This is a genomic window from Planococcus salinarum (assembly GCF_007004625.1).
In the GTDB taxonomy this organism is placed as follows: Bacteria; Bacillota; Bacilli; order Bacillales_A; family Planococcaceae; genus Planococcus; species Planococcus salinarum.
Genome location: NZ_VIFV01000022.1, coordinates 1 through 53,008, shown reverse-complemented (window position 1 = coordinate 53,008; position 53,008 = coordinate 1). Strand labels below are relative to the sequence as shown.

Below are 53,008 nucleotides of genomic sequence, written 5' to 3'. Positions count from 1 at the left end.
CATCAGTGAAGAAGAATTAAACGAAGCACTCCGACTAATCAATAACCGGCCACGAAAATGCTTGAAGTGGCGAACAGCAAACGAAGCATTCATGGACGAAGTGTTGCACTTAATTTGACAAACTATCTCTTAATAAAATGGCAGGTGGCATAATTAGCTCCTGCCATTTATTACTTCTCATCAACTGATGATATGTAAACTAGTTATTGAAGATATTAAGTATTACTTTTCGCAAATGACGGAAAACATCCGATGTGGAACGTCCAAAACATTTTCGTCAAACTGTTCTTCAAGAAGAATGGATAAGGCATGGTCAAATGCTTTTACTTCTTCGTCTTGCAAGCTTCCTCCAATGCTCTCATCTGTTCTCATTTTCCCTTTCCACTCTTCGTGTGAAAAAGGGATCAAATCATCGAAGGAGAAAGTTTCAACATTTCTAAAACCGCCGTCGTAGCAATCATTTATCCATTGTGGATAGATGCCATGCGTGCTCTTACGACTCCATTCAGTATTAAACCTAGAAACAATCTTCTCTGTTTCGGTAACAACGCTATTCTTTATAGAAACAGGATCAAATTGAGCAAGGATGAATTTACCGCCAGGTTTTAGAACCCTATATATTTCACTTATGGTTTGTTCGGTAGGGAGTACATTCCAACAATGTATAGCAGTAATCAGATCGAAGGACTTTTCTTCAACAGGTAAATCTGTTACGTCTCCGAGGAAATATTTGATGTTCAGTTCCTCCACCCTGTTTGTCCGGATGGCTTCCTCTATAAGTTCTGGTGAGTTATCGACTCCCGTAACATAACTTCCTAGAGCTGCTAAATCTCTCGCTGCTAGTCCATTCGAAGTGGCGATATCCAATACTTGCTGATTTCGAAAAACCACTCCACATTCTTCCTGCAGCTTCTCATAAAATTTACTAGGATATCCTTTTCGATAATTCACAAAGTCTTGCGCGACATTCCCGAATAGATTTTCCATTAAACCCCTCTTTTCATTATTGAATTTAACTGACAATTGATTTTTCCCATTCTTCTCTCAGAATCCCCATTTTTATTGCATCAAAATATTGTCCTTCTACTGTTCGAGCATTTCTTACGCGTGCTTCTACAGTCATTCCCATCCTTTCGGCGACTTTCATCATTCTTTCGTTTCCGGACCAGGTCGACATCCCCAGTCTGTGTAACTCTGTTGATTCAAAAAGGAAATCAATCCAGCGCTTGTAGGCTTCAGAGCCATATTCGCCATTCCAATAATCTTTATCGTAAATTACAATTCCGGTCTCGAGCCAGTTCGTATTCTTATCTACCCAATAAGCACCCACATAGCCAATCACTTTTCCCTCAGCTCTTATCACGAGAGAAGCTGGAACTCCCGTTGTAATTTTTTCTTCATTCAACCAATGTTTACGGTGTTCTTCCTTTGTCATTCGCTTTTCAGGTATGTATGGCCCATTCCACTTTTTCGCTTCTTGTTCCTTTTCTTCAAATCTCCAAAAATATAGCTCATCCAAGTTTTCTTTCGTATTTTTAATTAACTCGATTTTTCTTCCAATGATCTCAACCATAAAAATTGATCAACCTTTCTGGATGCTGCTTAAAAAATGAATGAACAAATATATTTCTTTATCCCATTCTGCCTTCCTAGAAAATTGTAACATTTTTCCCTTTTAAAAGTCTGAACATTATTTTTATTACTTGTTATCTACTTGCCGGGATTTTTGATTAGTAATTCAACTTTGGATTCTTTTAAAATCTACTAAATAACCGTTCGTAAAAGTACACTTTTATGAAGAAAAAAGAGAAGGAGCTTCAAATGAAGTTCCTTCTTTCAATAAATTTTGATATGTAAACTTTAATTTACGTTATCTCATTATAGGTGGCTTTCGTATAAGATAAAAATCAAATTAAGTTCTTTGAAAAGTAGCTGCATTCCCCATCATTCAAGTATAGATGGTATTGTCGATTCTGATAGAACTCAATTGCACTATGCCAGTTGCTATTAGTTTCTAAAACTAATTGTTGATAGCCCTCTTGCATGGCCCATGACTCTAAGTGATTCATCATTATTTTTGCTACACCTGTTCTTCGGAATTCTTTCAAGACAGACATTCGTTCAACTCTTCCGATTCCTGGTTCTTCATAAGAAATAGCGCCTGTACAAATGACCCGGTTTTTGTAGGTACCCACCAAAAATATAGCTCCTTTTTGGCTATAGCTGTGTAAAATGCTTTTCAAATCTGGATTGTAAGTGGGATCTATGAAACCAAAGCGCTCTTCTAATCCTTTTAAGATCAATTCTCTGGCTTCCTCCTCGAATATCTTCGTAATTTGATGTATCTTCACTTCCTCTTTTACTGTGTAAAAATCATTTTTCACCCATCCCATGTACTCTTATCTCCCTAATTGGCTTACAACCTTTTCAACTGGCAGACTTATGTAAAAATTTTAGAAGACAACTGACTATCAAGCGAAAAATTTTTAGCTCAATACATAAAATTCAGAAGGGTCTCTTGAAACTACAGTTCCGGTCTGTTTGCCTTCAACGATTCGCTTCATTTCACCTTGTTTATTGAAGTTAAAGATATTGACTGCTATATCGAACTCTTTTGCAAGGAGAAGCGCAGACTGGTCCATGACCTTGATGTTTTCTTTTAAAATATCGTCGTAGTTCAATGTGCGGTACATTTTTGCTTCAGCATACTGGTTCGGGTCATAATCGAATACGCCATCCACCCCCTGCTTCGCTACGAAGATGGCATCGCAATCCATCTCAATCGCCCGCTGTACACTTGGGTAATCAGTCGTTACGAACGGCTGCCCATTTCCTCCTCCAAAAATAACGATAGACCCTTTCTCTAAATGCCTTTTCGCTCTTAATTGGATATAAGGTTCAGCCACAGACGGAACCGGAATGGATGTCATGACCCTGATTTCCTTGTCTGTTTTACTTTTCAAGACCCCTCGCAGCATTAAGCTGTTCATGATTGTCCCCAATGTCCCGATGTTATCGGCCTCTACTCTGTCAATGTTCCATTTATCCGCTAAGCTCCCGCGAAAGATATTCCCTCCGCCAATCACAAGGGCTACTTCAATATCCATGTCCGTAATTGAAAGGATTTCATCGGCTATATGGTCCAGCTTCTGATGATCAAAACTTTCACCCTCTTTACTGGCTAATGCTCCACCGCTTAATTTGATAAGTACGCGTTTTATTATTTTCATAAACAAATCCCTCTTTCTATTTAATCAGAATTTTCTTTCGAATTTTTCACTTTTTAAATTATATTAATAGTTACCGTTAGAAAGATATAAGAAATATTTATGCTTAGGTATTGTAAATTTAGACACTAGTCGTAAAAGTAAACTTGTACAAAAAAAGGAAATAAACTTTATATGAAGCTCCTGCCATGCGATAAGCGGTGATATTTCTCTGATTATCTGCCAGAAATTTTCTTGATAAATTAGTTAAATACTTTGTTTTTGGTTTTTCTGCAGTTGTTTTTGAGAGAAAAAAACAACTGTTAAAGTCAGCAAACTCACCGTGGTAAACAGGGCAAAAATTCCGCTGAAAAGTACCCGAACCGAGTGAGATTCCAGCCAATTGCCGAAATAAAGAAGAGCCACAAAAGTAAGGAGGCTTTGCAAGGTTTTCGCAAATCCCGTCACCCTGCCGACAAAAGCTTTCGGTGGCGTAATTTGAAGAAGTGTATTGAACATCGTAAACCCGATTTGAAAGGCTGCTCCTAATAAGAAAACGCTTATCGCGGCAGTCAGAACTTCGTTGCTTAACGAGAATAAAACGAACGGAATGGCCATGATGAAGATGACCAGTGGAATGGCCAGTGTGTTTTTTAACCAATTATTATGTTTTGAGATGACTACCCCGATTACCAAAGCTCCAGCTGCGTATGCACCCTCAATTATCCCCAATGATTCTGCTCCCTTGCCCAGTTCATTCCTAACAAAGATAGCTACAGAAAGGTTATAAATATAGACGAAGATAGCAGGAAGAAGGGATAATCCCACATAAAACAACAAGTTTTTTTGAGTTATTACGAGCTTGAAGCCTACATTCATATCTCTCCAAAAATTTCGGTTTTGTGGACTTTCCTCATTGGGGGAAACGTATCCTTTTCTGGTTTTATAAATTAAGACCGCCCCAATAAGAAAAGTTAAAGCGTTCAAAAAAACCACATTAATTGAACCGAACCAAGCGACAAAAATGCCACCGATACCTGCCCCTGACAGTTTACCAACCTGAATCCAAACCTGGGTCAGGGCATTTGCCCGATACATTTCCTTGTCTGCCATGATTTCCCTTACGAACGCTGCATTGGCTGGGACAAAATATGCTGTGCCCACAGCATTCAATAACTGCATTAAATAAATGATAAATATAGTCAAATCACCAAACCAATATACAAAAGGTACGATAGAGATGGAGAAAAAACGAAATATGTTGAAGGCCACCATGATAATTCTTCTATCGTAGCGGTCTGCTACCATGCCGCCAAAAGAGGATAAACACATTAAGGGGATAAAGCCGATGGCCAGAGTGATTCCGACCTGTGCGGATGAGTCAGTCAGTTCCAATATGAGCCAAGTAATAGCGATGAACTGCATCCCATTCCCAACCGCCGAAATAACGGAACCTGATAAATAGAATAGATACGCTTTATTTTTCAGCATTAAAAAATCCTTTCCAACTGCCTATATTTTTAAGGATCTTTAATCGATAAAAAAGAAGTAGCCAAGCCTTCCATCACTGTGTTGTATGGATAATTTCGACTATTTCATCTTAACTGCTATACTTATTATAAGGATGACAACTGTGATTAAAAACTGACACATCTGAAAAGAAGTGTCACCCTTTGAGGTGGAGAATGAATCGATTATTATTGAAGCTTTGGCGAAGGTTGCGTGAAGGAGAAGTTAAACAAGAAGAAATCGCTCAAATTTTAGAGTTGTCTCAACGACAAACCAAAAGATGGCTGGAACGATGGGCGGAAGAGAAATGGCTCGTCTACTTGCCTGGTACAGGCCGAGGGAGAAAGACGAAAATCCACTGGTTAAACGACGTCGAAAAAGCATTTGAAAAAGAGTTTCTTCAACTATTAGTAAAGGAGCCCCTGCCCAGTGTCATTCACTATCTGGACTGGGAATGGTCTGAGAATGCAAGACGCAGGTTATCAAAACAGGTAACTGAAAAATTTGGTTACCAGCCAGTTTCCGATCATCGCTTTATTTTTCCCATGAAATATCCGTTCTTAACCTTTAACCCCCTCAAAGCGATTGATTTAAACAGCATCCATATCTGCGACAACTTATACAGCCGGCTTTTTTCGGTAAATGAAGCAGGACTAATACGAGGAGAAGTGGCTCATTCCTGGGATTTCACGGATAACAAACTCTCTATTTTCTTGAAAAAACATGTAAAATTTCACGATGGGTCCATACTGAATAGCACCGATGTGAAAACTTGTCTGGAGCTCTTTTTCTCCGACGCTCACTACAGATCCGTGACGCCACAAATATCCACTGTTCATACTCCCCATCCATTGGTTGTCGAAATTGAGTTAAGCACACCGTGTTCCTATTTATTGCATCTCTTGAGCATGACTCAAGCAAGTATTTACAAAATGAAAAATCAGGACATTCTGGGAACGGGACCTTTTTACATGGATTATTCGGATAACAAAGTAACCCGAATAAAGGCTCATGATGACTTTTATCAAGAACGTCCCTATATTGACACTATCGATTTCATTAAGGTGAATTCAGACGCAGAATTAATTTTTCGGACAAATGCACGTGACACTTTGAATGATGCACAAAAAATAAAAAGTGAATCTGGGTCCGGCATACTGGTATTCAATCTCTTTCAAGATTCAGGTATTCAAAATAAAGAAGTACGCGAATATATCCATTCGCTTATCAGGAAAAAGATTGGTTTGATACTAAACATCATTAAAAACTCAACAGAGAATAACCGAGGGTGTTTATTGAATGAAAGTCTTCCTTATATCGTCCCGAAATCTGAAACCCTCAAGTTGGCGCAGCCTTTGGTCCTCGCAGCTAGCAAGTTCACACTGAAGTTAGCTGAACAGGTTAAAAAAGTATTGGAAGACGGAGGGATACAAGTAAACCTTTTGATTCTGGAACATGAAGAGTATGTAAGCATTAAATGTAGCGAGTTAGAAGCCGACCTATTCATCAGCCGAGAACACTTTTCCCTGGATCAAAATCTTTCTTTTTATCTCTATTTCAAAGCAGGCTATTCGCAAATTTCAGACCTGATGGAGATGAACGAAGTAGTTGCTCAGACTTTATCAGTTTATCCTGAAACACCTGTGGAGAACTGGCTTCCTTTGCATTTGAAAATAGAAAATGAAGTCTTTTCGAATTCTTGGATGGTGCCTTTGTATTTTAATCAGCGCCATATCCCTTATCCGCCTGAAATGATGGGAATCAAAACGACGAATTACGGTTATGCTGATTACGCTAAGATATGGATTAAACCATCCTATTAACTGCAGTTCTAGGCATCTGCAACGATATAAGAATGTGGAGTACCTAGCTTTTTTTGAGCCATAAGAAATTTAAAAACTTCTAGAGCAGCATTGATATAAAATTAGTTAGATCTTGACAATCTTTTATAAAAAAATGGCACTTCTGATAACTATTGATATGTAAACTGTGAGTTACTTTTTACTGTTCCACTCTTCTAATGACATCATCTGAAATTCCTCTTTGAAATCCACTTTCAATGGAGCTATCAGTTCTAGGGAATTGCCATCCGGATCCTCAAAATAAATGGCAGCGTGAGCATGGGGATAGTTGGGCAAAACCAAAGGCTGTTTTTCGGGTGGAAAACCAAAATCGGTTTTTATTTTTATCCCTTTTTGCTCTAGCCAATCTTTCGCCTTTTCCATATTGTCTATGTCCACTCGGAAAGCGATATGCCTTAACGATGGATGATAGGGCGTTTCCACTTTATCGGTTTCCCATAGACCTAACCAACTATGTTCTTTCTCAATCCAGAAAAAGGCCAGTTTTTCTTTTTGATAGGCAACTTCTAGTCCTAACTTTTTATAAAACTCGATTGATTCCAAAAGGTTACTTACTGGCAAATGTGCTTCATACAGTCCTTTAATCATTGATCTTCTCCCTTTCTTGTTTACCTATTACTCTTAGATGTATCTTGATAGTTCTTTTATGAGTAAGCAACTCAGCATCTTTCAGATAGATGCTCAATCTCTATCCGAACTTCAACAATATACCTTTGACTTAAATAGGTTTTTACTAATTTTTCTCTTGTATACCTTTCTACCAATATAATACAATTCCGAAAAATTTCCTACCTCATTCAAAAGAATGAACTTTCACTATTAACTAAAATCAAAAAAATATAACTGCATTAAATAAAACCGTTCGTAAAAGTACACATTTACGAACGCTTTGAAAAGGGCTGAAAAACGGCAAAAAGAGCGTTCGTAAATGTACTAAATCACTTTACGAACGTTCGCAAAAACGCATCTGCTTTCACGAACACTTTTCAGGTGTTAATTAGATGGATGAAAGAATTATTATTCCAGGTAATTTGTGGAACATCGTAAATTTTGCTGCCTTCGCATCAGCAGCAAAAATCAGAACGAAGGCCGTCAATTGGAAGCCATAAAAAAAGAAGATGCCGGAGAGGCACCTTCTAAGTTAAGTCATCTATTTTAGCGGATTGATTCCAAAGCAGTTGACCATGGAATCACCTGATCCAACATTTGATTTACGGAGTCTCCCTGCACCGAAGCAGGTTTTAGCATGGAGCCGTTTTCGAAATCGGTGAACAGCGACAATGCCGGGTGAACACGTACATCCGCCACCATCACTTCTCCGAGGATGCCGCGCAAATGTTCCGCTGCCCGTGCGTCGCCGACTGAACCGTACGATCTGATTCCTGCCGCTTTGTTGTTCCATTCTATACGAAGATAATTTACAAATACTCTTTTTCGATTGTGCGGCTGCTGCGCACGGTGTCAATCGGACGCACCATTTTTTCAATGCGTTCCCGCTGGGCTTCAAGAAATGGCGGCAGGCTTAATTTTTCGCCCAGTGTTTCATACGGTTCGTCTCCGAGGAAACCAGGTCCATCGGTTGCCCATTCAAAGAGAAGCCCCGGTGCCACTCTTGCATACAAGGATTCAAAGAAGAAGCGGTCGACATAGCCGGATGTACCAAAGCCCGCTCCCATGTGATCGATCCATTCATTCAATGCAGCCGTGTCATGTACCCGGAACGCAGTATGGTGAACGGTGCCGAAGCCTTGCTGGCCGGCAGGCAGAACCGCGTTGTATTCAACAATGACCTGTGCTCCGTTGCCGCCTTGTCCCATTTCAAAAAGATGCAGCGCTCCTTCTTTGGCGATTTCGCGCATCATCATCACTTTTTCGAGTACTTCTTTCAGGTAATCGAATTGCGCAATGCGGATGTGGATCGGCCCGAGGCCAGTTATTGCAAACTCCAGTGGCACAGGTCCGTTTTGCCACGGTGTACCGGATGCTACGCCTTCATTGCGTTCATCGGAAACGAGCATGTATTGCTGCTCATCGAAGTCAGTGAAGGATACGGTTTTCTTGCCGAACAATTCCTTGATTCCGGTATGGGCCACGTCGTATTTGTCGAAGCGCTTCAGCCAGTAATCCATTGCCGCGTCAGATGGTACCCGGAAAGCTGTCTTGTAGATTTCGTTGGTGCCATGGGTCCCTTTTGGAATCCCCGGGAAATTGAAAAACGTCATATCGGTACCGGCAGAGCCCTTGTCATCGGCAAAAAACAGATGATACGTCTGGATATCGTCCTGGTTGACGGTCTTTTTGACCAGTCGCATGCCGAGTACATAAGTGAAAAACTCATAATTCTTTTCCGCGCTGCTTGTGATTGCGGTGACGTGGTGGATCCCTTTTAGTTCATTCATTGTAAAACGCTCCTTTTCCTGGTGAAAATTTTATCTCGAATTTACGATAGTATCCTGCAAACATTCAGATTTTCAACGCCTGATAGCCGACTTTTTTCAAATCGCTTATCATCGCTTCTGTTTCCTCCACTGTGAGGCCGGCAAACAATTCGTTGATCTTGTTTTCGTGCTCCGGCCAAATTCGGTCCATCAGACCCTTGCCTTCTTCGGTCAGCTCGGCATACGTGACACGGCGGTCTTCGGCGCATTCCGATCGACGGACGAAGTTTTTTGCTTCCAGTTTGTCTACCACATAGGTGATGCTGCTGCTCGCAATCAACACCTTTTTGCCGATCGATTGAATGGGTTGTCTGCCCTGGTGATACAGCAGTTCCAGCACCGAGAATTCGGTGGGGTTCAGTCCGTTGCTGGCGGCATCGCTTTTGATGACTTCCCGCACGGCATCGGCAGCCCGGATAATGACCGTGACGGCTTTCAGGTTGCGGTTCGGCAATTCCATCTTTTTCACCTCAAATAGTTGTAATTCATATATCTTTAATTAAAGACAATTCTATCATGTGGAAATCGGCCCGTCAATCATGCGGCCTGCCTTCCTCCCGCTCCTGCAGACTGTGCAATGGCTTTTCCTTTCGCTGAAACGGCATCGTGTGTATAATTTCAAGTAATCACATACAACGACAATTGTTTTCTAGGGTTCCGCAAGCTGCTGCTTGGCCTGGTCCGAGAGAAAACGCACAGCTTGCTGTGACACGGAAGGACAAAAGCCTGGGAGGAACTGTTTAACAGTTGCTTTCCGGCTTTTTTATTTGGAATCAGGAGGAAACGATATGAATGTGGAATGGGCGAAAGTGTATGTTGCTGCATTTTTTGAAGTTTTTTGGGTTATCGGGCTGAAGCATGCAGACGGCTTCTGGCCCTGGAGCGGTACTGTGGTGGCCATCCTCATCAGTTTCTATCTGATGATCATGGCGGGGCGTAAGCTCCCGGTCGGCACCGTCTATGCAGTGTTTGTCGGGATGGGAACGGCCGGCACTGTGTTGTCCGATATCCTGTTTTTCGGCGAACCGGTGGAGCTTTCAAAACTTCTGCTGATCGGCATTCTACTGGCCGGTGTGGTCGGGTTGAAATTGGTGACAGATGACAACGGGGAAAAAGGAGGGGAATCGTAATGGCTTGGATGGCGCTGCTTGCTGCGGGAGCTTTTGAAATGGCCGGCGTGGCAATGATCAACAAATGGCATAACGAGCGTAATTGGCTCTCCTTCCTGCTGATGCTCGGGGGATTCGGTTTCAGTTTCTTCTTCCTGTCTATTGCGATGGAAACTCTGCCGATGGGCACGGCCTATGCCATATGGACCGGCATCGGTGCATCCGGAGGCGCCATTATCGGCATGCTTTTTTATAATGAAGCAAAGGACTGGAAGCGAATCGTCTTTATTGCCATGGTGCTCGGTTCTGCAGTGGGGTTGAAAATGGTCTCGTAAGGAAAAAAAACCGGAAGAAAAGACTGCCTGTGGTTTCCGGCAGTCTTTTTTCGGTGGCAGCATTTTGATCCGGTAAACTGTTCGTTTCCCGCCTCTTTCATTTCCGGCACACAGCGATGCCGATCGGGTAATGGATATCGCTTCTCGGCGGTTCTATCAATACCCCTTTTTGGTAGTAAAATTTCTTTTCCGAATAGTCATCAAACAAAGTGTGAAATTCGTTCCAATTCAATTGATGGACATGAAACTCGGTGTTGCATGGTTTTCCTCTGCCGTAGCCGAATGGCGTGGAAAGGATCAGCATGCCACCGGGTTTCAACATGTCATAGACATTTCCAAGAAATCTTGTTTCGTCGGTTAAATGCTCGATGGTTTCAAAAGAGATGATGGCATCGAATGTGCCGAGTTGTTGGGGCAACTGCGGATTCAGGGCATCGTTCTTCACATAACTGACTTTCGGATGATAGTACCTGTGTTTGGCGTAGCGGATTGCTTCGGCATCTGCGTCAACCGCGATCACTTCTTCGAGCTGCCTGTTTTTTGCTTTGGCCAGCAACTGTGCTCCATACCCCACTCCGCACGCGAGATCCAGCACACGTCCTTGAGCATATTCTATCGCAAAATGATAGCGCGCGATGTGTTCAAGCAACAAGCCGTTCATCGGGTTCATCAGTTCGGGTATGACTCTTTCACCGGTATAGGTCAGCAAGGAAATCTTCCTTTCTATGTTTGCAGCTTGATCGTAAGGTCAGTATTCGACAAATTCTGCTGAAAACCTTTGCCCGGTTGTTTTTTCAGTTTATGTGACGTTGAAAATGGTTATATTCCCACAAGGTGCAGGTCATCAGGCAACACAAAAAAATCATATACCTGCCCGGCTGCCAGTGATTCTGCCTGCTGCCGGGAAAGCGTACAGTCCAATTGCGCCCCCCCAACATGCAACTTGCATTGATACAATCCATGATGGAACTTCATTCGCCCGACTTCCCCCCGCACCAGCAGAGCTCCTGCTGGTGCCGGCGTCCCTGGTGCCAACAGCTGCAGTGCTTCCGGACGAAGTATCAAACACCATTCGCCGGCTTTGACGGAGTTCCCGGCTGAAAATTCGAAAACCCCTTCATTTGAAATAAAACGGCCGCCGTGGACTGTGCCCGGGATTATGTTTTTCATCCCTAAAAACCGGGCGATCTGTGTACTGGCGGGCAGTTCGTACAGTTCCATGGCTGTGCCGACCTGCAACAGGCGTCCGTTCCCCATGATACCGATCCGGTCGGACAATTCAAACGCTTCCTCCCTGTCGTGAGTGACAAACAATACGGTAACACCAAGCTGTTTCTGGATGCGGCTGAGCAGCTCCCGCATTTCTTCCCGCAGGCCGGGGTCCAGCGCACTGAACGGTTCATCCATCAGCAAGAGCCGTGGATCGGCCACCAAAGCCCTGGCCAACGCCACCCGCTGCTGTTGGCCGCCGCTCAATCCATCCGGAAACCGGCTTTCAAACCCTGCCAAGCCGACAAACTCCAGCATCTCCTGTGCAAGAGAAAGGCGTTTTTTCCGTTTGACTTTCTGCATTTTTAACCCGAATGCCACATTGTCCTCAATCGTCATGTGTGGAAACAATAAAGGCTGTTGAAATACCATCGAGAATCTTCTGTCTTCCGGGGGGACAGCAGTCAATTCGGAATCTCCTAACCACAATTGCCCCGAATCCGCCTGCAATAGCCCAGCCACCAATTTCAGCAGCGTGGTTTTTCCGCAGCCGGAAGGCCCCAGCAATGTGAAGAATTCTGCTTCCCGGATGGTCAGGTCGACTGGCTGGAGCACAAACGGTTCCTGTCCTGCTGCAGCTGTTTTGCTGTATTTCTTTTCAAGATGGAGAATGCGTAAATCGTTCATCATCCCACTCCTTTAAATCTTGCCGGTGACGGTTTTTTTGGTTTGATAATAGTTCTTCAAAGCGATGTCCATTCCGAGCAGGGTTACAATGGCCAGGCCGGCGAACATCAGCGAATAGGCGGCCGCAACGGCAGGATCTCCGCCACTGATAAATGGAAACAGCAGAATCGGCAATGTAATGACCTGCCCGGAGCCGATGATAAACGTGATCAGGTATTGGCTCAGGGAAATCAGAATGCTCAAACTTGCCCCCGCTGCAATGCCAGGCAGCAAATGGGGCAAAACGACATGCAAAAATCGTTGGATCGCTCCCGCTCCGAGCATGCGCGCCTGATTTTCCCAGTCAACCGCCAACGTGTTATAGCTGATTACCACCGCCCGCACCATATAAGGCAGTGTCGGCGAAAGATGGGCCAGGACGACGCCGAAAATCGTTTCGGTGAGGCCCAGCCTCAGGAACGTCAGGTGGATGCCCATGACGGCGACAAACGGTGGAATAATGATCGGGGCAAAAATGATTGCTTCCATCAGCCATTTGCCGCGGAACTGATAGCGCGCCAGCGCATTTGCTGCAGGCACCGCCAGAACAATATTCACTGCGGTGACAACCAAGGCGATCACCAAACTGGTTCCGATGGCTTGCCAGGTACCGGAACTGCCGAACAGCACATAATCCCATGCCCGCCAGCTGAAAGCTTCGGGTAACACCTCGGGCCATTGCCAGTTCAGCGAAACACTCGACAACAGCAAAGCAAGGAAAGGCAGCCCGATGACAAGGAGAAAAATGAGGGTGAGGAAGATTTTTACCGGAGAGATGAACCTGCCCATTAAGCCCACCCTTTCCAAACCTGCCAGCGCTTGCTGAAATAATAGATGACAAGGCCAAGCGCGATCGTCAACGCCGCCAGGATGATATTTACCGCCAAAGCTTCCGGACGGTCAGCGAATGTTCCACTTGTATAGAGTTGGTAGGAATACACCGGCAGCATGCCCGGATACGTGACACCCAGGAGAAACGGCACTTCAAAAGCTGAAAATGTAAAGACAAATACGATGAACACCGCAATGGTCCAAGAAGGCAGCATCACCGGCAAAACAATCTCACGGATGAAATTCCATTTTTCAGCACCGAAGACGCGCGAAACATCCCGCCACGACCGCTGGATGCGGGACAATACAGGATAGATCAGCAGCGAGACAAATGGCGCTTCCTTCCAGGCATAAGTTAAAATGATGCCCCAACCGAACGGATCATTGACCAGGACGGGAAAATCCGTTAGTTCATCAATCACGCCGAGAGACGCGAGCAGTTTCGATAACAGGCCGCTTTGCATGAACAAGAGAACCACCACATAGCCGCCCACCAAGTGCGGGATGGTCAACGGCAGCTGAAATAGCCGGTGCCAGACCCTTGCTTGTCCCGTCTTCGAAGCTTCATTCAGCAGGAACAGGGAAACGCCCAATATTCCACCCAGTATGCCGGCCAGAATCGACGATAACACAGCCACTCTCAACGTCAGCTCCAGCGACTCCCAAAATCCATCCGATTGCACCACTTCAGCATATGCAGTGAGTTCCAGGCGGGTTTCCCCAATTGCCGGAAAATATCCAAGACTTTTCAGCAAGCCATCAAAAAGCCCCCCGAAAAACAGGAGGACAATGGTTGCAATGGCCGGCAGCAGCAAAAGGTACGGTTTACTCTTTCGCCACATTTTCCACCCATCCTTTTTCGATAATTTTGATATAGTCAGCTGACAGTTCCGGCAAGCGGTGATTTTCCAATTCTTCCAAAGACAGCGTGGCTGCACCGAGATCCACAGCATTCATCGCCTGTTGTTGCGCAGGAGACAGCTTCTCCGGGTCCAGCGCTGACAAATCGCCCCAATTGGCCGGCGACAGCTTGGCGATCTGCGCTTCCGGCGACAGCATTTCATTGATGGCCACCATCGCTCCCGCTTTCTCCGAAGAATTGAAGGGAATAGCCAGGAAATGGGTATTGGCCAGTGTCCCGCCAGCCAATAAGAACGTCCGGGTCGTGTCGGGGAATCGGCCTTTCAGTACTTCGCTTGCCGCCAGGGCGGGATCGTAGCTCATGGTCAGGGCGACTTCCCCGCTTGCATACAATTGATCCAGCTTTGCCAGGCTTTCGGGATACGTTTCCCCTTCACGCCATAAATAAGGTTCGATGTCATTCAAATACTCCCACATCGGCTCCAACCGGCCTTCGAGGTCTTCGATCTCATCTGCCGGCAGTCCGTATTGCTCGTGTCCCCCGGTCGTTTCATACAGTACATGGCGGATAAAGGCACTGCCCGTAAAATCAGGCATCGCAGGATACGTGAACTGCCCGGGATTTTCCCGGACCCATCCGGCCAGCTCGGCCATGGATGTCGGTGGACTGGCAACTTTGCTCTCATCGTGCACAAAGACGAATTGCGCTTGGCCCCACGGCGCTTCCAGACCTTCCACCGGCTCGCCGAAATCTTCAGCAATTTCCGGCGCATCCGAGTCGACGTACTCATTGTAATTCGGCAATTGTCCGGTAAAATCGGCCCATAGCAGTCCGTTGTCTTTCGCAGCTTTGAAATTCTCCCCGTTGATCCAAATGATGTCCATGCTGCCATCCGTTTTGCCGACGGATTTCTCGTCCAGCAACTGATTGATGATGTCCTGGGCATCGTTCATTGGTACACGGTTCAAGTCGATGTCGTAATTTTCTTTCATCCGCGGGGCGACCCAGTCATCCAGGTAGCGGTTGATGCTGTCGCTTCCGCCCCACATATACATATTGACTTCCTGTCCGGCCGCGGCAGATTCAACCGATGGCCATTCCCCCGTCAGCAAAGTGTCTGCGTCCTGAGCATTCCCATTCCCGGTCTCCCCCGCACACGCGCCCAGTGTAAACACCAGCACGGCCGGCGCCAGCAATGCAGCTATTTTCATGGCTTCCACTTCCCATCCCCGTTGATCAATTTCTTATTTTTTTCCTGCCTCCTGTTTTTTGGCCCACTGATTGCGGATGATAATCGGCACCACCGTCAGCAAAATGAAGACCAGCACCGCCAGGAGGATAATTTTCGGATTTCCAGTGACAAAACTGCTGCCGAGAAAATTATAGGCGAACGTGCCGGGAATAATACCGATCAGTGTCGCGAGGGCAAAAGGGAGGAAGCGGACCTTTGCAATAGCGGCCACGTAGCTGATCAAATCAAAGTTGATGACAGGAATCAGCCGGAACAGCAGAATATACAGAAAGCCGTTCCGCTCCATTTGCTGCTGGATTTTTGCGGCGTTTCCGCCCCATTTCTTCCGGACCAGGCTCTTGCCGAGTGTCTGCGCGACATAAAAGGACAACAAGGCTCCCAGCGTTGCGCCAATGATGGTGTACAGGGTGCCCAGCCAAGCGCCAAAAGCCAGGCCGCCCGCCAGTGACAAGATGGATGCCGGAAAGAAAATGAGGGGCCTGACGGTGTATATGGCGATATAGAGGATGGGCGACCACCACCCGAATGACAATATCCAGTTGCGAAGATCGTGGACATCCACCTGGAACACAGAGCGGCTGAGCCAAATGCCCACCCCGACTGCCGCGAGCACCGCAAGCCATTTGATTAATTGAACTCGGTTGGCATTTTTCAAAATGTCCGATTGTGGGATGCGATGCCCAGGTACCTTCTTTTCATTTCTTCATAACGCTGGCGGTTGACACCTGAGTCGGACACTCCGACGCGGGAAGCCGAACGGAACTCGATTTGCTGAGCGGCATCATTGAAGTAGAATTCAATATCGTCTTTGAACTTGAATGCCTTGGATTTTGCGACAGCGTAGACGTAATGTTCGTCATCCTGAAGGACCTCCACGCCTTCGAAACCTTTCAGCATGCCGATCAGGCATTTTTTTGAGTCTGCACGGCTTCCGCTGTAAGGAAAGCCTTCCACATATTTGTCTTTTGAACTTGTCTGGGACGAAATTGCATTCGGTGTGGGCGGAACTTCCTTCAGGCGCCCGTTTTCCACTCCGAGCTTCGGTTTGAGGTTGTTTTGGAGCGCCATATTCACAAGCCCGAGCCCAGCGGCAGCGGCTGTCGCATACACCGCTATTTTTTCTGCCGGCAACTCGCCGGCTTTCGCTTTATTGAATGTCTTGACGACCGGCTGATTCAACAAATTGTCGACATAGACTTTTTTCCCTATTTTTACCAGAACTTCGCTGTAAGTCGGATACGGATGGATGACACCCGCTAATTTCCCAAGGTTGATGTGGAGGGATTTGATGGTCTGGATCTGGCTGATGATTTCACCGGCACGGTCCCCCAGAATGCTTGCGCCCAAAATATAACCTTTTTTGTCAAGAATGAGCTTCACTTTGCCGAAGCTGTCCTTTTTCGTGTTGGCGCGGTCCAGATCGGCGTATTCATGTTCGTACACCCGAATGGAATCCCCGTATTTCTCGCGTGCCTCGTGTTCCGACAAGCCGGACCTGCCCAGTTCCGGATCTGTATAGGTGCACCAGGTCACATGCTCGTAATCCATTTTTTTATTGATCGGCAAAATGGCATTTTGTGCAGCGGTGATGCCCTGGACATTCGCCATATGGGACAATTGGTAAGGCCCCACAACATCTCCGATGGCATAAATCCCTTTCGCTGTCGTCTCCAGATGGTCATCCACCTGGATGCTCTTTGCAGTGTATTCGACTCCTGCCTGTTCCAGGTTGTAGCCATCCACATTTGCTTTTCGCCCCAACGCTACCAGAAGCCCTTCGCTGGCAACCGTTGTTTTGTTGCCATCTTTGTCAATGACCAATTCGATCCAGTCACCGTTCTGTTCCGCTTTTACGGCTGTGGCAGAGGTATGAATCTCAACGCCTTCCTCTTTCAGGCGCTGCTGGATCATCAGCACGAGTTCTTCTTCGTCTTTAGGCAAGATCCGTTCAAACTTCTCGACCAGTGTCACTTTTATCCCCAGCCGGTTTAACGCCTGGCTCAACTCGACCCCGATGGGTCCCCCGCCGAGAATTGTCATCGATTTCGGAAATGATGTCAGGTTGAAGATGGTTTCGTTCGTCAGGTACGGTACCTTATCCAGTCCCTCGATTGGCGGAACCAGCGGGGAAGAGCCGGTGGCAAGAATGATTTTCTTCGCTTCGATACGCTCCCCTTCAACGTCCACTTCGTGCGGTCCGGTAAACGTGGCAAATCCTTTGATGTAATCGATGCCGGCTTCTTTCAGAACTTCCGGGTTCTCCCCCGCATACACTTTTTGGATGACTGCCTGAATGTCCTGCAGGACGACCGCAGTATCGATTTGCAGGTCCGGCGCATATTTTTTGGCATGATGAATTTCTTCAGCGATATTAATCAATGCTTTGCTTGGAATGCAGCCGGACCATGTACAATCCCCGCCAGGCAAATCCTTATCGATCAGCACGACTTTTTTGGAAAAGCCCGCTCCTGTAAACGCCGCTGTCAAACCAGCCGCTCCTGCTCCAATTACAGCGATATCGTAGTTCTTCACCATCTGTATCATTTCCTTTCCGCTTGTGTACTCTCTTCAGTTTAGCAAAAAGCATGGGAGATTATCGGGCTGTAACCCTCGCCCTCCTTTATTTCCCGTAAATATACCCAAAAAATGCTACAGGAGGTGCAATACGGGTTTGAACGGAAAACATATACTATACTGAAATCATCCCGAATTTGAAAAGGTGATTTTTATGCTCGATACACATGCGAGAAAACATGTCCAACCGGTTGTGAACAAAACAGCCGACCTGTTGTTGAAATTCGGCTTTACGGCTGACGGCGTTACCATCTCCGCTCTATTTATCGGCATGTCTTCCGGGCTTTTCATTTATTTGGAGCAGCCGGTATGGGCCCTTATCGCTCTGTGGTTTTCCGGCTACCTGGACGTGGTGGACGGTACCATGGCACGAAAAACGAAATCCTCTTCCTGGGGGACCCTGCTGGACATAAGCTTTGACCGGCTGGTGGAAATCAGTGTCATTCTGGGTCTGGCTTTTCGGTTTCCGGAGTCGATGTGGGCTTTGCTCTTATTAAGCGCCTCCATCATTGTAGGCATGACGGTGTTTTTGACCGTTGGCGCATTATCCGAGAAACAGAGCGAGAAGTCTTTCTATTACCAGGCAGGTCTCGCAGAAAGAACCGAAGGGTTTATACTTTTCAGCCTGATGATTGTCTTTTCAATGTACCTGACCCTATTTACGCTGCTTTTTTTGGCAGTTCAACTGATCACTATTTTCCAGCGGATGGCAGAGGCCAGACGGATCTTACAATAGAGAGGAGTGAATGACTATGCAGACCCTTGTTCTGGTGGGAGGCGGGCACGCGCACCTCCATTCTCTCGAACAGTTTAAAAAAGAACCGTTGCAGGCAGCACGCGTCGTTCTCATATCCCCTTCGATCCATCAATACTATTCCGGCATGTTTTCCGGCTTTGCCGAAGGTGTATACAGCCAGGAGGACATCCGAATCGACCTCAACCGTTTCTGTGAACAAGCTGGTGCGGAGTTCATCCTGGATTCCGTTGTTGCCATCGATGCGCAAGCCAAAGAGCTCACGGGCGCTGACGGGGCCATCTATGGTTATGACCGGGTCTCATTTGATATCGGTTCCCTGACAGCGGTGCCCGGCCAGATCAAAGAACATGTTTCTTCCATCAAGCCAAATTTCCTGTTTCCGGAGCAACTGTTGCGTGTAAGGGATTCCGACGCTCCGGTCATCGTAGGCGGCGGCGCTTCAGGTGTGGAATTGGCTTTTTCAATTCTAGCCTGGAGAAGCAGGCAAAACCGCCCTGTCAAACCGCTGCTGTTCAGCTCGTCCGCCTTGTTGTCCGGCCAGGGCAATGAGATTTCCCGAAAAATTGAAGCGATTGCCGACCGAAAGGGATTGCCATTCCACACGGATTCTTCGATTGAAGAAATTGATGGGCACAGTGTGACGACCAACAAGGGAGAATCCTTTCCCCAGTCAGATATTCTCTGGTTGACCGGACCGAAAAGTTCCGGGCTCTTCCGTCGTTCCGGAATGCCGACAGATTCCCATGGCTTCCTGCTTGTCAACGATGCGCTGCAAAACATGAAACATCCCGATGTGTTCGGCGCCGGTGACTGCGTCACAATTGATCGCTATCCGGCATTGGCCAAAAATGGGGTTTATGCTGTCAGGCAAGGCCCCATCCTGTGGCAGAATCTGAAAAACAGCCTGGCTTCGGATGAATTGCAGTCTTTTGTACCCCAAAAGCGTTTTGTCGCCATTCTTTCCACCGGTGACGGGGAAGCTTTTCTCAGCTATGGCAACCGTTCGCTTCACGGTGCACTCCCCTGGAAACTGAAGAAGTATATCGATCGTAAATTCATGAGCCGCTATAAAAATCCATAAATATGAAATTTGGTTCGCCATGTTAATCCATGGGCTATTCGGGGTATAGAAAGAGCAATACGCGAACTATGATGAAGGAGGAACAACAATGGACTCAACACTATGGCTATGGATAGCACTCGGAATTCTCGTTGTCGGACTGATCATCGCTGGCATCGGGGCAGGTCTTTTCATCTCCGGCATGAAAGAACCCATGAAAGAGATGAAAGGCTCGGCGAACAATCTGAAAGAACGCGTGGACAAGCTGAATCTGGAAGCCTCAAGCCTGCAGCATACCACCACTGAATTGCAAGAGGAGATTGCCGTGAAATCCGAAAAAATCAGCGTGCTGACCGATGGGATCAAGGGCACAAAGAATTCGCTTATCGATTTGAATACATCGATTCGCACGATTACCGACCGAATCATTTACCGGGCTGAACATGACCGGGAGAATGTGAGACAGGTCAAGAAAATAACCACTACAGCTGACGACATGATCCACCTGCCGGAGCACCTGCAGACCCTCCATCCCGAGGGCACAGCTGAAAACTACGATACCCTCCACTTTGGAAAAGTGCGTTAACCACCGATTACTGAAGGCAGCCCTCGCCGGCTGCTTTTTTTATGGAAGGAACAGAAAAGGCATGCCACATCAGTAAATTGGGAAAGCGAATAAATAAATAAATCAATTTATTTTGATTTACTTGTTGCCCTTTTCAATCCCATGCATTACAATCAATATATCAAATAAAATTGATTAAACAGAAAGCGAGTGAGCGACATGGCTGTAAATCCTCAGGCCACGATGGAGAAAACAAGTGATTTTGAACAGCTTGCCCTGAAATACAAGGCGTTATCAGATCCAAAGCGGCTTGAAATTCTCAATAAAATTTGTCATATGAATTCTGCCTGTGTCTGCGATCTCATGAATGAAATGGAGATTCCCCAGTCGAAATTATCCTATCACCTGAAAATATTGCTGACCGCCGGATTGCTGGACAAGAAAACAGAAGGCACGTGGAGTTTTTACTCGATCAACCAGAAGGAAATGAACCATTTGATATCCAATCAAATATGCAAGGTCATCACTCCATCCTGTTAAAGGGATGGACCCATTTTTAGTCTATAAATCAAAAAAAATTGATTAAGGAGCGATGAAAATGATGAACAATCAATTGCCGATCGCCATCATCGGCGGCGGACCCGTGGGGATGGCGGCGGCTGCGCAGCTTGCGCTTAAAGGAAAAAACTTTGTGCTGTTTGAGGCGGGAGCCGAGCCGGGTGCAAATTTTCCGGACTACGGCCATGTCCGGCTGTTCTCTTCGTGGCGCTATAATATGGATGCAGCAGCGAAGACGCTGCTCGAAAAGCACGGAATAAGCCTGCCGGATGAAGGAGGGCTGCCGCTCGGGGCTGAAATTGTATCCCAATACCTGAAACCACTGAGCAAAATACCTGAACTTGCACCTTTCCTCCACCTCAACAGCAAAGTCGTGCACGTCTCCAGAAGCGGCTTGGATAAAATGAAGGATGAGGCACGCGACGATCGGCCCTTCCGTATTATCGTGGAGCAGTTCGGAACATACCGGGAATTCGAAGCGCAAGCAATGATAGATGCTACCGGTACGTGGCAAAACCCCAATCCGCTAATTTCAGGGGGCATGCCGCAAAGCAGGGAATCCGTCCATACACGCCTTCCGGATATTCTGAACAAGGACCGGCACGCATTTTCAGGGAAACATACAGCAGTCGCGGGGAGCGGCCACTCTGCATTCAATTCCATTTTGGACTTATTGGAACTGCAGAAATCCAGCCCCGAAACGGCAATCACTTGGATGGTGCGCGGGAAAGTTGAGCCTTCCCTTTTTGGCGGCGGCGCTTCCGACCAGCTTGCTGCCAGAGGAGAACTGGGCGAAAAGATGAAAGAGGTCATTGCTGAAGGAAGAGTAACCGTGATACCGGAATGTTTCATCCGGCAAATCGCTCGAAATGATGATGGCCAGATTTTGCTTACAGCAATACAAAAAAATGCTGAAATGGCCTTCGGTCCTTTTGATGAAGTAATCGCCAATACAGGCTCCCGCCCAGACTTCTCATTTCTTGGTGAAATTCGCTACGCATTCGATCCATCACTTGAAAGCGTCTCGGCCCTGGCCCCTCTGATAGACCCGAATATCCATAGTTGCGGAACTGTAAGACCGCACGGGGAAAAAGAATTGCGCCAGCCCGAAAAGAATTTCTATATTGTCGGAGCGAAAAGTTATGGTCGTGCTCCCACCTTTCTGCTGGCTACAGGATACGAACAGGTGCGTTCGGTGGTTGCCTATCTGACGGGTGATCTTGAAGCATCAGAAAGAGTGGAATTGGCGTTGCCGGAAACGGGCGTTTGCAGTTCCCGCCCCGTCACGGTCCAACTTACAGGTAAACCAACCACCGCATGCTGTTGAGATGAAAAGAAGGCTTCGGATCCGAAGCCTTCTTTTTGGTGGTCAACCGCGGAGGGAAAAATCTCTTCTAATAAGTTTACATAATAATAATATAAATACATAATAACTTGCTTATGTGTTCAAAGCGTCCCTTCCCCCACTGGAACTGGACACCAAAAAAACGCCCCCCAGCCGGGAGGCGTTTAAATTCACTCTTTCACTTTTTTCAGATAGACTTCCTTCACTTTGCCGTCTGAAGCCTCATCGAGTACAAATGAGCCGTTCGAATAACGGTCAACCGGTTTAAGGTTTGCTGCAGGCAAAGTCAGGTTGATGTTCTTGGTGGTTTCCAACAGCAATTCGTCTTTTGCTGTTACGGCGTCGATTGAAATGACCCGATGAGGGTTCGATTTCAATTCACGCAGCATCACCACTCCGCGCTTGGCACGGCTGCCTGTTTCAAATTCAGTCATGCGCATCTTTTTGGCTGCCCCGCGATGGGTAACGAGAACAAGATCCTGTTTGACATCCGGATCGATCATAATGGCGGATACGGCCACATCTTTATCTTTCAGGTTAATCCCTTTGACTCCACCGGTACGCAACCCGGTCAATGGCACTTCCTCCATCGGGAACCGGACGCCATAGGCATGGTGCGTTCCGATGAACAGTTCATTTTCCTTCGTTACCAGCCCGGCAAAAATCATCGAATCGTCTTTTTTCAGATTCATCGTTTTGATGGCGCGTGAATAACGCTGGACTTTATAGTCCTGCAGGGCAGAGCGTTTGACCTGGCCAAGTTTGGATACGGTCAGGATGCTCGCGTCCGCATCAAAATTTTCAAAAGGATAGACGGCCAGAATCGATTCATCGGCTTCCAATTGGATGATGCTGGACAAATGCTGTCCAAGGTCCTTCCATTTGATGTCCGGCAATTCATTGATCGGCTGATAGATGAAGTTTCCTTTTGTCGTGAAAATCAAGATGGTATGCTGGGTATTCAGATTTGCTTCGAACAGAAGATGGTCAGATTCCTTCATTGCGAAATCACGGCCATTCGAAGCGGCATGCGATCTGGTGCTCGTCCGTTTCACATAGCCCTCTTTTGTCACCGTAACGACCACTTCTTCGCTCGGTATCATCACTTCGCGTGTAATCGTAATTTCTTCAATTTTCTCTTCAATGACGGAACGGCGCGGTTCTGCAAATTGTTTGCGAACGCCGGCCAGCTCTTTTTTGATGACATTTTTTAATTTCGTTGCACTTGTCAAAATTCCGCTCAATTCTTCAATCAGTTTTTTAAGGGCCATTTCCTCTTTTTGCAATTCAGTGATATCTGTATTGGTCAACCTATAGAGCTGCAAGGAAACGATCGCTTCCGCCTGGGCTTCAGAAAATGAAAATGACGCGATCAGATTGTTTTTCGCATCCCGTTTATCTTTGGAAGCGCGGATGGTTTTGATGACTTTATCCAGAATGGACAATGCTTTCATCAAACCTTCGACAATATGCATCCGGTCTTTTGCTTTATGCAGATCAAACTCTGATCGTTTCGTCACAATTTCTTTTTGGTGTGCGATGTAGGCATCGAGCAAAGTCTGGAGTGTCATCATCGTCGGACGCCGCTTATAGATGGCCACCATATTGAAGTTGTAGCTGACTTGAAGATCCGTATTTTTGTAAAGGTAATTGAGGATGCCGTTTGCCTGTACATCTTTTTTCAGTTCGATGACAATGCGCAGACCGGTGCGATCCGATTCATCACGGACTTCTGAAATGCCATCCAGTTTCCGGTCAAAGCGCTGATCATCAATTTTTTTGATCATCGTGGCTTTGTTGACTTCAAAAGGCACTTCCGTGATGACAATCTGTTCTTTGCCGCCTTTCAGCGGTTCGATGGCAGCTTTCGACCGGACAATAATTTTGCCTTTGCCGGTTTCATAGGCTTTTTTGATGCCATCCACGCCCTGAATGATTCCTCCTGTAGGAAAATCAGGACCTTTGATGACCTTCATCAATTCATCTACTGTGGCATCGGGGTTATCCATCCGCATTAACACGGCATCGAGTACCTCGTGCAGGGCGTGCGGTGGAATATCAGTGGCGTAACCGGCAGAAATTCCCGTGGAACCATTCACCATTAAATTCGGGAAACGGGCCGGCAAGACCGTCGGTTCCATATCGGAATCATCAAAGTTCGGGATGAATTCCACTGTGCGCTTGTCGATATCGCGCAGCAATTCACCTGAAATGGCGGAAAGACGGGCTTCCGTGTAACGCATCGCGGCAGGTGAATCGCCGTCCATCGACCCGTTATTTCCGTGCATTTCTACGAGCATATGGCGTATTTTCCAGTCCTGGCTGAGACGCACCATCGCTTCGTAAACAGAACTGTCGCCATGCGGGTGGTAATTCCCGATGACATTTCCGACAGTCTTGGCTGATTTACGGAACGCTTTATCATTGGTGTTGCCTTCGTGATACATCGCATACAGGATGCGCCGCTGAACCGGCTTCAAGCCGTCGCGTGCATCGGGCAAAGCCCGGTCCTGGATGATGTACTTACTGTAACGCCCAAACCGATCGCCGATGACTTCTTCCAATGGCAGATCCTGATAACGTTCGATTTGCGTCATACGAGTTCCTCCTCAGCGTGGATCAGGTCGTTTTCCAGAATGTTGCCGTCTTCTTCCATCCCAAAGTCGACATTATTCTCTATCCACTTTCTTCTTGGTTCGACTTTGTCCCCCATCAATGTGGTAATGCGGCGTTCGGCACGTGCACCGTCTTCAATCGTGACACGGATCAATGTACGCGTTTCCGGGTTCATTGTCGTTTCCCATAATTGGTCGGCGTTCATCTCCCCGAGACCTTTGTAGCGCTGGAGCACATAGCCCTTGCCGACTTTTTTCGTCGACGCTTCAAGATCGGCTTCCGTCCAGGCATAGTCGACCACTTCTTTCTTGCCGATTCCTTTGGAAACTTTATAGAGCGGCGGCAATGCAATAAACACTTTGCCGGCTTCGATGAGCGGTTTCATGTAACGGAAGAAGAATGTCAGCAGCAGAACCTGAATGTGCGCACCGTCCGTATCGGCATCTGTCATGATAATGATTTTGTTGTAGGCAATGTCGTCAATAGAGAAATCAGATGACACGCCCCCACCGATTGCGTGGATGATCGTCGAAATCTCTTCGTTTTTCATAATCTCTTCAAGCTTCGCCTTTTCCGTGTTGACAACTTTACCGCGGAGCGGCAGAATCGCCTGGAAAGTACGGTCCCGGCCCTGTTTTGCAGAACCTCCGGCAGAATCACCCTCCACCAGATAGAGCTCGTTTTTTGAGGCATTTCGGGACTGTGCCGGAGTCAGTTTGCCCGACAGCAGCATGTCCGATTTCTTGCGTTTTTTGCCGTTTCTCGCATCTTCCCGCGCTTTCCGTGCCGCCAATCGGGCCTGTGAAGCACGAATCGCTTTACGCACCAATGATGCACTGAGGTCAGCATTTTCTTCCAAAAAGTACATGAGTTTTTGGGAAACGACAGCATCCACGATACTGCGCGCTTCACTTGTCCCCAGTTTGCTCTTGGTCTGCCCTTCAAATTGCAGCAAAGCTTCCGGAATCCGCACCGAAACTATTGCCGCTATCCCTTCACGGATATCAGAGCCTTCAAGGTTTTTGTCTTTATCTTTCAATAAATTGATTTTCCGGGCATAATCATTGAAAACACGTGTCATGGCCGCCCTGGCACCGGTTTCATGCGTACCGCCGTCACGGGTCCGGACATTATTGACGAATGACAGGATCGTTTCGGAATAACCGTCATTGAATTGGAATGAAAATTCGACTTCCATTTCATCCTGTTTGCCTTCGATATAGGCGACTTTATGAAGCGTGTCTTTTTCTTCGTTCAAGTATTCGACAAATGCTTCGATGCCGGTTTCATAGAAAAATTCCGCGTACCGCTGTTCTTCGCTCCGTTTGTCGGTGAGCTCGATTTTCAGCCCTTTTAACAGGAACGCAGATTCACGCAGGCGCTCACTCAAAGTTTCGTAGTTGTATTTAGTGGCAGAAAAAATAGTCGGATCCGGCCGGAAATGGATATCCGTTCCACTTTCCTTTGTAGTGCCGATTTCTTCCAGCGTCGTGGCAGGCTTGCCGCCGTTTTCAAAGCGCTGACGGTATTTTTTGCCGTCCCGGTGGATTGTCACTTCCAGGTATTCTGAAAGCGCATTTACCACGGAGGCGCCAACACCATGCAGTCCCCCGCTCGTTTTATACCCGCCCTGGCCGAATTTACCGCCGGCATGCAGGACCGTCAAGATAACTTCAGGCGTCGGTTTTCCGCTGCGGTGCATCCCCGTGGGCATGCCACGGCCGTAATCACGGACGCTGATGCTATTGTCTTCATGTATGGTCACACTGATCTTATCGCCGAACCCGGCCAAAGCTTCATCGACCGAGTTATCAACAATTTCGTAGACCAAATGGTGAAGGCCCCGTGTGTCCGTTGAACCGATATACATCCCTGGGCGTTTTCTTACGGCATCTAAGCCTTCAAGTACCTGGATCGCTTCTTCGTTGTAAGCCGTATTCTTCGTTTTAGCCATCTAATTCCCTCCAACAAACATCTGTTCGCATATCTCTATCTTTTAATCGTATCGATAACTCCGGCATCTGTCAATAACCATAGAAAAAGAGCGCCAGGCGCCCTTTTCCTCTTGCAGCCTTATTTAAGGATGGCGTGTTCGACTTTGATACAGCGGTCCATAATGACCGTATAGCCGAGTTCGGTTAACCGTTTAAATACATCATCATCCACTACATTCAACTGGGTCCAGAAAACCGGACTGTCAATTTCAAGAAATTCTTCAGCCAGGCTTTCGAGGAATTCACTGCGTCTGAAAACATTTACAATGTCCACGGGTTCAGGAATGTCCTTCAATGAGGCATAACTTTTTTCACCCAATACTTCATCAGCCATCGGATTCACCGGGATAATCCGGTAACCGGCTCTTTGCATCGCTTCCGATACCATATAGGAGGTTCTGTTCGGATTCGGGCTCAGACCGACGACAGCGATGGTTTTTGCAGTGTCCAATACTTCCTTGATCTGTTCTCGTGTGGGATTATTCAAGAGGATCACCTATCCTTTTTATTCTATCATACATGTTATTCTCGCTGTTTCATAAAAATCCTGCAAGTATTGTTCAATGATCTTTCAGCATGTTAAACTTAGAAGACAAAATAGAGAGAATAGAAGGAGTTCAAAATGGATATATTGCTTCCTGTGTTATTGGCCTATTTACTGGGTTCGATCCCTTCTGCGTTATGGATCGGCAAAATTTTCTACAATACGGATGTCCGCACGAAAGGCAGCGGAAATCTGGGCGCCACCAATACGTTCCGGGTTCTCGGTTTAACTGCCGGCCTGATTGTCACTGTCCTGGATATCCTAAAAGGGACAGCGGCTACACTTATTCCTCTGTATATCGATACAAACATTCATCCGCTTGTGTTCGGCCTGATTGCTGTTGTCGGCCATATGTATCCGGTTTTCGCTAAATTCAAAGGCGGCAAAGCTGTCGCCACTTCCGGCGGCATCCTGCTCGGCTACCAGTGGCCCTTGTTCATCGTGGCGGTGGCTGTTCTGCTTATCGGCCTGAAAATCACCAAAATGGTTTCTCTTTCTTCGATGATCCTTGCAGTCGTGGCGGTTATCTACGCCATCATATACGCTGTAAGCACTGGAGATTATCCTTTTCTCGCCGTGATTCTTGTACTTTCGTCATTTATCTTCTACCGGCACCGCACCAACATTTCGCGCATACGCGCGGGCACCGAACCGAAAATCACGTGGTGGGGTTGATTGCCAACCGGTAACCTGAAAGGATGTGTTGCTAGATGGAAATAAAAATCAGCGAAGATGCTTTCAACTGGTTTCATAAAGAAATGGAAGTCACAGCGGGTGAACGGGTCCGGTTCTTTGTCCGTTTCGGAGGTTCCGGCCTACAGCCCGGCTTTTCCCTTGGCGTGACTAAAGATGAGCCGCAAGAAGCGGCAGTCGAAGTTGAACGGGATCAGGTGACCTATTTCATCGAACAGAACGACCTTTGGTATTTTGATGGCCACGATCTGTCCGTCAGCGTCAACGATGAGCTCGGAGAACTGGATTATTCCTACGAATAAAATTGAAAAAGCCGGAACAGGAGAAGAAGTTCTTCCGTTCCGGCTTTTTGCTTTTGAAATTCAATCGGCATTTCGAGGTTGCTGACGCTCAGTTATTTTTTCTCCAGCTTTTCCACTTGCTCCAACAAATCTTCAGCTTCCAGTATCGTCTTCTGCCAATCACCGAAAAGATCAAAATGCGGATAATCCCCCCGCAAATCCAGCCACTCGGCCCGAAGACTATATTGCATTCCCCATTGTTCCAATTTCACCAGGTCACAGCAGCCAACTTTTGTTACAGTGCTGCAGCCTGGAAACCGGTCGTCGATCCAGTAATGGGTCAGGAAGGCGATGTTTCCTGCTTCCACTTCCGATTTCCAGCGGATTAACTCGGTTCTTTTAATTCCGAACGCCATAACCTTCCCTCTTTTTTATTTCCTCGTATTTTTCATGCCATGCCGGGTAGATTTTCTTCAATGAAACAGGACGGAAAGTATCTTTTTTCACGACAACATGTTCAGACGTCGCTTTTGCCGCCACTGTCCCGTCTTCATGCTGCACTTCGTACCCGTAGATTGTCCGCAAACGGCCGTGTTCTTCCACCCATGTTTTCACAATCGCTTTTTGGCCATAGCGCAATGCCGCTTTGTATTGGATGGATATATCGGTAACCGGAGACAGATAGCCCTGGCTTTCCATCTCTGCGTAGGTGAAACCGACGTCTTCGATCAATTTTGTTCGGCCGATTTCCAACCAGATTAGGTAATTGGCGTGATAAACAATCCCCATCTGATCGGTTTCCGCATAGCGGATTTCTATTTCTTTTTCACTGATATGCATTCCAGTTTCACCTCTACAGTCAGTATACAGAAATTATTTTTAAAATTCTAAGAGAAAAGGCTGCCCGAGGGCAGCCTTTTCTTTGTTAATCTTTTTTTATTGTCCAGACTCCAGCCGTCCAGCTCTTCGGGTCATAAGTCAATCCAGCTGCGTGGCAAAGATCGTCACTTCGCTGGCTCGCCTTATGCCTTTCAGAGCTTAACAGGCGCTGTCGCTTTTCTATACTTCCAACAATTTGTTGCGAAGCACCATTTGCAGGATACCGCCGTGGCGGTAGTAGTCTACTTCAACTTCAGAATCGAAACGTGCAAGGACATCGAACTCTGTCACTTTGCCGTCTTCTGCAGTTGCAGTAACTTTCAGGATATCACGCGGTTTCACATCATCCGTCAAGTTGACTGAGATGGATTCGTGGCCTGTCAGACCAAGAGAATCAGCACTTTCGCCGTTCAGGAATTGAAGTGGCAGAACGCCCATCATGACAAGGTTCGAACGGTGAATACGCTCGTAGCTTTCCGCGATGACAGTTTTGATGCCCAATAGGAAGGTACCTTTAGCTGCCCAGTCACGTGAAGAGCCCATGCCGTAATCTTTTCCTGTCAGAATGGCAAGGCCAGTGCCCTGTTTTTGATATTCCATGGCAGCATCGTAAATCGCCATTGTTTCGCCCGTTGGCCAGTAAGTTGTGTAACCGCCAGTTGTGCCTGGAGCTACCTGGTTACGGATGCGGATGTTGGCGAATGTTCCGCGCATCATGACCTGGTGGTTACCGCGACGAGAACCGTAAGAGTTGAAATTGCGCGGCTCTACGCCGTTTTCACGCAAGTATTTGCCTGCTGGAGTATCTTTACCGATCGCACCGGCTGGTGAGATGTGGTCAGTTGTAATCGAGTCAGCAAATTTCGCTACTACACGCAAATCTTTCAAGGGTTGAATCGGTGCCGGTTCTGTCGACATGTTTTCGAAGAACGGCGGGTTTTGGATATACGTCGAGTTATCATCGAAATCGTACAATGCATCATCATTTGTTTCAATGGCGTTCCACGCTTCGTTTTCGCTGAATACATGTTCGTATTCTTTGCGGAACAATTCCGGAGTAACCGTTGAATGAACAACATCTTTGATTTCGGCTGTTGTCGGCCAGATATCTTTGAAGAAGACGTCATTGCCGTCTTTGTCCTGTCCAATTGGATCCACTGCGAAATCGATATCCACAGTACCAGCCAGTGCATAGGCTACAACCAGCATTGGAGACGCCAGGTAGTTGGCTTTCACTAATGGGTGGATACGGCCTTCAAAGTTACGGTTTCCTGAAAGAACGGAAGAAACCAGCAGGTCGTTGTCCAGAATCGCATCTTCGATTTCCGGAAGCAATGGACCTGAGTTACCGATACAAGTCGTACAGCCGTAACCGACAAGGTTAAAGCCGATTTGGTTCAAGGAATCAAGCAAACCGGAATCCTGCAGATAACCGGTAACAACTTTCGAACCCGGTGCCAGTGATGTTTTCACATATGCCGGCGGAGTCAATCCAAGATCAACCGCTTTTTTCGCGACAAGCCCCGCTCCAAGCATTACGTATGGATTCGATGTATTTGTACATGAAGTGATTGCAGCAATTGCCAAAGAACCGGTCTTCATTTCTACGTTGCGTCCATCTTTGAAGTTTACGGTTGCTGTTTTAGCGATTTCCGCATCATTCAGTGCAAAGCCGTGCGGTCCTTCAGAAGCCGTTACCGCTTTATTGAATTCTGTTTTCATTTGAGACAACGGAATCAAATCCTGCGGACGTTTCGGCCCTGCAAGGTTCGGTTCGATTTCAGACAAGTCGATTTCAACCAAATCCGTGTAGATCGGATCTTCGTTCTCAACCGTGAAGAACATGTCATTCGCTTTTAAGTATTCTTTCGTGATTGCGATCTGCTCTTCTGTACGGGCAGTCAGACGCATATAGTTCAATGCCTCTTCATCAACCGGGAAGAAACCGCAAGTTGCGCCGTATTCAGGAGCCATGTTGGCAATTGTCGCACGGTCAGCAAGCGGCAATGTTGTTACGCCAGTGCCGAAGAACTCGACGAATTTACCTACAACGCCTTTTTTACGCAATGTTTCAGTGACTTTAAGCGCCAAATCCGTCGCAGTTGCGCCGTTTGGCAATTCGCCAGTCATTTTCACACCGATAACTTCCGGAATTGGGAAGTAAGATGGTTGTCCAAGCATACCGGCTTCCGCCTCGATGCCACCAACGCCCCATCCAAGAACACCGATTCCGTTGATCATTGTCGTGTGGGAATCAGTACCCACCAATGTATCCGGGAATGCTTCGAATGTTCCATCTGCGTTTTCAATTGCATGGACAACGTTCGCCAGGTACTCAAGGTTAACCTGGTGGACGATCCCTGTAGCAGGTGGAACTGCACGGTAGTTGTCATAAGCTTTTTGTGCCCAGTTCAGGAATTGATAACGTTCCGCGTTGCGGTCAAATTCCAGTTCCATGTTGATGCGAAGTGCATCTTCAGTGCCGTAGTTGTCTACTTGGACAGAGTGGTCAATGACAAGGTCAACCGGAATTTCCGGGTTGATTTTGTCCGGGTCTCCGCCAAGTTTCGACATAGCTGAACGCAAGGCTGCCAAATCAACGACAACAGGTACTCCAGTGAAATCCTGCAAAATTACGCGGGATGGTTTGAATGGAACCTCTGCTTCTTTGTTGGCATTTTTGCCCCATTTTGCTAATTCTTCAACGTGCTCGTCCTTGATTACATATCCGTCATGCTGACGCAATACGGATTCCAATAGAACTTTTACTGAGTAAGGAAGGCGTGATACTTCCGCGATTCCTGCTTCTTCTAATGCGGCTAAACGATAGTAATTATACGTTTTCCCGTTTAGCTCAAAAGAAGTACGGCTGTTGTGCAAACTGCTTTTTGCCATGTTGTGTTCCTCCTTTGAATCTTCTGAAAAGGCCTGAAATAGCTTCTTTTCTCCTATACCATCATAACGAAAACCCATGCATAAGTAAATTACATTAAAATTATGGAATGTGATAAGTTTTTCTAATTACTGTTTCTTTTCTCCATTGATTTCGCTTAATACATCTTCCAGTTGCTTAAAATGCCGTTTTTCATGCAATCCGACAAAAGGAAACCACTGCATAAGCGGTACTTTGCCAAAAACGGGGTGAGGCAATGACTTGGATCGTAAAGACGCTTCTGGGGCATTATCATAAATGCCATTCAGCAGCTGGCGTGACGCCGCCAATTTATCTTTCATGGTTTCCAGTTTGATGAAATCTTCTGACGGCTTCGTAAAGGAAGGTGCCTTAACTTTAATCGCCCTGCTGACAGTCAGTTGGATCGGTTTTTTAACCGCCTTATGGCTGGTCTCCCGTTCCAATTCTTTTGAAATATTCTTCGCAATAACATTTTCCATCATTTGAAGATGGTCCAGGACCTGCATTGCCGACCATTTCCCCTGAGCTGGCTTGTCGTTCAATTGTTCATCAGAAAACCCTTCAACTGCTTTCAGAATACGATTTCTGATCTTTTCATTGTCCTCTTTAAACATGATACCTCCCCTTTCAGCTTCATTGGCCAGCCTTAATCTTTCCATACCCTGTTTTTTGCCGGACAACTCACTCAATTCTTTCTCTTCTTATATAAGTATGAAGGATTATTTTTTTCTTGTCGACTTCTTTTGAACTTTCTGATATATCCTTATGTATCAAACTATTCAAGGATAAATAATATTTTAATAAATTCCCGCTCCCCTTATCCATACAATTCCATTATTCTATCCACTTCGGCAACACACGAAAGTACGTTCTATTTATGCAGGGATATGGTATAATTTTCAGTAAACACGGGAGCGGAGGTGACCAGAAATGCCCTATGGCTATGAAAAATACCGGCTGGAAAATGGCATAAGTCCGAATACGGTGGTCCATGAAGTGCAATTGATCCATTCCCTTCTTGCTTTTCTTTCAAGAGAATACAAAAAATCCGTTGAACCGCATGAAATCCGGCCCGCCGATATCCAGAAATTTCTGCAGGAACAGCGCGCTTCGGGCATTAAAGACAGTACATTGAACCGGAAAATAATATTTATACGCCAGTGGTTCGATTATATGTGGCGCATCGGGCGGATCCCCGTCGACTTCATGCCCAAATTCAAGTTTTCTGAAAAACTGGATCTGACTCCGCCGGATATCCACCTGGATTACGGCAAACTATTGGAGAAAAAAGAAGCGGTGCTCGATTCCGGGCAGCTCTCGTTAAATGCCAAGATCCTTTACATCCTTTATCTGCGGGGCCTTCGCCTTCGGGACATGGCCACCATTGACATCAGCAATTTTGAGGACAAAGGGCACAAGCTGACGCTGGCCTTCGAGAAAAAAGATGGCTATATGAGCCGTATCGACTTTACCGGCAAGGAAATTGCGGTCCTGTTGGAAGGAATTGAGCGCGCTGTATTCCGGGGGACTCCCTATCTGCTGTCTTCAAAGGTGAACAACGAATTCACCATGTTTCAAATGGGATCGCTTTCCGATTATACAGAAGCACTGTCTGCTTTTATCGGCATGCCGATGCGTTCAGGTGACATCCGCTTTGCGTATGTCCACTATCTGTATTCCGAGGAGCAGAAAAATTTGGAGGAAATCCAGGAAATCCTTGGCGTGTCACTGGATTCGGCTTCCCGCATCCTGAAAGATTCGCTGCAGCGCCTGAAAAAATAGTTTATGCGGATAGATGAAGACACGGAAAAAGCCAGTGAAGGGACCACTCTCCCCCACTGGCTTTTTTCCGTTTTCCCGGGCTGTCGTTTGCGCTGCCCACTGTTCTTTTCGCAAGATCGCTTGTCCGGCTTCGTTAGGATAAGAAACCGAAGTTCAAGGCCAAATTGAAAACAACCAACGTGTGGATGAGCACAAACCACATTCCCTGTCTGTTCAGACGCTCATAGTTTTCGTATTGCATGCGGTTTCACCCTCTCTTTTTTCTTTCATTATACCGAATAATCAGAATACTTTCAATACTTTGGACCTTTATCCAGCATAACGGGTATGCTTAAATAGAAGAAAATACAGGTGAGGAGGCAACATGATGAAAAAAGCGTTGCTTGTGGTCGATTATACAGTGGATTTCGTGGCAGATGACGGCCGTCTGACTTGCGGCAAGCCCGGACAAGCGATTGAAGATTCGATTTGCGCAATCACAGAACAATTTCTGCAGCAGCAGGATTTCGTGGTAATGCCGGTCGATTTGCATGAAGAAGGAGATGTTTTGCATCCGGAACATGAATTATTTCCGCCGCATAACATCAGAGGAACCGCCGGCCGGGAATTATACGGGAAATTGAAAGCGGTGCATGAAGCCAATCAGGAAAAGATTGTCTGGATGGATAAGACCAGATACAGTGCATTCGCCGGCACCTCTCTGGAGCTGTTGCTGCGTGAACGGAAAGTGGAAGAAATTCATATCATCGGCGTCTGTACCGACATCTGCGTGCTCCATACAGCAGTTGATGCCTATAATAAAGGCTTCCGGATCGTCATCCATAAAGACGCGGTTGCAAGCTTTGACCAGGCAGGCCACGACTGGGCTTTGAGGCACTTCAGCAATACCTTGGGTGCGGAAGTTTTATAAATTTTTCCTGCCCGATGTTTTAAATCACCCCAATACGGTTATATCTAAAGTGTGCTACTTATAACTTATTAAAAGGAGATGGAAAACAATGGGCTTTATTTTATTCTTAATCATGGGTGGTGTCATCGGTTGGCTAGCAGGACTTATTTTAGGTAAAGATGTACCCGGTGGCATCATTGGCAACATTATCGCTGGTATTATCGGAGCTTGGCTCGGTAGCCTGCTGCTTGGAGACTGGGGGCCTGAAATCTGGGGCGTTTACATCGTTCCTGCATTGATCGGTGCCTTGATCCTGGTATTCGTATTGAGCCTGATTCTTGGGTCAATGGGCAAAAACAAACGCAACCGTGCATAAATAACTTCAGAAACAAGAAAAGAGCGGACAATGTGTCCGCTCTTTTTTATGTCCTATTCTGAAAATTCCTTTTTGTAAAGATTGTGGTAATACAAGATGTCCTCCACGTATTCATCGCTGTGGTTGTACTGGAAAATTGCCTTTTCGAGATCTCCGTCAGCCGCCCCGTTCTTTGCCAGATAATTGGCTGCGCTATGGAGTGCATCGGTAAGGTTATAGGGGTCGGCGATGCCGTCTCCATTGCCGTCGATGCCATAGCCTCCGTGTGCCTCAATAACTCCGGGATCGGTTTTTTCATCTTCCGGTATTGCCCCCTGCCCCAATTCCGAGCATGTGGGATGGCTCCAGCCGACAAACGTGCAGGGCATGAACTGCATGTGCCCTTCCGCTCCGACAGGTGATAACAGCGGGTCCATTGTGGAAAACCGGGTTTCCACTCTATGGTGGGCGGCGAGCAAGGTCCACGGGATATCATATTGTTCCGCTGTTTCTTTGTAAAGTGGAATGTTTTCTTCAGGAACGTCCATTTCCCATAGAATCTTGGGGGTTTCTTTCAACGCTGTCTTAACGGTATCGGGATTGAAAAGATAATAGACACTGATAAACAAGGTGATGCCCACAAGCATCGCAGGAACTAACAGGATCAGGAACAGCAATTTCCGCTTGTTCCCCTTTTTCAACTTTTTCTTTTTCATCTGTTCACACCCAGTTGCTGTTTTCTACAGTTTACCACAAGGGCCCTCTTTATTCTTCAGTTGGCCCGGACTATCTTTCCCCCCGTTTCAAAGGTAAAGTGAAAGATGGAGGTGTTGAGGATGTGGCAGGATTTTAAAGCCTTTGCCTTGAAAGGAAATGTGTTGGATCTCGCAGTCGCGGTGGTCATCGGCACAGCTTTCGGTAAAATTGTAACTTCTTTGGTGGAAGATCTGATCATGCCCGCAGTGGGCTTGCTTCTCGGAGGCTTCAGCATTGCAAACGAAGTCTACACAGTAGGAGACGTAACTTTAAGCTATGGCGCCTTTTTGCAGGCAGTGATTGACTTTTTGATAATCGCCTTTTCCATTTTCATGATCATCCGCCTGTTCATGAAATTCCAACGGAAAGAAGCCCTGCCGGAGAAAGAAACCTTGCCGGTGCTGGACAAAAAAGAAGAATTGCTCATGGAGATACGCGACCTTTTAAAGAAACAACAGTTGTGAAACAATCCATCAAAAAAAGAGGCTTTATTCCGTTTCGGAATAAAGCCTCTTCAATTCTGCGTATGCGATTCACCGGGCTGAGCGGAATCATTCCGCCAACAAGTCCTGCATATCTGCAGCAATTTCTTTTTCCGGCACATCGGTGTAGCCATCGTAATTATGCACTATTTCCCCTTGTTGATCGATCAGATAAAAACTTGTACCGTGCACAACCTGGTCGCTCGACGGGTCATTCTTTACAAAAGCCTTAAAATTGTCTTTTGCATACGCCGCAATGGCGTCCTGGGAGTAGCCTGTCAGCAAATGCCATTTGCCAGGGTCCGGCACATTGAATTTATCAAGATAATCAGCCAATACTTCCGGTTTATCAATCACCGGATCCACGCTGAACGCTACGATTTTATAGTCTTCGATGCCCTGGTCCTGCAGTTCCTGCTGTATCCCGACCATATTGAATGTCATGGGCGGGCAGACCGTTGTGCAGTTGGTGAACACGAAAGTCGCCAGCCACGGACTGCCTTTCAAATCCCCCAGCGACAATTCCTCACCGCGATGGTCGGTATGGGCAAACTCTTCGATTGCGGAATCCCCGCAAGCGGCCAGAAGCACCGTCAACCCGATGATGGCGGATAGATAGATTTTTTTCATGCTGCTGCCTCCACACTACATACTGCCTCCATCTTAAAGCAACAATGCGGCACCCACAACTCCGTTTCCTCCCCCTTTGTCACGAATTTGTGAATTCAAAGCCTGATTGCGATCAATGCTTCATGAATCGCTTCAAGTTTGGTTTCGACTCTGTGCATCAGGTAGAACGAGACAAAAATCGGAAACCCCACTTCCTGGATCAAGCGCATCCATTCCTCCATGCCTTCCCCTCCTCTTTTTGCTGTTATTCAAAAAAGCCCTCCACAGACGGAGGGCTCCATTCCTTAGACTTCGTAATCGACGACGTTCCGTTCAATCACCCGTGCGCCTTTAGCGATTGCAAAAGGTGATCCTTCGACTTCGAAAATGTTTTGTGTGATGATGGTCTGCATCCCGGCCGCGAGTTCCAGAGCCGTCAGGTCTGCCCTCGGTTCGTCTACAGATAACACTGCACCTTTGCCTGCTGCTGTTTCAAAAATCAATTCCAATGTCTTTGCCATTCCCTATTCCCCCTTTAGTAGTGTTAAGCGTAGATTGAAAGATTCGACTGTTTTTCCAGGTTGATCAACGGTTTCATTCCGAAATCCGTCAATACTCGAGCCGTTTCGAAAATCGGTGTGGCCGCTGCACTGTCCGATACATTGTGGTACGCTTTCAGTTTCTTTTGCGGTTTGCCGAGCGCATCAACGCCGTTGTCAAAAGTCAGGCGGATGCTTGCGTTCTTAAAGTTGCTGGTTGCCATTTTGTTTCACCTCCTCTCACCCCCTATATAGACAGTTCGGGCAAAAAGGGATACATTTTTAATGAATTTTTTTTATATTGCTCTTATAATGGAGATATCGGAAGGTTAGAGGTGTATAAAATGGCTTTAGACGGTTGGTTTTTATGGTTCATTCTGTTTTGGGTAGTGGTGCTTGTCGGTTTATTCGCGATCGGCGGTTTTTTCATGTTCAGGAAATTTCTGAAATCGATTCCGAAAAAGGACGGCAAATCAGATTTGAATTGGGAAGAATATTACGTGGATCAGACGATTCATTTATGGGGCGATCAGGAGAAAGCATTGCTGAACGAACTGGTACAGCCGGTGCCAGACCTGTTCCGCCCGGTCGCCAAACAAAAGATTGCCGGCAGGATCGGCCAGATTCTGCTCGAAGAAAAGGCATCGAAAATGGAGCATCAGCATATTATCCGTGGCTATATCCAGGCTACGCCAAAGCGCGACCATAAGTTTTTACGGAAGAAATTGCACGAACTCGACATCGATGTGGCCCCGTACGAACATTATTTTGAGCAATAGCGAAAAGCGGAAGCGCCCGTTAAGCTCTGAAAGGCATAAGACGAATCAGCGAAGTGGCGCTCTTTGCCTCGCAGCTGATACGGCTTATGACCCGAAGAGCTGGGCCGCTGGAGTCTGGACAATCAATAAAAGCGCAGTCCCATTAACCGGGGACTGCGCTTTTTCCACCTTTTAGAAAGTGAAGTATGTAAATCGATATTCCGCAAAACAGCTTCGCTTGCCTGGGGGCTCGCGCCGAGCTAACTCGTGCTCGTTTCACTTCGCCCGAGTGGATCTCAGCACTTCGCTTGGTCCCCTGGGCGTCTTCGCTGTTTTGCTCCATATCTCAGAATTTCTTCTATAAAGAGATTGTCTTTTTTAGAACGTTTCAAGAAGGAGAAACCTCGATTCTAACAGAACAAAAATGAAGCGTCTGCCTAAAGCGCAATGATTAAAGAGTCTAACCATTTTTCGACAGTATAAAAGCACAGTTCCCTTAACCGGGAATAGACTAACATAATAAAATGGGACAATATAAAACACCTTCGTGATGGTACACTTTACAAAAGTACTTTAATCGGAGGTGTTTTTGCGTGGGCAAAAACGTATATTCAAGTGAGACAAAGTGGGCCGTGGTAAGAGAAAAAATGAGTGGCCAACTGACAACGAAAGAAATTATGGAGAAACATGGCATCAAAAATAAATCACAGATTGAGACGTGGATGAGATGGTACCGGGCAAATGAAATCCACCGGTTCGACCAACCGGCCGGCCGGCAAGCAATATTCGTTTGGGCATGGGCCGGAATTCGCGAGTGAAGACGAGAAGAAAGATCGCCAAAATGCGCATTTGAAAATGGAGAACGAGATTTTAAAAAAGTATTTGGAACTGAAAGAGGAGTTGAAAAAGAAGTAATTCTTCACTTGGTCGAAAACTACCGAAAAAAATATACGGTGACGGCCATCTTGTCTGCGTTGAGTGTCCCGCGTTCTACTTATTACCGGTGGCTCGCCGATGGCGTCACAAGCGTGTTAAACGAAGTGGAAGAAGCGATTATCACGTTGTGCAGGAAAACGAAGTATCGTTTTGGGCATCGGAAAATCAAGAAATTATTGAAGGACGATTACAAGCTGGATCGGCATCGCAATACGGTTCAAACCATCATGCAAAAGCATCACCTGCAATGCCGGATCAAACCGAAACGGAAATGGAAATCACAAGGCGAATCTGTCATCATCGCACCGAATCTTCTGGAACGTAATTTCACGGCTTCTGCGCCGAACCAGAAATGGGTAACGGATATCACGTATATCCAGTACGGAAGTTTGACGATGTACCTGTCGACGATCATGGACCTGTTCAATAACGAAATTGTCGCGTACAAGATGTATGATCACCAGCAGACACCGCTGGTCATCGATACCTTGAACGAAGCACTGAAATTGCGGGGCTATCCCGAGGGGATTATCATCCACTCTGATCAGGGGAGTGTCTATACGTCATATGCCTATCAGGGTTTGATCAAGGAAAAACATGCGGTGAGCAGTATGTCACGGCGTGGGAACTGTTGGGACAATGCGGTCATTGAATCCTTCCACTCTAATATCAAATCGGAGGAATTCCAATACATTAAATTCAATTCGATGCACAATATCCAAGTTGTGGAGAAAGTGATTGAATACATGCGTTACTATAACGAAGATCGAATCCTAGAAAAATTAGGCTACCTGGCACCCAAGGAATTTGGGGCGCAAGCAGCCTAAAGATGGTGTTTTATATGTGTCTCAAATCGCTATGTCAGTCTAGAACTGCGCTTTTATTTTTTTCTTCAATTTTCCTGAACTGCATATACATTGCGGTGCGCCAGGGAATGATCATCCCGAAAGCAAGTATCCAGAACATGCCGCCGAGTTCGCCAATGTCGATTGTGGAACTGAGGATCACTTTCGCAGCAAGCCGGACAAGCAGTAACCCGATCAAAATGAACAGGAACGCTTTTGACTGCTTTAAGTAGATTTCGCCATCTTTCACTTCAAATTTCGAAGTCCAGATGAGAACGACAGAGAAAAGGATGCCGGCCGCCAAAGCTTCCGCAATTTGCGGTGGGGAAACCCGGAAAAACGGAAAGATGAACATCAGCGCTCCGGTGGACATAAATAATGGAGGGAGCAGGATTTTCTTTGCGGAGGCCGGCTTCTTGGCCGAACGGGACCTGACAAAAATTGCGAAAATCCCCATCAGGACCGCTCCAACTGTGGTTATGGCCAGATAAATTTCCGGCGGGACCTCATTAAACATCCAATCCCTCCTCCAGTTCATCCAGACGGCTCCGCAGTTCATCAATTCTTATAAATCGGACAAAACGATGAATTTCTTTGCCTTCATGAAAAATCAGCACGATTGGCGCTGAAAAAAGCAGAAGCTCTCCAGCCAATTCGGGCAACCTGGCCCCGTTCACCAGATAGAACGGGAGTTTGTAGTCGTCTTCGAATACCTCAACCTGTGGCCGCAAGCCTTCGCATACCGAACAATTATCAGTTTTTACAAACAGCAGAAAAGACTCTGCGTTGTTGACCAACTGGTGATATTCTTCTATTGATTGGATAGTTTTCATAGCTTTCACCTGCTTTTATATCGATTAGAAGCCTTGGAAATCCCCGAACAACGGCCCCAGGATCCGGATTAGATAAGTCATTCCGTCAAAGAACAGCAATATTCCGACTGCAATCATGATAAAGCCGCCGCCCTTCATGATGGTGTTGTTGTGCTTGCGCAACCAGCCCATCCGTGTCACGAAAAACGACAGGACGAAGAATGGAATTGCAAAACCAAGCACGTAGGCAAGCATATACCAGACCCCTGAACCCGGGTTGGCTGCTGCCAGGGCATAGATTGCAGCTGTGATTGGGCCTGTGCATGGTGTCCACCCCGCCGCAAACGCCAAGCCGATGACAAAGGTGCCGAGAAAACCGGATGGCCGATTTTTAAAAGAAAACTTTTTATCTGCCATCAGGAATTTCGGCTTGAAAAATCCGATGATCATCAAACCGAAAATAACGATGAAAATGGCACCGATTTGTCGGATCAGATCATCATACGTGATAAACCATTCATAGAAAAATGATGTACTGAAACCGAGGGCGATGAAGATGGTCGAAAATCCAAGCAGGAAGAACAATGTATGGAACATGCCCCTCCGTTGCATAATTTTCTTGTCATTTTTGATTTCATCAAGCGACATGCCGGTAATATAAGATAAGAATGCCGGATATAAAGGCAATGTGCATGGTGAAATGAAGCTTAGGAATCCTGCACCGAAAGCCAGGAAAAGATTGATATCAGTTGCCACTTTTTCCACTCCTTCATTCTACTCATTTCATCTTATCAAATAAGTCCACAGAAAACTGCCCTTTTGCCTGTGAACTCTTTGTGAATGAGTGGGACAAAATGCATTTTGTCCCCACTCATTTGCGACGAAGCTAGCGCAGCGATGCAGCGCCCTTTCATGTCCCGAAGCTAGCGAAGCGATGCAGGGACAGGAGCACAGGTTTTAGACAAAAGGTATTTTGTACGACTCATCTGCGAGGAATCTCGCGAAGCGATGAAGGAATCAGGCCAGGAAAATTATATGTCTCTTCTATAATAAATGAAAAACAGGAGAGAAAGATTCCTCTTTTCTCTCCTGCCATTATTATCGGCGATGAATTTTCCGCCTAGACTTCCACAATGCCGTTCTGCAACAAGTACATTTTATGGTAGAGGCCCCGCTCAGCCAGCAGCTGCTGGTGTGAGCCCCGTTCGACAATTTCCCCTTGGTGCAATACGAGAATCAGTTCGGCATCCTGTATCGTGCTCAGCCTGTGGGCGATTGCAATTGTCGTTCGGCCCTGTCTCATCTTTTCGAGGCTGGACTGGATGGCGACTTCCGTTTCAGTATCGATATTCGCCGTTGCTTCGTCGAGAACCAGAATTTTCGGATCAGCGGCCATTGTCCGGGCAAACGCCAGCAATTGCCGTTGTCCGCTTGAGAACGTCGAGCCTCTTTCCGTCACTTTATGGTCATAACCGTCCGGCAGCCCTGCGATGAATTTATCAGCCTGCACAAATTCAGCTGCTGCGCGCACATCGGAGAACCTAATATCCGGATGATACAAGCGGATGTTGCTTTCGATGGTACCGTAAAACAGGAATGGGTCCTGCAGCACCAATCCCATCTTTTTGCGCAATTCGGCAGCACGATAATCTTTGACCGAGAGCCCGTCAATGAAGATCTCGCCTCGTTCAAATTCATAGAACCGCATAAGCAGATTGATGATTGAACTTTTCCCGCTGCCGGTATGGCCGACCAATGCGACAGTCTCTCCGGGTTCCGCGGTAAAGGAAATATTTTTTAAAACATCGGCGTTGCCGTCATAGGAAAAACTGACATTCCGAAATTCGATGCGGCCATCCGCTATTTTGCTGTCACTGACCTTCTGGGCAGGTGCTTCATCTTTCTCATCCAACAGATCGAAGACGCGCGAAGCGGCGACAATCGCCTGCTGGAAAATCGACAGCCGCTGCATGACCTGGTTGATTGGTTCAAAGAACCGGTCGATATAGGTGACGAACGCATAAATCACACCGATTTCTACAGTTGCTGAAAACGACGTGATGCCGAAATAGCTGAGCAGCATAATGAGCGCCAGCGTATAAACAAGGTCGATAGCGGGACGCAGCAGCAAGCCGTCAATTTTGATATTGCGTTTTCCCGCCTGCCAATGTTTTTCATTGATGTCATTGAATTCGTCCTGCATCCGTCCTTCCTGACTGAACGCCTGGATCATGCCCATGCCCTGAACGGATTCTGAGATTTTGGCGTTCAGCTGACCGAGCCGCTCACGCAGATCCTGATAGTAAATGGAACTGTATTTGCGGTAAATGTACATGATCCAAAGGAGAATCGGCAGCAGAATCAACGTGATCAGCGCGAGTCTGACGTTCAGGAAGAACATGGCAATATAAACGCCGATGATCAGGAAAATACTTTGGATGAAACCGATGAGCACCGTGACGAACATTTCCTTGATCGCCTCTGTGTCATTGGTGACCCTGGATACGATTCCGCCGGCCGGCGTCCTGTCAAAATATCGCATGCCGAGGCCCTGCACCTTCGTAAACACATCAATGCGCATCTGTTGGATGATTTTCAGGGCCGCTTCCTGAAACTTCAATAATTGAAAATAGCTGATGATGACATTGGAAATCTGGATGAATACATAACCGAGCGCCAGTCCGACAATCGGTCCGGTCGGAAAATTTCCTTCTGTCAGATAGTTGTCGATAAAGGTTTTGATGAGCAATGGGCCGATTACGTCGCCCAATACCGTAAGCACCAGGAGCAGCATGGCAACCGACAGCATCCTTTTATGAGGCAGCAAATAGACGAGCAGCCGTTTGAAAACAAGCCATTGGTCCTTTCCCGTCAGTTCTTTCTGTTTTTCATTCATTGCGCCTCGCCTCCCTGTTCGACGAGCGCTTCCAGTTGCTGCAGCTCATACATTTCGTAATAAATGCCCTGTTTCTTCATCAGTTCCTCGTGCGTTCCGATTTCCGCTACCGTGCCTTCCTGCATCACCAGAATCTGGTGGGCATGCTGGATGGCGCTGAGCCGGTGCGAAGTGATGATGGTCGTTTCACCTGTCCGCGTCCGCTTCAGGGATTCGAGGATCGCTTCTTCCGTCTTGGCATCAACAGCCGACAGGGAATCATCCAGTATCAGCAGCTCCGGGCGCATCATCAAAGCACGGGCAATCGAAATGCGCTGTTTTTGTCCACCCGAAAGCGAAACGCCGCGTTCGCCGACGACCGTTGCATAGCCATCGGTAAAATTCAAGATGTCCTGGTGGATATGCGCCAGCTGCGCCGCTTCCCAGATTTCCTGTTCTGTAGCCTGCGGTCTGGCAAAAGCGATATTGCCGCCGACCGAGGTCGAAAACAGGAAATGATCCTGGGGCACGTAGCCAATCGCTTCTCTCAATTTCTTCTTTTTATAGTCATTGATGGAGCGCCCACCGAAACGGATTTCGCCGCGGTAATTCTCAAATTCCCGCAGCAGCAGGCGGAGAATGGCCGATTTCCCTGAGCCGGTTTTCCCAACAATGCCCAGGGTTTCGCCGCGCTTAACCGTGAATTTGACCGCGTGCAATGCTGCACGGTCGTCTCCGGTAAATTTGAATTCCTCCAGATCGAAAATGATGTCCCCTTCCGGATGGATATCGAGGGCGCCTTTGTGGTCGCCGATATCCGCCGGTTCTGCCAGCAGCTGGCGGATGCGGTCGTAGGATGCACGGCCGCGTTCAACGATATTGAACAACCAGCCAAAAGCGAGCATCGGCCAGACCAGCAGCCCAAGATACGCTGTAAAAGCGACAAGGTCTCCAATCGTCATGTCGCCATTCACGACAAAATAGGAGCCAAACCCGATGGCCAGCATATAACAAATGCCGATAATGGCCGAAATGGTCGGATCGAACAAAGAGTCCACTCGTGCCACCCGGATATTTTCATCCACCACCCGTTTCGACAATGCCCTGAAATCTTCAATATCTTCCTTCTCCTGGCCGAACGTCTTGATCACTTTCATGCCGGAAATGCTCTCCTGGGTCTTGTCATTCAAACCGGAAAACGCCGCCTGGGCTTCGTGGAACCGGAGATGCATCAGCTTGCCGTAATAATTCGTCATGTATGCCATCAAGGGGAGCGGCAGCAGCACAATCAACGTCAGCTTCCAGTCGATGGTGATGGCCATCGCCGCAATGACAAAACCGCCGGTCGCCAGGGAATCGACCAGCGTCAGCACTCCCGCTCCCGCCGTCATCTGAACAGCCTGCAGATCGTTGGTTGCATGCGCCATCAAATCTCCCACCCGCCGCTTCTGGTAAAACGATGGGGACATTTGCGTAAAGTGATGGAACAGCTTCTCGCGCAGGTTGCGCGCCAATGTAATCGATGAGCCGAAGATCAACAGACGCCACGCATAGCGGAGCACATACATGATCAAAGCCGATCCGGCAAGTATCCCGAGCCACTTCAACAGGTAGGCCGAAGTCAGGGTTCCCTGGCTGATCTCGTCAACGACAAAGCCGATGATCCTCGGCGGCAGCACCCCGAGAAACGCGACGATCAGGAGCAGGAAAACGCCGGTGATGTATTGTTTCTTCCGTTCTTTAAAAAACCAGCCCAATTCCAAAAAAACGCGCATATTATCTTTCTCCCTGCTGTAGATTAGTGTATGTATCGAACCCTTCCAGTTTATCAAATTATTAGACAAAATTGGAAGAAGTATTTCGTATGTTGAAATAAATCCGTCTTCCGGTGGAGATTGCGGACAGTAAAAAGCCAATGCAAGAATTTCTGCATTGGCCTGGCTTTAATGGTAGGTGCTATTTATTGTTCAATCAGCGACTTGGCCAGCTCCAGTTGATGGCGTACCTGGCCGAAGCCTGTGCCGCCAAGCGAAGTTCTCCGCTCCACGGCAGTTCGAGGCAGTAAGGTTTCGTAAATATCTTCTTCTATCAGCCCACTCGCCGCCTTCATGTCGCCGATCGGCAAATCTTTCAGGTAATAGCCGCGCTGAATGCAGGTGAACACCAGCTTCCCGGTGACATCGTGCGCTTCCCTGAACGGCATTCCTTTTGCCGCCAGGTAATCGGCAAGCTCTGTGGCATTGGAAAAATCGGCTGAAACCGCCTTTTCCATGGAATCCGTGCGGACGGTCATCGTTCGGACCATTCCTTCGAAAATCGGCAGGGAGCCCATCAATGTATGGACGGTATCAAACATGCCTTCCTTGTCTTCCTGCATGTCTTTATTATACGCCAGCGGCAGGCCTTTCAAGGTGGTCAGCAAACCAAACAGATTGCCGTAAACACGTCCGGTCTTGCCGCGGATCAGTTCTGCCATGTCCGGATTCTTTTTCTGCGGCATGATGCTCGATCCGGTCGAGAACGTGTCATCCAGTTCGATAAACCGGAATTCCTCGCTTGACCACAGAATAATTTCTTCGGCAAAACGTGACATGTGCATCATCAGCATGGACGCATTCGACAGAAATTCAACGATGAAATCACGATCGCTGACAGCATCGATGCTGTTGGGATAAACGTCCGAGAAGCCGAGGTGCTCCGCAGTCATTTGGCGGTCAATTGGAAAAGTGGTTCCGGACATCGCCCCCGCTCCAAGCGGTGATATGTCGATGCGTTTCATCGATTCAGTCAACCGTTCCTTGTCGCGCTGCAGCATCCAGAAATACGTCAACAGGTGGTGGCCGAACGAAATCGGCTGCGCCCGCTGCAGATGTGTATAGCCCGGCACGATCGTTTCCGTGTGTGTTTCTGCCTGTTCCACAATCGCCTGTTGGAAATGGTTGACCGCTTCGATGATGTCGCCGACGCGGTTTTTCAAATACAAATGCATATCGGTTGCAACTTGGTCGTTGCGGCTTCTGCCTGTATGAAGTTTGCCGCCGACCGGACCGATTTCGTCGATCAGGAACTTCTCCAGATTCAAATGGATGTCTTCATTGGCGGCGCTGTAGTCGAGCTCTCCTGCCGCCGCTTTTTGCTTCAGTGCATCAAGGCCCGAAAGTATCAAAGCCGTGTCTTCCTCCGACAGAATCCGGCAGGCGCCGAGCATTTTCACATGCGCTTTGCTGCCTTCGAGATCTTCCATTACCAGCTCCTGGTCAAAAGCAATCGAGGCGCCAAACTCATCGACCCATTGTTCGGCCGATTTCTGAAAACGGCCTCCCCAAAGCTTGGTCATGACTGCACCTTTTCTTTCACCTGTTCGGTGACAGGCACCGGCTTTTTATTGACCATCGCATTAACGACTGTCGGAAGCCCCCATAATTCGATGAAACCGACCGCTGACTGGTGATTGAAAGTGTCGTCTGTGGAATACGTCGCCAATTGTTCGCTGTACAGTGAATTCGGAGACTTTCTTCCTTCTACGATGGCGTGTCCTTTGAACATTTTCACACGTACCGTGCCATTGACGAATTCCTGGGTTTCTTTCAGGAATGCTTCCAGCGCTGTGCGGAGGGGTGAGAACCATAAGCCTTCGTAAATAATTTCAGTTATTTTTTTCTCGATGACCGGCTTGAAATGCGCCATTTCCTTGACCATCGTAATGTCTTCCAATTCTTTATGTGCAGCAATCAAGGTCATTGCAGCTGGAGCTTCGTAAATTTCACGCGATTTGATGCCGACCAGACGATTCTCGACATGATCGATACGGCCGATGCCGTGTTTTCCTGCCACATGATTCAATTCGAAAATCAGTTCTTTGAATGTATAGGAAATGCCGTCCAGTTTCACCGGCACTCCTTTGACAAACTCGATTTCCACCGTATCCGGCGTATCCGGAGTGTTTTCAAGGGCATTCGTCAGTTCGTACGCTTCTTCCGGCGGCGTCGCCCACGGATCTTCCAGCACGCCGCATTCATTGGCACGGCCCCAAAGATTCATATCGATCGAGAACGGGCTGTCGAGGTTGACCGGAATCGGCACATTGTTTTCCTTGGCATAGGCGATCTCTTCGTCACGCGACCAACCCCATTGTCTGACGGGCGCTACGACTTCCAGGTTCGGATTCAATGATTTGATCGACACTTCAAAACGCACCTGGTCATTGCCTTTGCCCGTGCAGCCATGGGCCACGGCAGTTGCACCGCTCATTTCAGCGATTTCCACCAGCTTTTTGGAGATCAGCGGACGCGACAGCGCGGAGACCAGCGGATATTTCCCTTCGTATAATGTATGGGCCTGCATGGATATTAATGCATAATTATCCGCAAATTCGTCTCTTGCATCAATCATGTAACTTTCAACCGCTCCAACCTGCAGCGCTTTTTTCTTGATGAACTCCAGATCCTTGCCTTCTCCAATATCAAGGCACACTGCCACTACGTCATAACCTTCTGACTTCAACCACGGAATGGCCACCGATGTATCCAGTCCACCTGAATAGGCGAGAACGATTTTTTTATTCAATAGAAAAACCACCTTTGTATTTTTATACATTAATTAAAATTAATATACATACAATACCACGCATGAAAATTGAACGCAAGTGGTAAGGGCTAAAAAATGAACAAAAAAAAGAACGGTGGAAGCGGCTTCCACCGTTCTGCCGTTAATTGGTATCTTCTGCTTCTTCTTCACCGTCGCCAACGGTATATTCATGCGTATCCAAATCGATGCGGACTTCTTCCATCTCGCCGGTGTCCATGTTGTTGAACAGGAAGCCGATTTCGTTGTCGCGGACAATCGGCTGGCCAAGTATGAGAAGGCTGGCGAGCTGCTCTTTATTGATATAAGCCTGCAGCGCTTCCGACTGTTCGACTGATTCTTCATCTTTCAGAATCGTAATGCTGTCAGCTTCCGCTTCCAATGGGAACGCTTGTTCCAGCGGGCCATTGTATGAAATATCCACTTTCATGCCAGTGCGGATATCACTCAACACAGCCTCGGAAGTTTCACTGCCACCGGAAGTATCCACTTCGACATCTTCAGCGAACGAGAAATAGATGTTGTTGACAAGCACTTTATCATTGCGGATCTGCGTAATAAAACCGCTTTCTGTCATTTCTTTTTGTTCCTGTTCCACCGCAACTTCTTCTTTTTTCTCTGTTTCGGCAGGTTTTGCCTCTTCATCTGAACAAGCTGATAGGAACAACATTCCAGCGATTAATAAACCCCATTTTTTCAAATTGATTCAGTCCTTTTCCAGTTAATCGTGATGGCTTTCGTTAGTCACTAACGCGTTTATTTTACATGCTGCGGCTAATTGTTGCAATAAAACCAATTTTATAAATTGAACTAATAATCTATAGAAGCCGATATTCCGCAAAACAGCGCCGGCGCGACATATTTATGCTGATTCTTTATATAGCAGTAAATTTACGCTTCTTTGTAATGGAAAATTCCCTTATCATCCATTTGCTCAGTAATGAGGCCGTCTTCAAGCAGGTAATCAATCTGGCCAATGGTTTCAGAAAGTGTCAGCCCCAATTCCTTTTCGTAGGCATGAGGGAACAGCTGCTTGGTTAAATCATAGACTGTCTTTTCTTCATTGCCGATCATCGCCAGCACCTTCATGGCGCGCTGATGCTGTTTCGCCAGCCGTTCGGTGATCAGTTCATGGACATTGCGGACGTCCTCGCCGTGGCCGCTGTATATTATATCCACCGGCATTTTCAGTAATCGGCCCAATGACTCGTTATACTGGAGCAACGACTTGGGGCGGCCCATCGATGGATCGAGCGGAGGCTCAATCAGTGGATTGGAGGAAACTTTCGCGATAACATGGTCTCCCCCGATCATCTGCCTTGTCTCTTCGTTCCAAAAGGACAAATGACTTTGCGCGTGGCCAAGTGTTTCCATAACAGCCCATTCCGGATGGCCGGGCAGCACATCCCCTTCATTGATGGTCATATCAAGCGGACGGCTGCCCATCAGCGTCAGCGGCCGCTTCATGCGTTTGATCCAGAAAAGTTGGTCGTCCGGCACACCTTCCTCTTTGAGGCGTTCCAGATAGAAGGCATCATGAAAGTCAAAAAAAGCCTGGTCTCTCCGGAGCCATAAATCGTTATAGGGATGGCCGTATAATCTGGCATTATCAAAACCGTCGATCCAGCCGGCATGGTCCGGGTGATGATGGGTAAGAATCACTTGCTCCACATCTTCCGGCTGCACCCCAGCTTCGTTCAGTCCGAATTTCAACGCTTCCCACGCTTCCGGTGTTTTGGGCCCGGCGTCGACAAGGGTCAATGCATCCCCTTTTAATAGATAGGAATTTACGTCACCGACCGCGAAAGGCGTCGGAATAATGATTTTGTGTAGGTTCAATTCTTATCTCTCCTTAAAAAAATGAATGACTGTTCATCCATCATACCTGTAAAACCGCGCTCCGTCACCCCGCAGCGTTATTTGACATTCAAATGGGCTGTCCGTATAATTTATATACATATGTAAGCGATGATGAAGATCAGTACAGATGGTGATGGTGTAAAGAGAGTGTTGCTTCAGCTGAAAGGCACACCCCCGCTCCCTTCTGGAACCTGCTTTTGAGCTGCCGTGAAAACACGGCCGTAAGTCCGCGTTAAGGATATCGAGTAGTGTCTTAAATGGCAAAGCTGGGTGGTACCGCGGAAACAAAGCGTTTTCGTCCTTGATGAACAGGGATGATTGCGCTTTTTATTATGAGAAAAGGAAGTGGAGAAAGATGAAAATTGTATGTGTAGGAGCCGGATCAATGGCGGAATCCATGATTCACGGATGGATCAACAAACGAATCATGAAACCGGAGGATATTTCGGTGATGAATAGATCAGACCAGGACCGCCTGGAATTACTGCACGATGAATATGGTGTCAATATCGTCGATGAATCAAAAACAGAATTGAAAGATGCCAATTTTATCCTGTTGGCGATGAAACCGAAAGACGTGGCAGCAGCATTGGCCGGCATTAAGAAAAAACTGTCCGGCAATACGGTCATTGTTTCAGTGGCAGCGGGTGTGTCGATCGACACGATTCAGCGCCATGTCGGAAATTTCCCTGTGGCCCGGGCGATGCCGAATACCTCGGCTCAAGTCGGAAAATCAGCAACGGGAGTGGCCTGGAGTAAACATGTGACGGTCGAGCAGCAACATGAATTGCGCAAGCTGCTTTCTTCCATCGGCAGCGTTACCGTGGTCGAAGAAGATCAATTGCATGCCTTGACAGGAGTGGCGGGCAGTGGACCGGCTTATATCTATTATTTTGCAGAAGCGATGCGGGAAGCGGGCATCGCCAATGGCCTTTCTTCAGCGGATGCCAAAAAATTGGTGCGCCAGACCTTCCTGGGCGCCGCAGAAATGATGCAGCAGGAAGATTTTGCAGAGTTGCGCCAGAAGGTAACAAGCCCGAACGGCACCACAGCAGCGGGCCTTGAATCCTTGGCAGCCAATGATTTCAAGGATATCGTCGGACAATGTGTCAGCGCTGCGGCAGCGCGTTCGCGTGAGCTGGGTAAAGAGTTCAAGTAATTTTGCCAGTGAACTGATAAGGGGGACAATATCCATGGTGAAACTTTTTGAACCGATGACGATCAAAGATATAACTTTTAAAAACAGGATTGTCATGGCACCGATGTGCATGTACCAGAGCGACCAGGAAGACGGCCGCATCACAGACTGGCACCGCATCCACTACCCAACGCGGGCAGTCGGCGGCACGGGCCTGATCATCCTGGAAGCGACAGCAGTCCAGCCCCAGGGCCGTATTTCATCACGCGATCTTGGAATTTGGGAGGACGCCCATGTTGAAGGGTTGGCGGAACTGGTCGGCCTGATAAAAAAGAACGGGGCGAAAGCTGGAATTCAGCTTGCCCATGCCGGCAGAAAAGCAACCGTTGACGGAGATATCCACGCACCGAGCGCTTTGGCATTTAATGACAGTTACAAAACTCCGACGGAAATGTCGAAAGCAGATATCACCGAAACAGTGAAAGCTTTCCGAAGCGCTGCTGTCCGGGCCGACCGTGCCGGTTTTGATGTTATCGAATTGCACGGAGCACACGGTTATCTGTTGAATGAATTTCTGTCCCCTCTGACAAATAAACGTACGGACGAATATGGAGGAAGTTCGGAAAATCGCTACCGCATACTTCGGGAAGTCATTGAAGCGGTAAATGAAATCTGGACCAAGCCGCTGTTTGTCCGAATTTCTGCCCATGATTATACGAAAGGCGGAATGACGCCGGAACAGTACATTGAAATGGCCAAGTGGATGAAGCAGCAGGGTGTCGATCTGATCGATGTCAGTTCAGGTGCTCTGGTGCCTGCCAAAATCCCGGTTTATCCGGGTTATCAGGTGAAATTTTCGGAAACGATCAAACACCATGCGGAAATTCCGACCGGCGCCGTGGGTCTCATCACGAGTCCCCTCCATGCAGAGGAAATCCTGCAGAACGGACGGGCCGATATGATTTTCCTAGCCCGCGAATTGCTGCGGGATCCCTACTGGGCTTTCCGCGCTTCCAAGGAATTGGACGCTGAAATCGAAGTCCCGGTGCCGTATGAACGCGGATGGGTATAAGTCAGTTGCAAAATAGACTGGCTTTAGTATAATTAATGTAACGCAAAAAACCGAATGCATATGCATTCGGCCAGCTGTATGCCGCATTGAGCGCGGTTGGCTGGAATTCTAGGCATCAAATAACCGTCATTCCACGCCACATGGGACGGTTATTTTTTTTTATTTGTGACTAAAATCATTGAAATGATCAAGGTCAAGCCGCTGATCGTCAGCCCGATGCTTGTAAAAACCAATCCGAATGATTCGTAAACTGTCATATCACCACCCCCTTTCCTGGGGAATGGCCAAACCGCCCTCATACAGCTGTAACTCTATTTTACCATAAAACGAACGTTTGTTCTATTATTTATCAAAAATTTTATCCAGTAATATGAAGTTATAATTCAAACTGTGGTAATTTTTCCCACTCCCTTTCCCTCACTTTCAGGACACCGTTTCCTGATGGATGCTCTTTTCCTTCTGTTCCCTTTAATCGAGTAGGAGGGAGCGATTAACTCCCGACCTCTCACACCACCGTACGTACCGTTCGGTATACGGCGGTTCAATTAAGATGCATAACGCAAAGTTTCATAACGTGCTACCAGACTTTTGAGCCCT

53 protein-coding genes, 3 pseudogenes and 1 riboswitch are annotated in these 53,008 nt (G+C 47.2%); of the genes and pseudogenes, 19 read left to right on the top strand and 37 right to left on the bottom strand.

Translation table 11 applies throughout. The annotated features are described in order from the left end of the window. A pseudogene (locus tag DIJ65_RS16750) lies at positions 1 to 118 on the top strand (IS30 family transposase); the annotation flags it as partial. A 104-nt stretch (positions 119 to 222) separates the two neighbouring features. On the opposite strand, the gene DIJ65_RS12090 reads toward DIJ65_RS16750, so the two are convergent. From DIJ65_RS12090 to DIJ65_RS12070, 5 genes are all read right to left on the bottom strand, one after another. Continuing rightward, positions 223 to 987, bottom strand: coding sequence for a class I SAM-dependent methyltransferase (locus DIJ65_RS12090; RefSeq protein ID WP_117302499.1), 765 nt, complete (start codon positions 985 to 987; stop codon positions 223 to 225). A gap of 25 nt (positions 988 to 1,012) precedes the next feature. Continuing rightward, entirely contained in the window at positions 1,013 to 1,573 is a 561-nt protein-coding gene (locus tag DIJ65_RS12085; protein WP_117302500.1) for a GNAT family N-acetyltransferase, read from the bottom strand. A 334-nt stretch (positions 1,574 to 1,907) separates the two neighbouring features. Continuing rightward, positions 1,908 to 2,393, bottom strand: coding sequence for a GNAT family N-acetyltransferase (locus tag DIJ65_RS12080; RefSeq protein WP_117302502.1), 486 nt, complete (start codon positions 2,391 to 2,393; stop codon positions 1,908 to 1,910). Positions 2,394 to 2,486: 93 nt separating this feature from the next. Continuing rightward, positions 2,487 to 3,230, bottom strand: a complete 744-nt coding sequence (gene pyrH, locus DIJ65_RS12075; RefSeq protein WP_117302504.1) for a UMP kinase — start codon at positions 3,228 to 3,230, stop codon at positions 2,487 to 2,489. Between the two features lie 243 nt (positions 3,231 to 3,473). Next, positions 3,474 to 4,697, bottom strand: coding sequence for an MFS transporter (locus DIJ65_RS12070; RefSeq protein WP_117302506.1), 1,224 nt, complete (start codon positions 4,695 to 4,697; stop codon positions 3,474 to 3,476). 194 nt (positions 4,698 to 4,891) lie between these two features. On the opposite strand from DIJ65_RS12070, the gene DIJ65_RS12065 reads away from it, so the two are divergent. Beyond that, positions 4,892 to 6,538, top strand: coding sequence for an ABC transporter substrate-binding protein (locus tag DIJ65_RS12065; RefSeq protein WP_117302508.1), 1,647 nt, complete (start codon positions 4,892 to 4,894; stop codon positions 6,536 to 6,538). Between the two features lie 171 nt (positions 6,539 to 6,709). Here DIJ65_RS12065 and DIJ65_RS12060 read toward each other — a convergent pair whose 3' ends face one another. The 4 genes and pseudogenes from DIJ65_RS12060 to DIJ65_RS12045 form a co-directional block, all read right to left on the bottom strand. Further along, positions 6,710 to 7,165 (bottom strand): VOC family protein, encoded by a 456-nt coding sequence (locus DIJ65_RS12060; protein WP_117302510.1) that lies wholly within the window; start codon positions 7,163 to 7,165, stop codon positions 6,710 to 6,712. Between the two features lie 567 nt (positions 7,166 to 7,732). Then, positions 7,733 to 7,999 (bottom strand): annotated as a pseudogene (locus tag DIJ65_RS12055) (NADPH-dependent oxidoreductase); the annotation flags it as partial. Beyond that, a complete protein-coding gene (locus tag DIJ65_RS12050; RefSeq protein ID WP_117302512.1) occupies positions 7,996 to 8,976 on the bottom strand; it encodes a ring-cleaving dioxygenase in 981 nt (326 codons plus the stop codon). The pseudogene DIJ65_RS12055 and the gene DIJ65_RS12050, both read right to left, overlap by 4 nt. 64 nt (positions 8,977 to 9,040) lie before the next feature. After that, positions 9,041 to 9,475: a MarR family winged helix-turn-helix transcriptional regulator gene (locus DIJ65_RS12045; protein WP_117302514.1), complete on the bottom strand. Its 435-nt coding sequence runs from the start codon at positions 9,473 to 9,475 to the stop codon at positions 9,041 to 9,043. A 178-nt stretch (positions 9,476 to 9,653) separates the two neighbouring features. Further along, positions 9,654 to 9,750, top strand: a riboswitch (guanidine-I (ykkC/yxkD leader). Between the two features lie 53 nt (positions 9,751 to 9,803). On the opposite strand from DIJ65_RS12045, the gene DIJ65_RS12040 reads away from it, so the two are divergent. Beyond that, entirely contained in the window at positions 9,804 to 10,145 is a 342-nt protein-coding gene (locus tag DIJ65_RS12040; protein WP_117302516.1) for a DMT family transporter, read from the top strand. Further along, positions 10,145 to 10,459 (top strand): DMT family transporter, encoded by a 315-nt coding sequence (locus DIJ65_RS12035; RefSeq protein ID WP_117302518.1) that lies wholly within the window; start codon positions 10,145 to 10,147, stop codon positions 10,457 to 10,459. Before DIJ65_RS12040 ends, DIJ65_RS12035 begins: the two co-directional genes overlap by 1 nt. A gap of 97 nt (positions 10,460 to 10,556) precedes the next feature. Here the strand turns inward: DIJ65_RS12035 and DIJ65_RS12030 are convergent, their stop codons facing one another. The 7 genes from DIJ65_RS12030 to DIJ65_RS12000 all read right to left on the bottom strand — a co-directional run bounded on the left by DIJ65_RS12030 (position 10,557) and on the right by DIJ65_RS12000 (position 17,874). Beyond that, complete coding sequence (locus DIJ65_RS12030) at positions 10,557 to 11,168, bottom strand: class I SAM-dependent methyltransferase (RefSeq protein WP_230321402.1); 612 nt, start codon at positions 11,166 to 11,168, stop codon at positions 10,557 to 10,559. Positions 11,169 to 11,278: 110 nt separating this feature from the next. Next, positions 11,279 to 12,355 (bottom strand): ABC transporter ATP-binding protein, encoded by a 1,077-nt coding sequence (locus tag DIJ65_RS12025; RefSeq protein ID WP_117302520.1) that lies wholly within the window; start codon positions 12,353 to 12,355, stop codon positions 11,279 to 11,281. Between the two features lie 12 nt (positions 12,356 to 12,367). Then, on the bottom strand, positions 12,368 to 13,183 hold the full coding sequence (locus DIJ65_RS12020) for an ABC transporter permease (protein WP_117302522.1): 816 nt from the start codon (positions 13,181 to 13,183) through the stop codon (positions 12,368 to 12,370). Next, a complete protein-coding gene (locus DIJ65_RS12015) occupies positions 13,183 to 14,067 on the bottom strand; it encodes an ABC transporter permease (RefSeq protein WP_117302524.1) in 885 nt (294 codons plus the stop codon). Before DIJ65_RS12015 ends, DIJ65_RS12020 begins: the two co-directional genes overlap by 1 nt. Beyond that, a complete protein-coding gene (locus DIJ65_RS12010; RefSeq protein ID WP_117302526.1) occupies positions 14,051 to 15,298 on the bottom strand; it encodes an ABC transporter substrate-binding protein in 1,248 nt (415 codons plus the stop codon). The genes DIJ65_RS12015 and DIJ65_RS12010 overlap by 17 nt, the downstream gene beginning before the upstream one ends. 33 nt (positions 15,299 to 15,331) lie before the next feature. Continuing rightward, positions 15,332 to 15,994 carry a TVP38/TMEM64 family protein gene (locus DIJ65_RS12005; protein ID WP_117302528.1) on the bottom strand — a complete coding sequence of 221 codons (663 nt, stop codon included), beginning with the start codon at positions 15,992 to 15,994 and terminating at the stop codon, positions 15,332 to 15,334. After that, positions 15,991 to 17,874 carry an FAD-dependent oxidoreductase gene (locus DIJ65_RS12000; protein WP_117302530.1) on the bottom strand — a complete coding sequence of 628 codons (1,884 nt, stop codon included), beginning with the start codon at positions 17,872 to 17,874 and terminating at the stop codon, positions 15,991 to 15,993. The genes DIJ65_RS12005 and DIJ65_RS12000 overlap by 4 nt, the downstream gene beginning before the upstream one ends. A gap of 193 nt (positions 17,875 to 18,067) precedes the next feature. On the opposite strand from DIJ65_RS12000, the gene DIJ65_RS11995 reads away from it, so the two are divergent. The 5 genes from DIJ65_RS11995 to DIJ65_RS11975 all read left to right on the top strand — a co-directional run bounded on the left by DIJ65_RS11995 (position 18,068) and on the right by DIJ65_RS11975 (position 22,180). Further along, positions 18,068 to 18,649 carry a CDP-alcohol phosphatidyltransferase family protein gene (locus DIJ65_RS11995; protein ID WP_117302532.1) on the top strand — a complete coding sequence of 194 codons (582 nt, stop codon included), beginning with the start codon at positions 18,068 to 18,070 and terminating at the stop codon, positions 18,647 to 18,649. A 16-nt stretch (positions 18,650 to 18,665) separates the two neighbouring features. Then, entirely contained in the window at positions 18,666 to 19,751 is a 1,086-nt protein-coding gene (locus DIJ65_RS11990; RefSeq protein WP_117302534.1) for an FAD-dependent oxidoreductase, read from the top strand. An 88-nt stretch (positions 19,752 to 19,839) separates the two neighbouring features. After that, on the top strand, positions 19,840 to 20,316 hold the full coding sequence (locus tag DIJ65_RS11985; RefSeq protein ID WP_117302536.1) for a DUF948 domain-containing protein: 477 nt from the start codon (positions 19,840 to 19,842) through the stop codon (positions 20,314 to 20,316). Between the two features lie 198 nt (positions 20,317 to 20,514). Next, a complete protein-coding gene (locus tag DIJ65_RS11980; protein WP_313903021.1) occupies positions 20,515 to 20,835 on the top strand; it encodes an ArsR/SmtB family transcription factor in 321 nt (106 codons plus the stop codon). A gap of 58 nt (positions 20,836 to 20,893) precedes the next feature. Then, positions 20,894 to 22,180, top strand: a complete 1,287-nt coding sequence (locus DIJ65_RS11975; protein ID WP_230321403.1) for an NAD(P)-binding domain-containing protein — start codon at positions 20,894 to 20,896, stop codon at positions 22,178 to 22,180. A gap of 188 nt (positions 22,181 to 22,368) precedes the next feature. On the opposite strand, the gene parC is transcribed toward DIJ65_RS11975, so the two are convergent. The 3 genes from parC to DIJ65_RS11960 all read right to left on the bottom strand — a co-directional run bounded on the left by parC (position 22,369) and on the right by DIJ65_RS11960 (position 27,301). Then, positions 22,369 to 24,795, bottom strand: a complete 2,427-nt coding sequence (parC, locus tag DIJ65_RS11970; RefSeq protein ID WP_071151792.1) for a DNA topoisomerase IV subunit A — start codon at positions 24,793 to 24,795, stop codon at positions 22,369 to 22,371. Then, positions 24,792 to 26,768, bottom strand: a complete 1,977-nt coding sequence (gene parE / locus DIJ65_RS11965) for a DNA topoisomerase IV subunit B (protein ID WP_117302538.1) — start codon at positions 26,766 to 26,768, stop codon at positions 24,792 to 24,794. The genes parC and parE overlap by 4 nt, the downstream gene beginning before the upstream one ends. 119 nt (positions 26,769 to 26,887) lie before the next feature. Then, entirely contained in the window at positions 26,888 to 27,301 is a 414-nt protein-coding gene (locus DIJ65_RS11960) for a CoA-binding protein (protein WP_071151797.1), read from the bottom strand. 129 nt (positions 27,302 to 27,430) lie between these two features. Here DIJ65_RS11960 and plsY point away from each other — a divergent pair, with 129 nt between their 5' ends. After that, positions 27,431 to 28,027: a glycerol-3-phosphate 1-O-acyltransferase PlsY gene (gene plsY / locus DIJ65_RS11955; RefSeq protein WP_071151793.1), complete on the top strand. Its 597-nt coding sequence runs from the start codon at positions 27,431 to 27,433 to the stop codon at positions 28,025 to 28,027. Positions 28,028 to 28,062: 35 nt separating this feature from the next. Further along, complete coding sequence (locus DIJ65_RS11950) at positions 28,063 to 28,347, top strand: HesB/YadR/YfhF family protein (protein ID WP_071151794.1); 285 nt, start codon at positions 28,063 to 28,065, stop codon at positions 28,345 to 28,347. 92 nt (positions 28,348 to 28,439) lie between these two features. Here the strand turns inward: DIJ65_RS11950 and DIJ65_RS11945 are convergent, their stop codons facing one another. From DIJ65_RS11945 to DIJ65_RS11930, 4 genes are all read right to left on the bottom strand, one after another. Beyond that, positions 28,440 to 28,742 carry a hypothetical protein gene (locus DIJ65_RS11945; protein WP_117302540.1) on the bottom strand — a complete coding sequence of 101 codons (303 nt, stop codon included), beginning with the start codon at positions 28,740 to 28,742 and terminating at the stop codon, positions 28,440 to 28,442. Beyond that, a complete protein-coding gene (locus DIJ65_RS11940; protein ID WP_071151795.1) occupies positions 28,726 to 29,166 on the bottom strand; it encodes an acyl-CoA thioesterase in 441 nt (146 codons plus the stop codon). The genes DIJ65_RS11945 and DIJ65_RS11940 overlap by 17 nt, the downstream gene beginning before the upstream one ends. Positions 29,167 to 29,385: 219 nt before the next feature. Then, the gene (gene acnA, locus DIJ65_RS11935; protein ID WP_117302542.1) at positions 29,386 to 32,100 is read right to left on the bottom strand and encodes an aconitate hydratase AcnA; all 2,715 of its coding nucleotides are present in this window, start codon (positions 32,098 to 32,100) and stop codon (positions 29,386 to 29,388) included. A gap of 126 nt (positions 32,101 to 32,226) precedes the next feature. After that, entirely contained in the window at positions 32,227 to 32,808 is a 582-nt protein-coding gene (locus DIJ65_RS11930) for a DinB family protein (protein ID WP_260678704.1), read from the bottom strand. 241 nt (positions 32,809 to 33,049) lie between these two features. Between DIJ65_RS11930 and DIJ65_RS11925 the strand changes: the two genes are divergently transcribed. The 3 genes from DIJ65_RS11925 (at position 33,050) to DIJ65_RS11915 (ending at position 35,166) form a co-directional block, all read left to right on the top strand. Continuing rightward, positions 33,050 to 33,901 (top strand): site-specific integrase, encoded by an 852-nt coding sequence (locus tag DIJ65_RS11925; RefSeq protein ID WP_117302544.1) that lies wholly within the window; start codon positions 33,050 to 33,052, stop codon positions 33,899 to 33,901. A 367-nt stretch (positions 33,902 to 34,268) separates the two neighbouring features. Then, on the top strand, positions 34,269 to 34,811 hold the full coding sequence (locus tag DIJ65_RS11920; protein WP_117302546.1) for a cysteine hydrolase family protein: 543 nt from the start codon (positions 34,269 to 34,271) through the stop codon (positions 34,809 to 34,811). Positions 34,812 to 34,899: 88 nt separating this feature from the next. Further along, positions 34,900 to 35,166 carry a GlsB/YeaQ/YmgE family stress response membrane protein gene (locus tag DIJ65_RS11915; protein ID WP_117302548.1) on the top strand — a complete coding sequence of 89 codons (267 nt, stop codon included), beginning with the start codon at positions 34,900 to 34,902 and terminating at the stop codon, positions 35,164 to 35,166. 53 nt (positions 35,167 to 35,219) lie between these two features. Here DIJ65_RS11915 and DIJ65_RS11910 read toward each other — a convergent pair whose 3' ends face one another. After that, positions 35,220 to 35,861, bottom strand: a complete 642-nt coding sequence (locus DIJ65_RS11910; RefSeq protein WP_117302550.1) for a lytic transglycosylase domain-containing protein — start codon at positions 35,859 to 35,861, stop codon at positions 35,220 to 35,222. A gap of 120 nt (positions 35,862 to 35,981) precedes the next feature. Here DIJ65_RS11910 and mscL point away from each other — a divergent pair, with 120 nt between their 5' ends. After that, entirely contained in the window at positions 35,982 to 36,365 is a 384-nt protein-coding gene (mscL, locus tag DIJ65_RS11905) for a large conductance mechanosensitive channel protein MscL (RefSeq protein ID WP_117302552.1), read from the top strand. 87 nt (positions 36,366 to 36,452) lie between these two features. Here mscL and DIJ65_RS11900 read toward each other — a convergent pair whose 3' ends face one another. The 4 genes from DIJ65_RS11900 to DIJ65_RS11885 all read right to left on the bottom strand — a co-directional run bounded on the left by DIJ65_RS11900 (position 36,453) and on the right by DIJ65_RS11885 (position 37,755). Further along, positions 36,453 to 37,013 carry an SCO family protein gene (locus DIJ65_RS11900; RefSeq protein WP_117302554.1) on the bottom strand — a complete coding sequence of 187 codons (561 nt, stop codon included), beginning with the start codon at positions 37,011 to 37,013 and terminating at the stop codon, positions 36,453 to 36,455. 95 nt (positions 37,014 to 37,108) lie between these two features. Continuing rightward, the gene (locus DIJ65_RS11895) at positions 37,109 to 37,234 is read right to left on the bottom strand and encodes a YvrJ family protein (RefSeq protein ID WP_117302556.1); all 126 of its coding nucleotides are present in this window, start codon (positions 37,232 to 37,234) and stop codon (positions 37,109 to 37,111) included. A 63-nt stretch (positions 37,235 to 37,297) separates the two neighbouring features. Next, positions 37,298 to 37,513, bottom strand: coding sequence for a DUF2922 domain-containing protein (locus DIJ65_RS11890; protein WP_117302558.1), 216 nt, complete (start codon positions 37,511 to 37,513; stop codon positions 37,298 to 37,300). 23 nt (positions 37,514 to 37,536) lie between these two features. After that, positions 37,537 to 37,755 (bottom strand): DUF1659 domain-containing protein, encoded by a 219-nt coding sequence (locus tag DIJ65_RS11885; protein ID WP_117302560.1) that lies wholly within the window; start codon positions 37,753 to 37,755, stop codon positions 37,537 to 37,539. 120 nt (positions 37,756 to 37,875) lie between these two features. On the opposite strand from DIJ65_RS11885, the gene DIJ65_RS11880 reads away from it, so the two are divergent. Further along, positions 37,876 to 38,310 (top strand): DUF2621 domain-containing protein, encoded by a 435-nt coding sequence (locus tag DIJ65_RS11880; protein WP_117302562.1) that lies wholly within the window; start codon positions 37,876 to 37,878, stop codon positions 38,308 to 38,310. Positions 38,311 to 38,882: 572 nt separating this feature from the next. Continuing rightward, positions 38,883 to 40,052 (top strand): annotated as a pseudogene (locus DIJ65_RS11875) (IS3 family transposase). Between the two features lie 34 nt (positions 40,053 to 40,086). Here the strand turns inward: DIJ65_RS11875 and DIJ65_RS11870 are convergent. From DIJ65_RS11870 to DIJ65_RS11830, 9 genes are all read right to left on the bottom strand, one after another. Beyond that, positions 40,087 to 40,587, bottom strand: coding sequence for a CcdC family protein (locus DIJ65_RS11870; protein ID WP_117302566.1), 501 nt, complete (start codon positions 40,585 to 40,587; stop codon positions 40,087 to 40,089). Then, positions 40,580 to 40,903: a thioredoxin family protein gene (locus tag DIJ65_RS11865; RefSeq protein WP_117302567.1), complete on the bottom strand. Its 324-nt coding sequence runs from the start codon at positions 40,901 to 40,903 to the stop codon at positions 40,580 to 40,582. The genes DIJ65_RS11870 and DIJ65_RS11865 overlap by 8 nt, the downstream gene beginning before the upstream one ends. Before the next feature lie 24 nt (positions 40,904 to 40,927). Continuing rightward, positions 40,928 to 41,638, bottom strand: a complete 711-nt coding sequence (locus DIJ65_RS11860; protein ID WP_117302569.1) for a cytochrome c biogenesis CcdA family protein — start codon at positions 41,636 to 41,638, stop codon at positions 40,928 to 40,930. A 364-nt stretch (positions 41,639 to 42,002) separates the two neighbouring features. Beyond that, entirely contained in the window at positions 42,003 to 43,778 is a 1,776-nt protein-coding gene (locus DIJ65_RS11855) for an ABC transporter ATP-binding protein (protein ID WP_117302571.1), read from the bottom strand. Then, the gene (locus DIJ65_RS11850; protein WP_117302573.1) at positions 43,775 to 45,532 is read right to left on the bottom strand and encodes an ABC transporter transmembrane domain-containing protein; all 1,758 of its coding nucleotides are present in this window, start codon (positions 45,530 to 45,532) and stop codon (positions 43,775 to 43,777) included. Before DIJ65_RS11850 ends, DIJ65_RS11855 begins: the two co-directional genes overlap by 4 nt. Positions 45,533 to 45,717: 185 nt before the next feature. After that, on the bottom strand, positions 45,718 to 47,094 hold the full coding sequence (gene argH / locus DIJ65_RS11845) for an argininosuccinate lyase (RefSeq protein WP_117302575.1): 1,377 nt from the start codon (positions 47,092 to 47,094) through the stop codon (positions 45,718 to 45,720). Then, a complete protein-coding gene (locus tag DIJ65_RS11840) occupies positions 47,091 to 48,353 on the bottom strand; it encodes an argininosuccinate synthase (protein WP_185959549.1) in 1,263 nt (420 codons plus the stop codon). Before DIJ65_RS11840 ends, argH begins: the two co-directional genes overlap by 4 nt. Positions 48,354 to 48,465: 112 nt before the next feature. Then, on the bottom strand, positions 48,466 to 49,041 hold the full coding sequence (locus DIJ65_RS11835; RefSeq protein ID WP_117302579.1) for a hypothetical protein: 576 nt from the start codon (positions 49,039 to 49,041) through the stop codon (positions 48,466 to 48,468). A 191-nt stretch (positions 49,042 to 49,232) separates the two neighbouring features. Next, the gene (locus DIJ65_RS11830; RefSeq protein WP_117302580.1) at positions 49,233 to 50,180 is read right to left on the bottom strand and encodes an MBL fold metallo-hydrolase; all 948 of its coding nucleotides are present in this window, start codon (positions 50,178 to 50,180) and stop codon (positions 49,233 to 49,235) included. A gap of 376 nt (positions 50,181 to 50,556) precedes the next feature. On the opposite strand from DIJ65_RS11830, the gene proC reads away from it, so the two are divergent. Together proC and namA are read left to right on the top strand one after the other, a co-directional pair. Next, a complete protein-coding gene (gene proC, locus DIJ65_RS11825) occupies positions 50,557 to 51,360 on the top strand; it encodes a pyrroline-5-carboxylate reductase (RefSeq protein ID WP_117302582.1) in 804 nt (267 codons plus the stop codon). A gap of 34 nt (positions 51,361 to 51,394) precedes the next feature. Continuing rightward, positions 51,395 to 52,411 carry an NADPH dehydrogenase NamA gene (namA, locus tag DIJ65_RS11820; protein ID WP_117302584.1) on the top strand — a complete coding sequence of 339 codons (1,017 nt, stop codon included), beginning with the start codon at positions 51,395 to 51,397 and terminating at the stop codon, positions 52,409 to 52,411. Positions 52,412 to 53,008 lie beyond the last annotated feature (597 nt).

Bases quoted from the DNA above. Each gene is read 5' to 3' on its own strand.
- DIJ65_RS12065 (WP_117302508.1), top strand. From the start codon at position 4,892: ATGAATCGATTATTATTGAAGCTTTGGCGAAGGTTGCGTGAAGGAGAA.
- DIJ65_RS11885 (WP_117302560.1), bottom strand. From the start codon at position 37,755: ATGGCAACCAGCAACTTTAAGAACGCAAGCATCCGCCTGACTTTTGAC.
- DIJ65_RS11915 (WP_117302548.1), top strand. From the start codon at position 34,900: ATGGGCTTTATTTTATTCTTAATCATGGGTGGTGTCATCGGTTGGCTA.
- DIJ65_RS11940 (WP_071151795.1), bottom strand. From the start codon at position 29,166: ATGCATATCAGTGAAAAAGAAATAGAAATCCGCTATGCGGAAACCGAT.
- parE (WP_117302538.1), bottom strand. From the start codon at position 26,768: ATGGCTAAAACGAAGAATACGGCTTACAACGAAGAAGCGATCCAGGTA.
- namA (WP_117302584.1), top strand. From the start codon at position 51,395: ATGGTGAAACTTTTTGAACCGATGACGATCAAAGATATAACTTTTAAA.
- DIJ65_RS11985 (WP_117302536.1), top strand. From the start codon at position 19,840: ATGGACTCAACACTATGGCTATGGATAGCACTCGGAATTCTCGTTGTC.
- DIJ65_RS11990 (WP_117302534.1), top strand. From the start codon at position 18,666: ATGCAGACCCTTGTTCTGGTGGGAGGCGGGCACGCGCACCTCCATTCT.
- DIJ65_RS11920 (WP_117302546.1), top strand. From the start codon at position 34,269: ATGAAAAAAGCGTTGCTTGTGGTCGATTATACAGTGGATTTCGTGGCA.
- DIJ65_RS11900 (WP_117302554.1), bottom strand. From the start codon at position 37,013: ATGAAAAAAATCTATCTATCCGCCATCATCGGGTTGACGGTGCTTCTG.
- pyrH (WP_117302504.1), bottom strand. From the start codon at position 3,230: ATGAAAATAATAAAACGCGTACTTATCAAATTAAGCGGTGGAGCATTA.
- DIJ65_RS11980 (WP_313903021.1), top strand. From the start codon at position 20,515: ATGGCTGTAAATCCTCAGGCCACGATGGAGAAAACAAGTGATTTTGAA.
- parC (WP_071151792.1), bottom strand. From the start codon at position 24,795: ATGACGCAAATCGAACGTTATCAGGATCTGCCATTGGAAGAAGTCATC.
- DIJ65_RS11945 (WP_117302540.1), bottom strand. From the start codon at position 28,742: ATGGCGTTCGGAATTAAAAGAACCGAGTTAATCCGCTGGAAATCGGAA.
- DIJ65_RS12070 (WP_117302506.1), bottom strand. From the start codon at position 4,697: ATGCTGAAAAATAAAGCGTATCTATTCTATTTATCAGGTTCCGTTATT.
- DIJ65_RS12015 (WP_117302524.1), bottom strand. From the start codon at position 14,067: ATGTGGCGAAAGAGTAAACCGTACCTTTTGCTGCTGCCGGCCATTGCA.
- DIJ65_RS12035 (WP_117302518.1), top strand. From the start codon at position 10,145: ATGGCTTGGATGGCGCTGCTTGCTGCGGGAGCTTTTGAAATGGCCGGC.
- DIJ65_RS12090 (WP_117302499.1), bottom strand. From the start codon at position 987: ATGGAAAATCTATTCGGGAATGTCGCGCAAGACTTTGTGAATTATCGA.
- acnA (WP_117302542.1), bottom strand. From the start codon at position 32,100: ATGGCAAAAAGCAGTTTGCACAACAGCCGTACTTCTTTTGAGCTAAAC.
- DIJ65_RS12045 (WP_117302514.1), bottom strand. From the start codon at position 9,475: ATGGAATTGCCGAACCGCAACCTGAAAGCCGTCACGGTCATTATCCGG.
- DIJ65_RS11865 (WP_117302567.1), bottom strand. From the start codon at position 40,903: ATGAAAACTATCCAATCAATAGAAGAATATCACCAGTTGGTCAACAAC.
- DIJ65_RS11890 (WP_117302558.1), bottom strand. From the start codon at position 37,513: ATGGCAAAGACATTGGAATTGATTTTTGAAACAGCAGCAGGCAAAGGT.
- mscL (WP_117302552.1), top strand. From the start codon at position 35,982: ATGTGGCAGGATTTTAAAGCCTTTGCCTTGAAAGGAAATGTGTTGGAT.
- DIJ65_RS12000 (WP_117302530.1), bottom strand. From the start codon at position 17,874: ATGGTGAAGAACTACGATATCGCTGTAATTGGAGCAGGAGCGGCTGGT.
- argH (WP_117302575.1), bottom strand. From the start codon at position 47,094: ATGACCAAGCTTTGGGGAGGCCGTTTTCAGAAATCGGCCGAACAATGG.
- DIJ65_RS12010 (WP_117302526.1), bottom strand. From the start codon at position 15,298: ATGAAAATAGCTGCATTGCTGGCGCCGGCCGTGCTGGTGTTTACACTG.
- DIJ65_RS11880 (WP_117302562.1), top strand. From the start codon at position 37,876: ATGGCTTTAGACGGTTGGTTTTTATGGTTCATTCTGTTTTGGGTAGTG.
- DIJ65_RS12080 (WP_117302502.1), bottom strand. From the start codon at position 2,393: ATGGGATGGGTGAAAAATGATTTTTACACAGTAAAAGAGGAAGTGAAG.
- DIJ65_RS12050 (WP_117302512.1), bottom strand. From the start codon at position 8,976: ATGAATGAACTAAAAGGGATCCACCACGTCACCGCAATCACAAGCAGC.
- DIJ65_RS11950 (WP_071151794.1), top strand. From the start codon at position 28,063: ATGGAAATAAAAATCAGCGAAGATGCTTTCAACTGGTTTCATAAAGAA.
- DIJ65_RS12025 (WP_117302520.1), bottom strand. From the start codon at position 12,355: ATGAACGATTTACGCATTCTCCATCTTGAAAAGAAATACAGCAAAACA.
- DIJ65_RS11975 (WP_230321403.1), top strand. From the start codon at position 20,894: ATGATGAACAATCAATTGCCGATCGCCATCATCGGCGGCGGACCCGTG.
- DIJ65_RS11850 (WP_117302573.1), bottom strand. From the start codon at position 45,532: ATGCGCGTTTTTTTGGAATTGGGCTGGTTTTTTAAAGAACGGAAGAAA.
- DIJ65_RS11895 (WP_117302556.1), bottom strand. From the start codon at position 37,234: ATGGAGGAATGGATGCGCTTGATCCAGGAAGTGGGGTTTCCGATTTTT.
- DIJ65_RS12040 (WP_117302516.1), top strand. From the start codon at position 9,804: ATGAATGTGGAATGGGCGAAAGTGTATGTTGCTGCATTTTTTGAAGTT.
- DIJ65_RS11855 (WP_117302571.1), bottom strand. From the start codon at position 43,778: ATGAATGAAAAACAGAAAGAACTGACGGGAAAGGACCAATGGCTTGTT.
- DIJ65_RS12060 (WP_117302510.1), bottom strand. From the start codon at position 7,165: ATGATTAAAGGACTGTATGAAGCACATTTGCCAGTAAGTAACCTTTTG.
- DIJ65_RS11840 (WP_185959549.1), bottom strand. From the start codon at position 48,353: ATGTATAAAAATACAAAGGTGGTTTTTCTATTGAATAAAAAAATCGTT.
- DIJ65_RS11925 (WP_117302544.1), top strand. From the start codon at position 33,050: ATGCCCTATGGCTATGAAAAATACCGGCTGGAAAATGGCATAAGTCCG.
- DIJ65_RS12020 (WP_117302522.1), bottom strand. From the start codon at position 13,183: ATGGGCAGGTTCATCTCTCCGGTAAAAATCTTCCTCACCCTCATTTTT.
- plsY (WP_071151793.1), top strand. From the start codon at position 27,431: ATGGATATATTGCTTCCTGTGTTATTGGCCTATTTACTGGGTTCGATC.
- DIJ65_RS11870 (WP_117302566.1), bottom strand. From the start codon at position 40,587: ATGTTTAATGAGGTCCCGCCGGAAATTTATCTGGCCATAACCACAGTT.
- proC (WP_117302582.1), top strand. From the start codon at position 50,557: ATGAAAATTGTATGTGTAGGAGCCGGATCAATGGCGGAATCCATGATT.
- DIJ65_RS11995 (WP_117302532.1), top strand. From the start codon at position 18,068: ATGCTCGATACACATGCGAGAAAACATGTCCAACCGGTTGTGAACAAA.
- DIJ65_RS12085 (WP_117302500.1), bottom strand. From the start codon at position 1,573: ATGGTTGAGATCATTGGAAGAAAAATCGAGTTAATTAAAAATACGAAA.
- DIJ65_RS11910 (WP_117302550.1), bottom strand. From the start codon at position 35,861: ATGAAAAAGAAAAAGTTGAAAAAGGGGAACAAGCGGAAATTGCTGTTC.